This window comes from Candidatus Blastococcus massiliensis AP3 (assembly GCF_000582785.1).
In the GTDB taxonomy this organism is placed as follows: Bacteria; Actinomycetota; Actinomycetes; order Mycobacteriales; family Geodermatophilaceae; genus Blastococcus; species Blastococcus massiliensis.
In genome coordinates, this window is the sequence record NZ_HG931173.1 from 12,369 (window position 1) to 57,663 (window position 45,295).

46 protein-coding genes and 1 pseudogene are annotated in these 45,295 nt (G+C 73.8%); 20 read left to right on the forward strand and 27 right to left on the reverse strand.

Annotated features, from left to right (window positions below; translation table 11 throughout):
- Both pheT and pheS read right to left on the reverse strand, forming a co-directional pair.
- Positions 1-1,894: phenylalanine--tRNA ligase subunit beta (gene pheT, locus BN344_RS00060; RefSeq protein WP_040336540.1), on the reverse strand; the 1,894-nt coding region annotated here is incomplete at its 3' end.
- On the reverse strand, positions 1,891-2,958 hold the full coding sequence (gene pheS / locus BN344_RS00065) for a phenylalanine--tRNA ligase subunit alpha (protein ID WP_040336541.1): 1,068 nt from the start codon (positions 2,956-2,958) through the stop codon (positions 1,891-1,893). The genes pheS and pheT, both read right to left, overlap by 4 nt.
- A 233-nt stretch (positions 2,959-3,191) precedes the next feature.
- On the opposite strand from pheS, the gene BN344_RS00070 reads away from it, so the two are divergent.
- Entirely contained in the window at positions 3,192-4,949 is a 1,758-nt protein-coding gene (locus BN344_RS00070) for an EAL domain-containing protein (protein WP_269319887.1), read from the forward strand.
- 3 nt (positions 4,950-4,952) lie between these two features.
- Here the strand turns inward: BN344_RS00070 and BN344_RS00075 are convergent, their stop codons facing one another.
- Both BN344_RS00075 and BN344_RS00080 read right to left on the reverse strand, forming a co-directional pair.
- Positions 4,953-5,255 carry a DUF4873 domain-containing protein gene (locus tag BN344_RS00075; protein WP_051515368.1) on the reverse strand — a complete coding sequence of 101 codons (303 nt, stop codon included), beginning with the start codon at positions 5,253-5,255 and terminating at the stop codon, positions 4,953-4,955.
- Positions 5,256-5,287: 32 nt separating this feature from the next.
- Positions 5,288-5,944 (reverse strand): TetR/AcrR family transcriptional regulator, encoded by a 657-nt coding sequence (locus tag BN344_RS00080; protein WP_081788276.1) that lies wholly within the window; start codon positions 5,942-5,944, stop codon positions 5,288-5,290.
- Between the two features lie 62 nt (positions 5,945-6,006).
- On the opposite strand from BN344_RS00080, the gene BN344_RS00085 reads away from it, so the two are divergent.
- Positions 6,007-6,942 carry an AurF N-oxygenase family protein gene (locus tag BN344_RS00085; protein ID WP_040336542.1) on the forward strand — a complete coding sequence of 312 codons (936 nt, stop codon included), beginning with the start codon at positions 6,007-6,009 and terminating at the stop codon, positions 6,940-6,942.
- Positions 6,943-7,021: 79 nt separating this feature from the next.
- Here BN344_RS00085 and BN344_RS00090 read toward each other — a convergent pair whose 3' ends face one another.
- From BN344_RS00090 to BN344_RS00110, 5 genes are all read right to left on the reverse strand, one after another.
- The gene (locus BN344_RS00090; RefSeq protein WP_040336543.1) at positions 7,022-7,810 is read right to left on the reverse strand and encodes a TrmH family RNA methyltransferase; all 789 of its coding nucleotides are present in this window, start codon (positions 7,808-7,810) and stop codon (positions 7,022-7,024) included.
- Between the two features lie 188 nt (positions 7,811-7,998).
- On the reverse strand, positions 7,999-8,388 hold the full coding sequence (rplT, locus tag BN344_RS00095) for a 50S ribosomal protein L20 (protein ID WP_040336544.1): 390 nt from the start codon (positions 8,386-8,388) through the stop codon (positions 7,999-8,001).
- Between the two features lie 43 nt (positions 8,389-8,431).
- A complete protein-coding gene (gene rpmI / locus BN344_RS00100; RefSeq protein WP_040336545.1) occupies positions 8,432-8,626 on the reverse strand; it encodes a 50S ribosomal protein L35 in 195 nt (64 codons plus the stop codon).
- Positions 8,627-8,726: 100 nt separating this feature from the next.
- Entirely contained in the window at positions 8,727-9,431 is a 705-nt protein-coding gene (gene infC, locus BN344_RS00105) for a translation initiation factor IF-3 (protein WP_231486374.1), read from the reverse strand.
- A 285-nt stretch (positions 9,432-9,716) separates the two neighbouring features.
- Positions 9,717-10,211 carry a PH domain-containing protein gene (locus BN344_RS00110; protein WP_040336546.1) on the reverse strand — a complete coding sequence of 165 codons (495 nt, stop codon included), beginning with the start codon at positions 10,209-10,211 and terminating at the stop codon, positions 9,717-9,719.
- Positions 10,212-10,263: 52 nt separating this feature from the next.
- Between BN344_RS00110 and BN344_RS00115 the strand changes: the two genes are divergently transcribed.
- The 4 genes from BN344_RS00115 to BN344_RS00130 all read left to right on the forward strand — a co-directional run bounded on the left by BN344_RS00115 (position 10,264) and on the right by BN344_RS00130 (position 14,996).
- Positions 10,264-11,310, forward strand: a complete 1,047-nt coding sequence (locus BN344_RS00115; RefSeq protein ID WP_040336547.1) for an MBL fold metallo-hydrolase — start codon at positions 10,264-10,266, stop codon at positions 11,308-11,310.
- 178 nt (positions 11,311-11,488) lie between these two features.
- Positions 11,489-12,226 (forward strand): GAF and ANTAR domain-containing protein, encoded by a 738-nt coding sequence (locus tag BN344_RS00120; protein ID WP_040336548.1) that lies wholly within the window; start codon positions 11,489-11,491, stop codon positions 12,224-12,226.
- Positions 12,226-13,677 (forward strand): PP2C family protein-serine/threonine phosphatase, encoded by a 1,452-nt coding sequence (locus tag BN344_RS00125; protein WP_231486375.1) that lies wholly within the window; start codon positions 12,226-12,228, stop codon positions 13,675-13,677. Before BN344_RS00120 ends, BN344_RS00125 begins: the two co-directional genes overlap by 1 nt.
- A gap of 194 nt (positions 13,678-13,871) precedes the next feature.
- Positions 13,872-14,996, forward strand: coding sequence for a uroporphyrinogen-III synthase (locus BN344_RS00130; RefSeq protein ID WP_051515370.1), 1,125 nt, complete (start codon positions 13,872-13,874; stop codon positions 14,994-14,996).
- Between the two features lie 4 nt (positions 14,997-15,000).
- Here BN344_RS00130 and BN344_RS00135 read toward each other — a convergent pair whose 3' ends face one another.
- The 3 genes from BN344_RS00135 to BN344_RS00145 form a co-directional block, all read right to left on the reverse strand.
- Positions 15,001-15,576 carry a GNAT family N-acetyltransferase gene (locus tag BN344_RS00135; protein WP_040336549.1) on the reverse strand — a complete coding sequence of 192 codons (576 nt, stop codon included), beginning with the start codon at positions 15,574-15,576 and terminating at the stop codon, positions 15,001-15,003.
- Between the two features lie 67 nt (positions 15,577-15,643).
- Positions 15,644-16,180 carry a DinB family protein gene (locus BN344_RS00140; protein WP_040336550.1) on the reverse strand — a complete coding sequence of 179 codons (537 nt, stop codon included), beginning with the start codon at positions 16,178-16,180 and terminating at the stop codon, positions 15,644-15,646.
- Between the two features lie 32 nt (positions 16,181-16,212).
- The gene (locus BN344_RS00145; protein WP_040336551.1) at positions 16,213-17,598 is read right to left on the reverse strand and encodes an MFS transporter; all 1,386 of its coding nucleotides are present in this window, start codon (positions 17,596-17,598) and stop codon (positions 16,213-16,215) included.
- Between the two features lie 146 nt (positions 17,599-17,744).
- On the opposite strand from BN344_RS00145, the gene BN344_RS00150 reads away from it, so the two are divergent.
- Positions 17,745-18,539 (forward strand): type 1 periplasmic-binding domain-containing protein, encoded by a 795-nt coding sequence (locus tag BN344_RS00150; protein WP_040336552.1) that lies wholly within the window; start codon positions 17,745-17,747, stop codon positions 18,537-18,539.
- 10 nt (positions 18,540-18,549) lie between these two features.
- On the opposite strand, the gene BN344_RS00155 is transcribed toward BN344_RS00150, so the two are convergent.
- The gene (locus BN344_RS00155) at positions 18,550-19,203 is read right to left on the reverse strand and encodes a class I SAM-dependent methyltransferase (RefSeq protein ID WP_051515372.1); all 654 of its coding nucleotides are present in this window, start codon (positions 19,201-19,203) and stop codon (positions 18,550-18,552) included.
- Positions 19,200-20,147 (reverse strand): NAD(P)/FAD-dependent oxidoreductase, encoded by a 948-nt coding sequence (locus BN344_RS00160; protein WP_040337692.1) that lies wholly within the window; start codon positions 20,145-20,147, stop codon positions 19,200-19,202. The genes BN344_RS00155 and BN344_RS00160 overlap by 4 nt, the downstream gene beginning before the upstream one ends.
- A gap of 67 nt (positions 20,148-20,214) precedes the next feature.
- Between BN344_RS00160 and BN344_RS00165 the strand changes: the two genes are divergently transcribed.
- Positions 20,215-20,790 (forward strand): helix-turn-helix domain-containing protein, encoded by a 576-nt coding sequence (locus BN344_RS00165; RefSeq protein WP_040337693.1) that lies wholly within the window; start codon positions 20,215-20,217, stop codon positions 20,788-20,790.
- Positions 20,791-20,828: 38 nt separating this feature from the next.
- On the opposite strand, the gene BN344_RS00170 is transcribed toward BN344_RS00165, so the two are convergent.
- The 3 genes from BN344_RS00170 to BN344_RS00180 are packed head-to-tail and all read right to left on the reverse strand — an operon-like array spanning position 20,829 to position 26,295.
- Entirely contained in the window at positions 20,829-21,176 is a 348-nt protein-coding gene (locus BN344_RS00170) for a Rieske (2Fe-2S) protein (RefSeq protein WP_040336553.1), read from the reverse strand.
- Positions 21,173-23,707: a nitrite reductase large subunit NirB gene (gene nirB / locus BN344_RS00175; RefSeq protein WP_197022202.1), complete on the reverse strand. Its 2,535-nt coding sequence runs from the start codon at positions 23,705-23,707 to the stop codon at positions 21,173-21,175. Before nirB ends, BN344_RS00170 begins: the two co-directional genes overlap by 4 nt.
- Positions 23,707-26,295, reverse strand: a complete 2,589-nt coding sequence (locus BN344_RS00180) for a molybdopterin oxidoreductase family protein (RefSeq protein ID WP_051515373.1) — start codon at positions 26,293-26,295, stop codon at positions 23,707-23,709. Before BN344_RS00180 ends, nirB begins: the two co-directional genes overlap by 1 nt.
- 152 nt (positions 26,296-26,447) lie before the next feature.
- Between BN344_RS00180 and BN344_RS00185 the strand changes: the two genes are divergently transcribed.
- The 7 genes from BN344_RS00185 (at position 26,448) to BN344_RS00215 (ending at position 31,486) form a co-directional block, all read left to right on the forward strand.
- A complete protein-coding gene (locus BN344_RS00185) occupies positions 26,448-27,242 on the forward strand; it encodes a TetR/AcrR family transcriptional regulator C-terminal domain-containing protein (RefSeq protein WP_040336554.1) in 795 nt (264 codons plus the stop codon).
- 117 nt (positions 27,243-27,359) lie between these two features.
- A complete protein-coding gene (locus BN344_RS00190; RefSeq protein WP_414625663.1) occupies positions 27,360-28,142 on the forward strand; it encodes a DUF2382 domain-containing protein in 783 nt (260 codons plus the stop codon).
- A 4-nt stretch (positions 28,143-28,146) separates the two neighbouring features.
- The gene (locus BN344_RS00195; protein WP_040336556.1) at positions 28,147-28,764 is read left to right on the forward strand and encodes a hypothetical protein; all 618 of its coding nucleotides are present in this window, start codon (positions 28,147-28,149) and stop codon (positions 28,762-28,764) included.
- A gap of 95 nt (positions 28,765-28,859) precedes the next feature.
- Positions 28,860-29,519, forward strand: coding sequence for a GNAT family N-acetyltransferase (locus BN344_RS00200; RefSeq protein ID WP_040336557.1), 660 nt, complete (start codon positions 28,860-28,862; stop codon positions 29,517-29,519).
- 92 nt (positions 29,520-29,611) lie between these two features.
- Complete coding sequence (locus BN344_RS00205) at positions 29,612-29,962, forward strand: YciI family protein (protein WP_040336558.1); 351 nt, start codon at positions 29,612-29,614, stop codon at positions 29,960-29,962.
- 4 nt (positions 29,963-29,966) lie between these two features.
- On the forward strand, positions 29,967-31,199 hold the full coding sequence (locus BN344_RS00210) for an RNA polymerase sigma factor (protein WP_040336559.1): 1,233 nt from the start codon (positions 29,967-29,969) through the stop codon (positions 31,197-31,199).
- Positions 31,200-31,204: 5 nt separating this feature from the next.
- Positions 31,205-31,486, forward strand: a complete 282-nt coding sequence (locus BN344_RS00215) for a DUF1905 domain-containing protein (protein WP_040336560.1) — start codon at positions 31,205-31,207, stop codon at positions 31,484-31,486.
- Here the strand turns inward: BN344_RS00215 and BN344_RS00220 are convergent.
- The 4 genes from BN344_RS00220 to BN344_RS20940 all read right to left on the reverse strand — a co-directional run bounded on the left by BN344_RS00220 (position 31,483) and on the right by BN344_RS20940 (position 34,232).
- Positions 31,483-32,472 carry an IS481 family transposase gene (locus tag BN344_RS00220; RefSeq protein WP_040336561.1) on the reverse strand — a complete coding sequence of 330 codons (990 nt, stop codon included), beginning with the start codon at positions 32,470-32,472 and terminating at the stop codon, positions 31,483-31,485. The two genes, BN344_RS00215 and BN344_RS00220, sit on opposite strands and share 4 nt — an antisense overlap.
- Before the next feature lie 133 nt (positions 32,473-32,605).
- Positions 32,606-33,046 (reverse strand): alternative ribosome rescue aminoacyl-tRNA hydrolase ArfB, encoded by a 441-nt coding sequence (gene arfB / locus BN344_RS00225; protein WP_040336562.1) that lies wholly within the window; start codon positions 33,044-33,046, stop codon positions 32,606-32,608.
- Between the two features lie 89 nt (positions 33,047-33,135).
- Positions 33,136-33,993 (reverse strand): glucose 1-dehydrogenase, encoded by an 858-nt coding sequence (locus BN344_RS00230; protein WP_040336563.1) that lies wholly within the window; start codon positions 33,991-33,993, stop codon positions 33,136-33,138.
- 104 nt (positions 33,994-34,097) lie between these two features.
- Positions 34,098-34,232: a hypothetical protein gene (locus tag BN344_RS20940; protein WP_269319867.1), complete on the reverse strand. Its 135-nt coding sequence runs from the start codon at positions 34,230-34,232 to the stop codon at positions 34,098-34,100.
- Between the two features lie 163 nt (positions 34,233-34,395).
- Here BN344_RS20940 and BN344_RS00235 point away from each other — a divergent pair, with 163 nt between their 5' ends.
- Both BN344_RS00235 and BN344_RS00240 read left to right on the forward strand, forming a co-directional pair.
- A complete protein-coding gene (locus tag BN344_RS00235) occupies positions 34,396-36,969 on the forward strand; it encodes a DEAD/DEAH box helicase (protein WP_040337696.1) in 2,574 nt (857 codons plus the stop codon).
- Complete coding sequence (locus BN344_RS00240) at positions 36,960-37,544, forward strand: GNAT family N-acetyltransferase (protein ID WP_051515374.1); 585 nt, start codon at positions 36,960-36,962, stop codon at positions 37,542-37,544. The genes BN344_RS00235 and BN344_RS00240 overlap by 10 nt, the downstream gene beginning before the upstream one ends.
- Before the next feature lie 10 nt (positions 37,545-37,554).
- Here BN344_RS00240 and BN344_RS00245 read toward each other — a convergent pair whose 3' ends face one another.
- Together BN344_RS00245 and mgtE are read right to left on the reverse strand one after the other, a co-directional pair.
- A complete protein-coding gene (locus tag BN344_RS00245) occupies positions 37,555-37,773 on the reverse strand; it encodes a hypothetical protein (RefSeq protein WP_040337698.1) in 219 nt (72 codons plus the stop codon).
- A gap of 155 nt (positions 37,774-37,928) precedes the next feature.
- Positions 37,929-39,251, reverse strand: a complete 1,323-nt coding sequence (gene mgtE, locus BN344_RS00250) for a magnesium transporter (RefSeq protein ID WP_051515375.1) — start codon at positions 39,249-39,251, stop codon at positions 37,929-37,931.
- Between the two features lie 69 nt (positions 39,252-39,320).
- Between mgtE and BN344_RS00255 the strand changes: the two genes are divergently transcribed.
- Positions 39,321-40,103: a sulfite exporter TauE/SafE family protein gene (locus BN344_RS00255; protein WP_040336564.1), complete on the forward strand. Its 783-nt coding sequence runs from the start codon at positions 39,321-39,323 to the stop codon at positions 40,101-40,103.
- Complete coding sequence (locus BN344_RS00260; protein WP_040336565.1) at positions 40,100-40,861, forward strand: sulfite exporter TauE/SafE family protein; 762 nt, start codon at positions 40,100-40,102, stop codon at positions 40,859-40,861. The genes BN344_RS00255 and BN344_RS00260 overlap by 4 nt, the downstream gene beginning before the upstream one ends.
- A gap of 74 nt (positions 40,862-40,935) precedes the next feature.
- On the opposite strand, the gene BN344_RS00265 is transcribed toward BN344_RS00260, so the two are convergent.
- The 4 genes from BN344_RS00265 to BN344_RS00280 form a co-directional block, all read right to left on the reverse strand.
- Positions 40,936-41,499 (reverse strand): hypothetical protein, encoded by a 564-nt coding sequence (locus tag BN344_RS00265; protein WP_040336566.1) that lies wholly within the window; start codon positions 41,497-41,499, stop codon positions 40,936-40,938.
- Positions 41,500-41,607: 108 nt separating this feature from the next.
- Complete coding sequence (locus BN344_RS00270) at positions 41,608-43,278, reverse strand: alpha-amylase family protein (RefSeq protein ID WP_040336567.1); 1,671 nt, start codon at positions 43,276-43,278, stop codon at positions 41,608-41,610.
- Complete coding sequence (locus BN344_RS00275; protein WP_040336568.1) at positions 43,275-44,267, reverse strand: TIGR03885 family FMN-dependent LLM class oxidoreductase; 993 nt, start codon at positions 44,265-44,267, stop codon at positions 43,275-43,277. Before BN344_RS00275 ends, BN344_RS00270 begins: the two co-directional genes overlap by 4 nt.
- Positions 44,268-44,299: 32 nt before the next feature.
- Positions 44,300-44,950: a hypothetical protein gene (locus tag BN344_RS00280; RefSeq protein WP_040336569.1), complete on the reverse strand. Its 651-nt coding sequence runs from the start codon at positions 44,948-44,950 to the stop codon at positions 44,300-44,302.
- Positions 44,951-45,086: 136 nt separating this feature from the next.
- Between BN344_RS00280 and BN344_RS20445 the strand changes: the two are divergent.
- Positions 45,087-45,295 (forward strand): annotated as a pseudogene (locus BN344_RS20445) (HNH endonuclease); the annotation flags it as partial.

Below are 45,295 nucleotides of genomic sequence, written 5' to 3' on the forward strand. Positions count from 1 at the left end.
AGCCGCGCGGCTCGCGCTGGCCGGTGAGCGCGACGGCCACGTGCCACGGCTGCTCCGGCACCGCGCCGAGGACGGCGGCGAGGGTGGCGTCGTCCGGACGGCGGTCGACCCCGGGCAGCGGCGCGGGTGCCCGCTCGCCTCCCGGGAACACGACGCCGTGCTCGAACAGGGCGACGTCGCGCTGACCGCGGGCCAGATTGCGGGCCAGGGAGGCCAGCAGGCCGGGCAGCAGCGTCGTCCGCAGCGCCGGGGCCTCCTCCGACAGCGGGTTGCGCACGGTGGTGACCCGGCGCCGCTCGTCGTCCTCCGGCAGGCCGAGCGCGTCGAGCTGCGGCGTTCCGACGAAGGGGAACGCCGGCGCCTCGACGTACCCGGCGTCGGCCAGGGCCCGGCCGACGCTGCGCCGGCGGCGCTGCCGGTCGCTGAGCCCGCCTCCGGGCGGGGCGGTCGGCAGGATCGAGGGGATCTCGTCGAAGCCGCGGAAGCGCACGACCTCCTCGACGAGGTCGGCGGGCTCGGTCAGGTCGCCGCGCCAGGACGGCGGGGTGACGCGCAGCGCGTCGCCGTCGCCCTCGACCACCGCGCCGATGGCCTCCAGCGCCTCGACGACCTGCCCGCGGGTGTAGTCCACGCCGGCGATGCGGCCGGGTCGTCCGGCGTCCAGGTCGACGACCGGCCGGGGCGCGCGGGTGTCGACGTCGACCGGGGTGCCGACGACGCGGGCACCGCCGTGCTCGACGAGCAGGCCGGCGGCGCGGGCCAGCGCGACGACCGTGACCTCGGGGTCGGTGCCGCGCTCGAAGCGCTTGCCGGCCTCGCTGGGCAGCCGGTGGCGGCGCACGCCGCGGGAGATGCCGGTCTGCTCCCAGTGGGCCGCCTCCAGCAGCACCCGCCTCGTGCCGTCGCCGATCTCGGTGGAGGCGCCGCCCATGACACCGGCCAGGCCGATGGGGCCCGACTCGTCGGTGATGAGCAGGTCGTCCGCGGTCAGCGCGCGATCGGCGCCGTCGAGGGTGGTGAGCCGCTCACCCGCCGTCGCCCGCCGCACGGTGATCGGCCCGCGCAGGGTGTCGCGGTCGAAGGCGTGCATCGGCTGGCCGAGCTCGAGCATCACGTAGTTGGTGACGTCGACGGCCAGCGAGATGCTGCGGACACCGCACTGGGTGAGGCGCTGCCGCAGCGCCCAGGGGCTCGGCGCCGCCGGGTCGAGGTCCTCGAGCGCGAGCATGGAGAACCGGTCGCAGCGGTCGGGGTCGGCGACGGCGACCTCCCACGCGGGAGCGCCGGCCCACTCGGGCAGCGGCAGGTCGGCCGGGTCGCGCCACGGGACGCCGAGGGTGGCGGCCAGGTCGCGGGCGATCCCGCGCATCGACATCGCGTAGCCGCGGTCCGGGGTCACCTCGAGGTCGAAGACGACGTCGTCCAGGCCGAGCAGCCCGGCGGCCGGAGTGCCCGGCTCGTAGCCGTGCTGCCCCAGCACCAGGATGCCGGCGTGGTCCTCGCCGATGCCCAGCTCGCGGACCGAGCAGATCATTCCGTCGGAGACGCGGTCGTAGGTCTTCCGCGCCGCGATGGCGAAGTCGCCGGGCAGGACGGCGCCGGGCAGCGCCGCGACGACCAGGTCACCGACGGCGAAGTTGCGCGCACCGCAGACGATGCCCTGGGGGTCGGCGGCGCCCACGTCGACCTGGCAGTAGCGGATCGGCTTCTTGAAGCCGGTGAGCTCCTCGATCTCCAGCACCCGGCCGACGACGAGCGGACCGGTGGTCGCCGGTGGCCGGACGATCTCCTCGACCTCGAAGCCCAACCGCACGAACGCGTCGTCGAGCTGCTCGACCGTCATGCCGGCCGGGAGGTCGACGAGCTCGGACAGCCAGCTGACCGGGACCTTCACTGCTCAACTCCGAAAGCCTTCGTGAAGCGGATGTCCGCCTCCGCGATGTCGTGCATGTCGGACAGGGCGGAACGGAACTGCAGCGCCCGCTCGATGCCCATGCCGAAGGCGAAGCCCGTGTACTCGTCGGGGTCGATGCCGCAGGCGCGCAGCACCCGCGGGTTGACCATCCCGCAGCCGCCCCACTCGACCCACTGCGGGCCGTCGCGGTGCTCGGGGAACCAGACGTCGAACTCCGCCGAGGGCTCGGTGAACGGGAAGAAGTGCGGCCGCCACCGCGTGCGGGCGTCCGCGCCGAACAGCTGCCGGGCCAGGTGGTCCAGCGTGCCGCGCAGGTGGGCCATGGTCAGCCCCTTGTCGACGGCGAGGCCCTCCACCTGGTGGAACACCGGCAGGTGCGTCGCGTCGAGCTCGTCGGTCCGGTACGTGCGCCCGGGCGCGACGATGTAGATCGGCGGCGTGCGGGACAGCATCGTGCGCGCCTGGACGGGGCTGGTGTGCGTGCGCAGCACCAGACCGGAACCCTCGGGCGCGACGAAGAAGGTGTCCATCATCGAGCGCGACGGGTGGTCGGGGCCGATGTTGAGGGCGTCGAAGTTCAGCCACTCGGCCTCGAGCTCGGGCCCCTCGGCGACCTCGTAACCCATCCCCACGAAGACGTCGCCGATGCGCTCCATCAGCGTGGTGATCGGGTGGCGGGCGCCGCGGGGGGCGCGGTCCCACGGCAGCGTGACGTCGACCCGCTCCTCGGCCAGCACGCGCGCGTCCCGCTCGGCCTCGAGCTGCTCGAGCCGCTCGGCGTAGCGCTGCTTCAGCTCCCCGAGGACGCTGTTGAGCCGCTTGCCGGCGTCGGAACGGGCAGCAGGCGGCAGGGCCCCCAGCTCGCGGCGGGCCAGCAGCAGCGGCGCGCGGTCGCCGAGGTGGTCGGGCCGGACGGCGGCCAGCTGCTCCAGGTCCGCGGCCGCGGTGAACGCCGCGACGCCCCGGGCGAGGGCGTCGTCCAGGGCCTCCTGGGACAGCGCGGCGACCTGCTTCGGGTCGTACGGATCGTTGGCGCCAGACACGGGAGGCCATTCTGCCCGCCGTCGGGCACCGCCCGCGCCTGGGTTCCGGGCGCGCCGCCGCCGGGCTGCCAGAACGCCCGCTCGTCGCCGCCGTCGTGCTCAACACCCTGCCGACGTGGATCTCCCCCTTCGGGGTGGGGTCGGCGGGCTCGGCTTGGCCCCGGACGCCCCCGCGCCGATGGGACGACGTGCTCCGAGACCCCTCCCACTCGCCGGCCGCCGCGCTCGACCGCGTGCTCGCGGGCCAGATCCGAAGCGTGTTCCAGCCCATAGTCGACCTCGACAGCGACGCCGTCGTCGCCTACGAGGCGCTCGCCCGTGGGCCGGAGGGACCGCTCGAGCGCCCCGACGCGATGTTCGCCGCCGCCCGCGCCGCAGGCCGGCTGCCCGAGCTGGACGAGGCCTGCCGGGCCGCGGCATTCCGGGGCGCGGTGAACCACGGCCTGCTGGCCCCCACCACCGTCTTCGTCAACGTGGAGCCGGAGGTGCTCGACACCGCCCCGCTGGCCGACCTGCTGGCCATCGCCGCCGCCACCCCGCGCGAGCTCCGGATCGTGCTGGAGGTGACCGAGCGCGCGCTGGCCGCCCGGCCCGCGGAGCTGCTGCGGACGGTCGAGCGGGTACGCAGCCTCGGCTGGGGCATCGCGCTGGACGACGTGGGCGCCGACCCGATGTCGCTGTCGTTCATGCCGCTGCTGCGGCCCGACGTCGTCAAGCTCGACCTGCGCCTGGTGCAGGGTCGCCCGGGGCCCGCGGTGGCCCAGGTGATGAACGCGGTCAACGCCTATGCGGAGCGCACCGGCGCGCTCATCCTGGCCGAGGGCATCGAGACCGAGACGCACCTGGCCACGGCCCGGTCGCTCGGCGCCAGCCTGGGTCAGGGATGGCTGCTCGGCCGTCCGGCCGACGGCCCGGCCACGCACCGGCGGTCCGGCGAGCTGCGACTGCCCCCGGCGGAGTGCCACTCGAGCCACCACGGCGCCGAGTCGCCGTTCGCCTGTCTGCCGCCGGGCACCCAGCTCCGGAAGGCACCGAAGTCGCTGCTGGTGGAGCTGAGCAAGCAGCTGGAGCGCGAGGCGCTCCGGGTCGGCGAGACCTGCGTGGTCGCCGCCACCTTCCAGGAGTCGCGGCACTTCACCGCCGCCACCGTGCACCGGTACGCCGAGCTGGCCGGTGCCACCGGTTTCGTCTGCGCCGTCGGCGAGGGGCTGGACGTCGAGCCGCTGCCGGGGATCCGTGGCGCGACCCTGGCCCCGACCGACCCGGTGCGCGGCGAGTGGGACGTCACCGTCCTGGGCCCGCACTTCGCAGCGGCCCTGCTGGCTCGCGACCTCGGCTCCACCGGCCCCGACCTGGAGCGCGAGTTCGAGTACGCGCTCACCTACCACCGGACCACGGTCGTCCACGCGACCCGGGCACTCCTGTCCCGCGTCGCCCCCGCCGAGACCCCGCCACCGGTGCCCTCGATCCCGTCACCCCGCAGCGGCGACGTCGACCACCGCAGCCGGCTGGAGGAGCTGACCGGCACCGACCCGCTAACCGGACTGCCCGCCCGGCTGCGCACCCAGGAGCTGCTCGAGGTCGCCACGTGGGACGCGCGCACCGGCGGCAGCGTCCTCGCCGTGGCCACCGTCGACCTGGACGGTCTCGGCTCGGTCGCGGACCGGTTCGGCCGTCCGGCCGCCGACGAGCTCCTGCGCGCGGCGGCCCACCGCCTCCGGGCGCAGCTCCGCCACGGCGACCTGGTGGGCCGGCTCGACGGCACCCGATTCGTCGCTGCGATCCCGGGCCTGTCCCCCGCCACCGCGACGTCCGAGACGGCGCGGATCGCCTCCGGCCTCGCCGAGGCCGTCGGCGCGCCCTTCGTGGTGGCCGGTCGACCGGTCGTACTCGACGTGCGGGTCGGCACCGCCCTGTGCCCCGGGGACGGCGACGACGTCCCGGCGCTGCTGGGCCCGGCCCGGACGCCAGGCGGCGCCGGCCTGTCCTGAGACTCAGGCCTCGGTGGCCCGGTCCAGCAGCTCGACCGGGAACGGCGGCCGGCCGACCCCGGTGACGCGGGTGTTGCCCCAGGGGTCGGACTCCCTGGCCTCGGCGACGCCGGTGCCGTGCGGTGTGGTCAGCTCCAGCCTGGTGCGCGGAGGTACCGCTGCCGCGACGCGCCCCGACCACACCACGGTGCCGGCCAGCGGGTCGAACCGCGCGCCCAGCACGGCCCGCGCCGTCCTCGACGGCTGCCCCTCGACCGCGAGGCCGACCTCGCCGTCGTAGCCCTCGGGTTCCTCGTGCTCGCTCATCGCTTCCTCCGTCGGTGGTCCGGCGTGGACGGTCAGCGCGGCGGGAGCAGCAGGCCGAGCCCGCCGTGGGCCAGCTCGGTGAGCTGGTCGACCAGCTCGGCGGCCGGCACCGTCCGTGCGGCCGACCACCAGTGCGACGCCAGCTGCACCATGCCCACGACCCCGTAGGCCCAGGTCATCGCCGCCTGGGTCTCGCGGCCGGCGGCGGCCAGTCGCTCGGTCATCCTGGCGCCGAGGGCCTCGGCGATCTCGCGCTCCGTGGCGGCCACCAGGTCGGCACGACCGGAGCGGCCGGCCTGGGCGTAGGCGAAGCGGTAGAGCTCCGGCTCGTCCTCGATCAGCGACACGAACGCGGCGATCACGGCCCGCAGGGAGGCCCGGTCGTCGGCCCGCTCGACGAGCAGCTCCCCCATCAGCCGGGGAAGCAGGATGGCGTCGGAGATGCGGCCCAGCACCGCGTCGACGAGTTCGTCCTTGTCGGCGAAGTACCGGTAGATGACGGTCTTGGACACCCCGGCGCTGCGCGCGACGTCGTCCACCGCGAAGTCCGGACCGGCCAGGCGCACCGCCTCGACGGCGGCGGCGACCAGCTCCTCGCGCCGCGCGCGCCGGTGCTCGGTCCACCGGGACCGCCGCCCGTCGGGGGTCGCCGGCACGGCGACGGGCGGGGTCTCCACCACCGGTTGCATGTGTTCCACGGTAACAGCTACCTTTCGTCACGCCGCACTCGACGTCCATGGGGAGCCCGCCGATGACCGCCACACTGCCGTCCGGCACCACCGAGCACGCAACCGCCACGCGCAAGGCGCCGGTCGATCGGGAGGCGCTGTCCACGCGGCTGCTGGGCTCCGCGGCGAAGAAGTCCTACGACCCGCTGGTCGACATCGACTGGGACGCGCCGATCCCGGAGCACCTCTACGGCCTGTCGCCGGAGTGGTCCAGCCTCTACGGCACCTCGCTCTGGGACCGGCTCACCGAGGAGCAGCGGGTCACCCTCACCGTGCACGAGTACTGCTCGATCTCCGGCGTCGGCATCTGGTTCGAGTGCCTGCTCATGCAGCTGATCCTGCGCGACATCTACGGCGACGACCCGGCGCAGCCGCACGTCCAGTGGGCGCTGACCGAGATCGCCGACGAGTGCCGGCACTCCGTCATGTTCGCCCGCACGGCCGAGACCTTCGGCGCCCCCTCCTACCAGCCGCCGAAGCGCATCCTGCGCCTCGGCAAGGCCTTCGCGGCCCGGGGCTACGGGCCGGCCGCGTACGCGGCGATCCTGGTCGCCGAGGAGATCCTCGACATCTTCCAGCGCGACCTGATGAAGGACGAGCGCGTGCAGCCGCTCACCCGGGCCACCAGCCAGATCCACGTCGTCGAGGAAGCCCGGCACATGCGGTTCGCCCGCGAGGAGGTGGCCCGCCGGACCCCCGAACTCGGGCGCCTGCAGCTGCGCCGGCACCGCACGGTCGTCGCGGCCGTAGCGGCGATCGTGGCGGACAACCTGGTGCAGCCCGAGGTGTACGCCTCCGTCGGGCTGGACCCGAAGACGGCCAAGGAGGCGGCACGCAACAACGAGCACTACGCCGCGAAGCTGCGCGAGGCCTCGGCGGGCCTGGTGTCGTTCCTGCGCGAGGTCGGGCTCATCGGCGGGCCCTCCGAGCGCCTCTGGAAGCGCGCCAACCTCATCTGAAAGAGGACCCCGTCCTCCCCGCACCTCGCGAGCTCGGGACGGTGCCCTGGACGGGGCCGTCCGCTGGGCACGTGACGCCTCAGCGTTGCGCGAGTTGCGTCGCGTAGAGGCAGATGGCTGCGGCGGCGGCGAGGTTGAGGCTCTCCGCCCGGCCACGCATCGGGACCCGCACCCGGGCGTCGGCGAGTGCGGCGAGCTCCGCCGGGACGCCGCGGGCCTCATTCCCGAACAGCCAGAGCACCGGCCCGGCCAGCCGATCGCCCAACCCGTCCAGCGCCACCTCTCCCCCGCCGTCGGCGGCCAGCACCGTGCCGCCGGCGCGCTGCCACGCGGGCAGGAACTCGTCGAGAGGCGCGCCGCGCACGACGTCGACGTGGAACAGGCTGCCGGCGCTGGCCCGCACGGCCTTGCCCCCGTAGGGGTCGGCCGAGCCGGCGCCGAAGACCACCGCGCCGGCGCCGCAGGCGTCCGCGGTGCGCAGCACGGTGCCGGCGTTCCCCGGATCGGCGAGCTCGGCCAGCGCCACGGCGAGCCGCGGCGGCGCGGCGAGCACGTCGTCGGCCGGCACGTCGCGCAGCGCGCAGACGGCGATCAGGCCCTGCGGGGTGACCGTCTCGGACAGCCCGGCGGCCGCCTTCTCGGTGACCGGCCGGACCGGCACGGCTGCGGTGGCGAGCAGGTCGCGGTGCGCGTCGATGGCGGCCTCGGTGGCGAACACCTCGCGGACGCCGTCGGGGCCCGCCAGCGCCTCGGCCACGGCCTGGCGCCCCTCAGCGAGGAACAGCCCCGCGGCGTCCCGGCCGGCGCGGCGGGTGAGCTTGCGCGCGGCGACGATCCGCGCCGACCGCTCGGTCAGCACCTCGGTCACGTGGCTCCCCTCGTCGAGATCTGCACATTCGCCTGCTTCCGGTCTGAAGGGGGCGAGTGTGCCGATCTCGCCCCGGACAGACGCCGACGCCGCCGGTGCCGGCCCGTGCGGACCGGTCACCGACGGCGTCGGCCTCGTCCAGAGGCTCACCCCGAGCGTGCGAGGGGTGAGGAGGACGGGGTGTTTCTTTACGCGGCCTGGGCGCCGGTCGCCTGCGGGTTCGCGGCGAGCGCCGCCCGGGCGGACTCGACGAGCGAGGCGAACGCAGCCGGCTCGTTGACCGCCAGCTCGGCCAGGACCCGACGGTCCAGCTCGATGCCGGCCAGCTTGAGCCCCTGCATGAACCGGTTGTAGGTCATGTCGTTCAAGCGGGCCGCGGCGTTGATCCGGGTGATCCACAGCTTGCGGAAGTCGCCCTTGCGGGCCTTCCGGTCGCGGTAGTTGTAGGTGGCCGAGTGGAGGATCTGCTCCTTGGCCTTGCGGTACAGCCGCGAGCGCTGACCGCGGTAACCGCTGGCCTGCTCGAGGACGCTACGGCGCTTCTTCTGGGCGTTGACCGCCCGCTTCACGCGTGCCACGTGAGTGCTCCTGTCTTTCTAAAGGTCAGATGGAAAGGGGCGCTCAGAGGCCCAGCAGCTTCTTCATCCGCGGCGCGTCGGCCGGGGACAGGACGCCGATGCCGCTCACGCGGCGCTTGCGGCTCGAGGACTTGACCTCGAACTTGTGCTGGTTGTTGGTGTGCTCGCGCACCAACTTCCCCGAGCCGGTCACGCGCACGCGCTTGGCCGTGCCCTTGTGGGTCTTCTGCTTCGGCATGTCCCTCGTCCTGTTCGTCTGGATGTCGCTGCCGCGCGGCAGCGCGGAGCTGCAGCACGGCACCGGCCGTGTTCGGTCCTGCGGTCGATCGGGCGCCCGGTCAGGCCTGCGCGGCCTGCTCCTCGTTCGCCGTCCCGGACGCCGAGGCCTTCTCCGCCTTCGCGGTCCGACGCGCGGCGTCGGTGGCGGCCTGGTTCCGGTGGGGAGCGATCACCATGACCATGTTCCGTCCGTCCTGCTTGGGGTTGGACTCGATGACGCCCAGCTCGCTGACGTCGGCGGCCAGCCGCTGGAGCAGCCGGTAGCCCATCTCCGGTCGCGACTGCTCGCGGCCACGGAACATCACGGTGATCTTGACCTTGTCGCCGCCCTTGAGGAAGCGCTCGACGTGGCCCTTCTTGGTCTCGTAGTCGTGCGGGTCGATCTTGAGGCGCAGCCGCATCTCCTTGATGACGGTGAGCGCCTGGTTCCGCCGGGCCTCGCGGGCCTTCTGGGCGGACTCGTACTTGAACTTCCCGTAGTCCATGAGCTTCGCGACCGGCGGCCGGGCCATGGGAGCGACCTCGACGAGATCGAGCTCCGAGTCCTGGGCCAGACGCAGCGCTTCGCCGATCGACACGACGCCGACCTGCTCGCCCTCGGGGCCGACCAGGCGGACCTCGGGAACGCGGATACGGTCGTTGATGCGGGGCTCGGTGATGGCCTCTCCTCTGCTCTTGCCTGTGAGGAGCTCACCCGATCCGGGGCCGGAGAGCGACGAAGGCCCCGCGAGCGTCAGCTCACGGGGCCCACTCTCCGGTCGCACGCGCCTGGGGCACGTGCGGGTCACGACAGCCGACCGGGGCCGGTTCTCGCGATCCGGGACCTGAGCGCCTGGATCGGCGTCAGGTGGGAGCGGGCTCCTCTTGGATCAGCGGCCCGGGGCGGGGCCGCTGGATGGTTCGCGCGCCTCATGTAGCGGGGGGAGGCACGCCCACCTTACAGCGTCGCGCCCCCGCCGGTCATTCCCCCCAGGTGAGGTGAGGGAGCGGCCATCCTCCAGGGACCCGCGCCGAGCGTGCGAGGTGTGGGGGGGAAGGGTGGTCCTTCGTCAGTCGTCGTAGAGGAGCGGCGGGCGCACCGGGTCCTTCGCCCGGGCGGCGGCGTGCAGCGCCCGCAGCCCCTCGATGGCCCGCACCGCGTACTCGCCGTCGGCGGCCTGCAGCCCCAGCAGCGAGACCTCGTCCCCGTTCTCCAGGGCCAGGGCTCCCCACGCCGACCTCCGGTCGAAGCGCACCCCCCGCACCGCCTGCCACGGGAACGCGTGGTTCACCAGCAGGTTGCGCACCCGGACGCCGTCGGCGTCGGCGTCGACGCGGGAGCGGCCGAGGAACAGGACGCCGACCGCGAGCAGCACGCCGATGCCGGCCAGGGCGATCTGGTCGAGGAGGCCGTAGTTCACGACGGTGTTGGTCGTCGACGGCAGGGACAGCGCGACCACGGCCATCACCACGAGGACCACCACGGCGATCCCGGCGAGGATCAGCCGCAGCTTGCGCGGCACGGCCGTCACGGGTCCAGGGGTGTCGAGGGCGGGGCCGGACATGCCCCCATGGTGTCAGCACCCGCGGCGCGGCCGGCTGGCAGAGTGCGGGGACGTGGAGATCACCGGCACCGCCCAGCACGAGGCCTGGCAGGCCCGTTCCCTGCCCCCGGTCGAGCGGATCCGGGAGAACCTGTGGTCGATCCCCGTGCCGATCCCGCACAACCCGCTCCGCTACAACAGCATCTACGCCTTCGCCCTCGACGGCGGCGGCCTGGGGCTGATCGACACCGGGTGGGGCAGCGACGAGTCGTGGGCCGCCCTCACCGGCGGGCTGGCCGCCATCGGTGGGGACGTCGCCGACGTGCGCGGCGCCCTGGTGACCCACCTGCACTTCGACCACCTCGGCCTGGCGGGACGGGTCCGCGAGGCCAGCGGCGCCTGGATCGCGATGCACCCCGCGGACGCCGCCATCGTCGACGGCCTCACGACCGCCGGCGCGCAGCACGCCGTCGACACCGAGGTCGAGTTCCTCGTCGGTCTCGGCGCCGACCGGGACGAGGCGGTCTCCGACGTCGGCAGCCCCGACGCGATGGGCGGCTGGACGTCCATGGCCGTGCCCGATCGGCTGGTCGAGGACGGCGACCACGCCGACTTCCCCGGCTGGCGGCTGCGCGCCGTCCACACCCCGGGGCACACCCCCGGTCACCTCTGCTTCGCCGAGGAGAGCAGCCGGCTGTTCTTCTCCGGCGACCACGTGCTGCCGCGGATCAGCCCCAACATCTCGACCGGCGCGCGCGGCGGTGACCCGCTGCGCGACTTCCTCGACTCGCTGGCCGCCGTCCGCGACCTGGACGCCGAGGAGGTGCTGCCCGCCCACGAGTGGCGGTTCCGCGGCCTGGCCGACCGGGTCGACTCGCTCACCGCCCACCACGAGCACCGGCTCGCCGAACTGCTCACCGCGATCGCCACGCACCCGCACTCCACCCCGTGGCAGCTGGCCGCGCACCTCACGTGGTCGCGGCCGTGGGAGCAGTACGAGCGACGGATGCGGATCTTCGCCGTCACCGAGACCGACGCCCACCTGCGGCTCCTGGCCAGCCGCGGTCTGGTGGTCAGCAGCGGTGGCCCCGTGCCCACCTGGACACCCGCGGTCCGGTGACCCGGCTCGCCGGTCCCGGCGAAGGGCTGCGTGCCGATGCCACCCGCGTGCACCTCGCCGGGCTCGCCCCCGGCCGGTCCGACGTTTGCGCGCGTCCTGGACTGCGCATCCGCTGAACCGGGACGACGTGGATCGAGATGACGGTCGAACGGCGTCCGGGGCATGGAGAAGGCGTGTCGTGAACCGCAACCGACCGGCGGCACCGAGCGTGCCGCTCTCCGACGAGCTGGCCGGCGTCTTCGCACGGATGTCGGGGCTCCTGCTCTCCACCGAGACCGTGGAGACCTCGCTGAGCGTCCTGAGCTGGCTCGCGCACGAGACCGTCCCCGGCTCGGCCGGCGCCGGTGTCTCCCTCATCGACGACCGGCGGCGGATCTCGTCGGGAAGCACCGACGACCGCGTGCGGGACGCCGACGGCCGGCAGTACGAGTTCGACGAAGGTCCGTGCCTGTCCGCCGCGCAGACCCGCGAGCTCGTTCACGTCGAGGACGTGGACGAGGACGGCCGCTGGCCCCGCTGGGCCGACGCCGTCCGGCCGCTGGGCCTGCGCGCCGCACTCAGCGCTCCGCTGGTGGTCGGCGAGCGGGCGCTGGGGGCCATCAAGGTCTACGCCGACCGGCCGCACGCCTTCGACCGGCGCAGCGAGCAACTGCTCACCCTATTCTCCGCGCAGGCCGCCGTCCTGGTGTCGAATCTGCAGACGTCCAACCGGGCCGAGCGGCTCAGCGAGCCGATGCGGCAGGCGTTCCGCGACCGCGACGCCGTGAACATAACCAAGGGCGTGCTGATGGGCCGGCAGTCCCTGGACGAGCAGACCGCCCTGCGTGCGCTCATGGCCCGCGGCGAGCAGGACGGCATCACGCTGGCCGAGGCGGCTCGCGTCGTCGTCGACTCCGCCGCCCGGCGGCGGCGGTAGTGGTCGCCGGAGGAGGACTGCGGCCCGACGGGCGGCGTTCGGCGCTGGCCGCCGGCTTCACGCACGCCGGCCTCACGCTCGACGAGCTCTGGATGCGGTACTTCGCGCTCGGTGGCACCGCCGACCTGATGGAGGTCGACGCCTACCTGTCCCAACTCCTGCCGCTCCCCGACGGGCAGCACGACCTGCTGGCGCATGCGGTCAACGAGCGCCTCGAGGAACTCGTCGCACCGCACCGGGTGCCCTACACCCGGGTGATCCGTCAGGCGCGCCCGTCGTCCGGACCGCTGGCCGCGCTCTCCGGCCTGCTGGGTGCGGCCGGCTCGTCCCCGCCCGAGCGTCTGCCCGGGCTCGCCGCCGAGGCCGGCCGGCTGATGGGCGTGGGCGTGGTGATGCACCTGGTCGACCACGAGCAGCGGGCCCTGGTCCGGATGGCCGGCCAGGCGGACGGGAAGCCGTCGTCGCAGGGGATGGACAGCACGATGGCCGGCCGGGCGTTCCGCTCCCTCCGCGTCGTGGCCTCGGAGCGTGCCGGACGACCCCGGCTGTGGGTCCCCCTGCTCGACGGTGCCGACCGGCTCGGCGTCCTGGAGGTCCGGCTGGACTCCGCGGCCGAGCTGTACGACCCGGCGCTCCGCGAGCAGTGCTGGTGGCTGGCCTCGCTGCTGGGTCACCTGGTGGCGTCCATGGAGCCGTACGGGGACGAGCTGGAGCGTCCGCGTCGGAACCGTCCCCTGTCGCCGTCCGCCGAGCTCATCTGGCAGCAGCTGCCCCCGCTCACGGCGGCCACGGACTCCTTCGTCCTCGCCGGCAGGCTGGAGCCGAGCTACGACGTCGGCGGCGACGCGTTCGACTACGCACTCTCCGAGCCGACGGTGTCGCTCGGCATCTTCGACGCCGTCGGTCACGGCATCCACGCCTCGCTGATGACGGCGACAGCCCTGGCCGGCTACCGCAGCGCCCGGCGCGACGGCCGCGGGGTGTTCGACCAGGCGCAGGCCATCGACGACGTGGTGTCCGTGACGTTTCCCGGGAGCGCGTTCGTCACCGGCGTGGTCGCCGAGGTCGACGTCGGCTCCGGCCGCCTGCGCTACGTCAACGCAGGGCACCCACCGCCGCTGCTCCTCCGCGAGGGGCGGCTGGTCAAGGAGCTCGACGGCGGCCGCCGCGTGCCGTTCGGGGTGGACCCGCAGGGACTGACCGTCGGCCAGGAGATTCTGGAGCCCGGCGACTGGCTGGCGCTCTACACCGACGGGATCACCGAGGCACGCGACGCGGCCGGATCCTGGTTCGGCGAGGAGCGGCTCGCAGAGTTCCTCACCCGCGCGATCGCCGCCGGCCAGCCTCCCGCCGAGACCGTTCGCCGGCTCACCGACGCGGTGCTGCGCCACCAGGGCGAGCTCCTGCAGGACGACGCGAGCATCCTGCTGGCCCGGTGGAGAGGGCCGTGACACCGCTCACTCCTCGACCGGCGCCACCCCGTCCGGACACATGGCCGTAACGCCGTGCCCGCACCATGGGCGCATCGGCCCGAGGGGGCTCTGTGACCGAGGGGGCTCTGTGACCGAGGGGGCTCTGTGACCGAGGGGGCTCTGTGACCGAGGGGGCTCTGTGACCGAGGGGGCTCTGTGACCGAGGGGGCTCTGTGACCGAGCACGACCAGGAACCGGCGGCTCCGCCGGAGCTGCCGCTGGCCGGCTACACCGTGGCGGTGACCGCCGCCCGCCGCAAGGAGGAGCTCGGCGCGCTGCTGGACCGGCGCGGGGCCCGGGTCGTCTACGCGCCGGCCATCCGCATCGTGCCGCTGTCCGACGACACCGAACTGGTCGCGGCCACGCGCCGCGTGCTCGAGCGGCCGGTCGATCTCGTCGTCGCCACCACCGGTGTCGGCTTCCGCGGCTGGCTGGAGGCCGCCGAGGCCTGGGACCTGCCGCTGGTCGAGCACCTGCGCGGCGCCCGGGTGCTGGCCCGCGGACCGAAGGCGCGCGGCGCGATCCGCGGCGGCGGCCTGGTCGACGCCTGGTCGCCGGAGTCCGAGTCGTCGGCCGAGGTCCTCTCTCACCTGCTGTCCGGCGCGGAGGGGCCGCTGGCCGGTCGCCGGATCGCGATCCAGCTGCACGGCGACCCGCTGGCCGACCTCGTCGCCGGCCTGCGGGAGACCGGCGCCGAGGTGCTCACCGTCCCCGTCTACCGGTGGGTGCTGCCCGAGGACGTCGCCCCGGTCCGCCGGCTCGTCACCTCCGTGATCGGCGGAGCCGTCGACGCGGTGACGTTCACCAGCGCCCCGGCCGCGGCCAGCCTGCTCGCCGTCGCCGACGAGCTGGGCCGGCGGGACGACCTGGTCGGCGCACTGCGCGACCGGGTGCTCGCGGTCGCCGTCGGCGCGGTCACCGCCGGGCCCCTGGAGGCCGCGGGCATCCCGACCCGCCAGCCGGAGCGGGCCCGGCTGGGGGCGCTGGCCCGCGAGGTCGTCGCCCGGCTCCCCGAGCGGGATCCGGTGCTCGAGCTCGGCGGCCACACGCTCCAGGTGCGCGGGTACGCCGCGGTCGTCGACGGGCGGGTGGTGGAACTGGCCCCGGGGCCGATGGGCGTGCTGCGCGCGCTGGCCCGCCGTCCCGGCTCGGTGCTCTCGCGGGCCGAACTGGTGGACTGCCTGCCCGGCGGCGGGGACGGGCACGCGGTGGAGATGGCCGTCACCCGGCTGCGGGCGGCGCTCGGGGCCCCGCTGATCGGCACCGTCGTCAAGCGCGGGTACCGGCTGGCGGTCTGAACTCCTACCGCAGGTCGAGCCGCATGAGCACCCGCGGGAAGCCGTTGAGCACCGACGTCGTGTCGGCGACCTTGGTGAACCCGGCGCGCTCGAACAGCCCGCGGGTGCCTACGTAGGCCATCGTCAGGTCGACCTTGGCGCCACCGTTGTCGACCGGGTAGGACTCGACCACCGGCGCCCCGTTGGCCCGGGCATAGTCGACGGCGCCGGCCACGAGGTAGTGGGCCAGGCCCTGGCCGCGGTGGCCCGGCCGCACCCGCACGCACCAGAGCGCCCAGACGTCGAGATCGTCGACGTGCGGGATCTTCCGGTTCTTCGCGAAGCTGGTGTCGGCCCGGGGATGGACCGCCGCCCAGCCGACCACCTCGTCGCCGTCGTAGGCGAGCACCCCGGGCCGCGGCTCCTCCCGCACGAGCTCCCGGACCCGCTCCCCCCGGGCGCGCCCCACCAGCTCCTGGTTCTCCTTCGACGACATCAGCCGATAGCTCAGGCACCAGCACGACTGGGCGTCCGGCCGCTTGGGGCCCACCATCGTCGCCACGTCCTCGAACACGCTCGCCGGCCGTACCTCGATCGCCATGCCGGCATCGTGGCAGCGCCCACCGACAACCTGCCCCCGTCGCGGGCAGGCGGACAGGGTTCCGCCCTCAGCCGGAACGCGTCGTCCGCACCCGGTACAGGTCGCGCAGCAGGGCGATCTCGGCGCCGTGGTGCGCCAGCTCGTCGAAGGCATGCACCACGAGATCGGCCCAGCTGGACCGCGCGAAGGGCCCCCAGGCCGGCCCGAGCTCGTTCCAGATGCCGTCCTCCCCCTTGGCGACGGCTGCCTGCCGGAACGCCGCGGCCGCGATGCGCAGGTCGCGCACCGCGGTGGCCGCGTTCCCGTGCCACTGCGGGCCCGCGACCTCCAGCGGCCGGCCGGGCCACTCCTCGAGATAACTGGCCAGGCAGTCGGAGGCGATGTGCCAGATCCGCCAGGCGATCGTGGTGACCGGCGCCGGATCGGGAGCCGGGCGGTTCGGGTCCGCCGTCCACCCGTCGCCGGTGGGGTGCACCGTCCAGCCGCCGGGCGCCGGCTGCCACAGGTACTCGTCGTCGGTGAGGCCGGCCAGCCGCTGCTCGAGGCGCTCCCAGGCCGCGTCCCATCCGGTCAGCAGGATCGGGAGCACCGCTCGATCCGTCATGCCGCCGCACGTTAGCGGCCACCACCGACGGTTCAGACGCGGTGCGCGGCCTGCGGGCGCAGGTAGACGAACCAGGTGACCACCACGCAGACGACGTAGAAGGCGATGAACACCAGGTAGGCGGAGTCGCCGGTCCCGGTGGTCATGAACGACTGCCGGAACGCCAGGTTGACCAGGACGCCGCCGAAGGCGCCCACCGCACCGGCGATGCCGATCAGCGCGCCGGACATGCGCAGCGCGTGCCGGTCGGCCGCCTCGGCGTCTCCGCCGTCGGCCACCCGCTGCAGGGCCTGCGACCGGAAGATCGCCGGGATCATCTTGTAGGTCGAGCCGTTGCCCAGGCCGCTGAGCACGAAAAGCAGCACGAACCCGACGACGAACAGCGGCAGCGACTCCGACTGGCTGGCCGACCAGACGACCAGCGCCCCCAGCGCCATCGCGACGAAGTTCGCACAGGTGATGCGGCCGCCGCCGTACCGGTCGGCGAGCGCTCCGCCGAGCGGCCGGATCAGCGAGCCGAGCAGCGGCCCCAGCCAGGTGAGCGAGGCCGCGGCCAGGGGGGTGGCGAAGGAGTCGGTGAACTGGTTCTGCAGCACCTGGCCGAAGGCGAAGCCGAACCCGATGAACGAGCCGAAGGTGCCGATGTAGAGGAACGACATGATCCAGGTGTGCGGCTCGCGGGTCGCCTCCCGCATCGCCCGCGGCTGGTTGCGCGCCGTCGTCAGGTTGTCCATCACCAGCGCGGCGCCGACGGCGGCGGCGACGATCAGCGGGATGTAGACGACCAGGATCAGCCGGGGGTGCTCGGCACCCGCCGTGGCCAGCACGAGCAGCCCGATCAGCTGGACGACGGGGACGCCGAGGTTGCCGCCGCCGGCGTTGAGACCGAGCGCCCAGCCCTTGAGCCGGTCGGGGTAGAAGGCGTTGATGTTGGCCATCGAGCTGGCGAAGTTGCCGCCGCCGACACCGGCCAGACAGGAGACCAGCAGCAGCGTGCCGAAGGAGACGCCCGGCTCCAGCACGATCGCGGTCGCGACGGTCGGGACCAGCAGCAGTGCCGCGCTGACGATCGTCCAGTTCCGGCCGCCGAACCGGGCGACGGCGAAGGTGTAGGGCAGCCGGACGAAGGCACCGAGCGCCGTCGGCAGGGTGGTGAGGAGGAACTTGCCCGCGGGATCGATGCCGAAGACCGGCTCGGGCAGGAAGAGCACGAGCACCGACCACAGGCTCCAGATCGAGAAGCCGATGTGCTCGCTGAACACGGAGAAGAAGAGGTTGCGGCGGGCGACCCGCTTGCCGGTCGACTCCCAGAACTGCGGGTCCTCCGGCCGCCAGTCGTCGATCCACCTCCCTGGCCGGTGCGACGGGGCGACGGCGGGCGGCGGGGACGTCGTGCGGGACTGGGTCGGAGCGGCCATGCCGGAACGGTGGCCGGTCCCCGTTTCCCCGGCGTCGCCCCGTCGCTGTTCTCGTGTTCCGTTTCGCTCACGGCCGGTGCCCCGCTGTGGTGAGGCCACCCGCCACCGGCGTGCGGAGCGGGTGCTCCGTTGGCGATGATCACTGCGTGACCGCCCCCGAGGAGACCGCCGCACCGCCCGGCCGCACCCTGATCGAGCAGGGCGCCCCCGTCGCCGGCTCCATGAGCCGGGCCGCGGCCACCGTCGTCTTCGAGCCGTCGGCCGCGGTGGTGCAGATCAGCGCCCCGTTCGGCGCGAGCCTGCGCACGGTGGCGACCGAGGCCGCAGCGGCGCCGGTCCCGCGCGAGCAGGTCCGCGCCGGCGCGGCGCTGGCGTTCGCGGTGGAGTACGCGGCCACCCAGCACCGTGCCGGGCGTCCGGCCCGGTCCGACGGCTGGTTCGACGCCCGGCCCGGCAGTCGCCCGGCGGCCGAGGAGGTCGCCGAGGCGGTCGTCGCCGCGGCCCGTCGGTCGGCCGACGAGCGACGGGTGCGGCACCTCGGCTACCTGCTCGCCGAGGTCACCTGCTCCCCCGAGCTGGACGCCGAGCTCGCCGGCCGGGCGCTGCGGCTGACCGAGGCGCTCAGCTGGCGCCAGCTCGCGCTGCTCGCCGGGGTGGGCCGCCGCGATCGGGTGCCGTTGCCGATGACCCCGCTCCCCGGCGACCCTCGGGCGTGGTCGGAGTGGGCGGCGCGCGAGGACGTCACCGACCTGCAGGCCGCCGGCCTGGTCGACCCACCGGCGGCTGCCGGGCGCCCCGGCGTCACGCTCCCCCGGCTGCGCGCCGCGGACCTGCGGCTGACCCGCAGAGGCGTGCTCCTGCACCGGCTGCTCGCGCTCGACCTGCTGCACGAGGACGCCGTCACCGAGGCCCTCGCCGCCCTGGGACTGCCCCGCTCCTGAGCGCGCGGCGCTACCTCCGCCGGCCGACCAGCACGGTGTCCGGCACCGGGTTGCCCGTGCGGTGTGCCGCGTCCGGGTCACGGTCCCGGGTCTCGGTCACGATCCCGGCCCACTCCGCCGGGTCGAGCACCGCCGCGACGTCCTCGGCGGTGAAGAGCGCGCCGGCCTCGTGTGCGGAGGCGTGCCCGTGCCCCCACTGCTCGCCGTGCTGGTGACCCACGACGAGCAGCGTCCCGCCCGGGGCGACCGCGGCGGCCAGCCCCCGGAACATGGCCGCGCGGTCGGTCCAGGCGGCGTGCAGGTAGTGCGCTGTGACCAGGTCGAAGGCGCGCGCCGGCGGCGTCCAGGTGTCGAGGTCCTCGTGCCGCCAGTCGATCCGGTCGGCCAGACCGAGCTCGGCGGCCTTCGCGGCGCCCCGCTCCAGCGCGACGGGCGAGAAGTCGACCGCGGTGACCCGCCATCCCCGGGAGGCCAGCCACAGGGCGTCGCCGCCCTCGCCCGCTCCCGCGTCCAGGGCGGTGCCGGGCACCAGGTCGCTCGCCTCGGCCACGAGCTGCCCGTTCGGCCGGCCGGTCCACACCGCGGCCGCCGACCGGTAGAGCTCGTCGTAGGAGTCGCGGGTGATCGCGGGCCGGCGCGCGGCCCCGTGCTCGTGCTCGCTCATGCCGCCACGCTCCGCTGTGCCTCCACCGCCCGCGCGGTGTCCTCCTCGATCAGGTCGGCGTTGATCATCGCCCCGGCGCGCAGCCCCTGCGCCGCGGCCACGATCACCTGCGCGCTCAGGTCACCGGCGTTCCCGGCCACCCAGACACCGGGGACCTCGGTGCGCCCCGTGGGGTCCGCCGGGAGGTGGGTGCCCATCACCGCGCCGTGCGCCTCCATCGGCACCGGCGTCGTCCCGAGGTCGGCGACCAGCTCGGCGTTCGCGACCATCCGGGTGGCGACGACGACGGCGTCCCTGGAGACCAGCCCGCCGTCGGTCATCCGGACGTCGGCGCCGCCCTCCAGGCCCGCGACCTCGCCGCGCACGATCCGCACCCCGCGGGCCTCCAGCCGCTCGCGCTCCTCGGCCGTCGGCTCGGTGCCGGTGTGCACGAAGAGGACGACGTCGTCGGTCCACTGCCGCCAGAGCCCGGCGGCGTAGGCGCCCATCGGGCCGGTGCTCACGATGCCGACCGCCCGGCCGCGCACCTCCCACCCGTGGCAGTAGGGGCAGTGCAGCACCGTGCTCCCCCACCGCTCGACGACGCCGGGGAGCTCCGGCAGGTCGTCGGTCAGCCCGGTCGCCAGGAGCAGCCGGCGCGCGCGGACCTCGTCGCCGCCGTCGAGGTCGACGCGGAAACCGTCGTCCTCCCGCTGCACCGCGCGCACCCGGCCGGGCAGGATCTGCCCTCCGTAGCTCGCCACCTCGTCCCGTCCGATCGCGTACAGCTCGGCCGGAGGCGTGCCCTCCCGGCCGAGGTAGTTGTGCACGTGCCCGGCCGGCGCGTTGCGGGGTTCGCCCGCGTCCACCACCAGCACGCTGCGCCGGGCGCGGGCCAGGGTGAGCGCTCCGCTCAGGCCTGCCGCGCCGCCTCCGATGACCACCACGTCGTACCGCTCGTCCATGCCGACCACTGTCGACCCACTCCGACGAGTATGGCAACCTTGGTTGCCGAAGTGGCAAGCTATGCCCATGACCGACGACGACGTCCTGCAGAACGTGGGGCACCGGCTGCGGGCGCTGCGCACCGAGCGCGGGGCCAGGCTGGCAGACGTGGCCGAGACGACCGGCATCTCGGTGAGCACGCTGTCCCGCCTGGAGTCGGGTGGACGCCGGCCGACCCTGGAACTGCTGCTCCCGCTGGCCCGCACCTACGGCGTCGCCATGGACGACCTCGTCGACACCCCGGCACCGGCCGACCCACGGGTGCACGGACGGCCGATCGTGCGAGAGGACGGGATGACGATGGTGCCGCTGTCCCGGCAGGCCGGCGGGATCCAGGCGCACAAGATGCTGCTCCCGGCGCGGTGGCGGGTGCAGGAGACCGACCAGAAGACGCACGAGGGCTACGAGTGGCTCTACGTGCTCTCCGGCCGGATCCGGCTGCTGCTCGGGCCGCGCGACTTCGTGCTCGGCCCCGGCGAGGTCGTGGAGTTCGACACCCGGGTGCCGCACACGTTCGGCAACCCGTTCCCGGAGCCGGCCGAGGCGCTGGTGCTGTTCGGCCCGCAGGGCGAGCGCATGCACGTCCGCGCCCGCCCCGCCTGACCCGGCCCCGCCCTGGGACTTTCGGGCCCGAAAGTCCCTCAGACGGTGACGACGAGGTCGCCGTCCTGCTCGCGGACGGGGTACAGCCGCAGCGGCCCCGCGGGCCCGGACGAGGCGCCGTCGGACCACCGGTAGGCGTAGAGGTGCAGCGGGCAGACGAGCACGTCGACGTCGGTCTGCCCGTCGGCCAGCGGCCCGCCGGCGTGCGGGCAGGCCGCCTGGGTGGCGTGCAGCGAGCCGTCGCGCAGCCGGAAGACCGCGATCTGCACCCCGCCGGCGACGAAGGCGCGCCCCTCCCCCATCGGGATGTCGTCCAGCCGGCCGACCGTGTGCTCGGCGGCGGTGCGCTCGGTGGCGGAGGTGGCGCGCTCCTCGGTGACGCTCATCGGACCGGCACCTTCGGCAGCTCCACCAGGGGCAGGGCGGGCCGGAACTGCCCTGGGGTGGCGGGGTCGGCCGCGTCCTGGCCCCACGGGTCGGTGTAGGCGTCGATCGAGCGCTGGATGCCGACGTCGAGGTCGGCGCACAGCTCGTCGTCGGCCAGCACCGCCCTGATCGCCTCCAGCCCCACCCGCGGCACGAAGTCGTAGGTGCGCTCGAGCCAGTTGGCGTTCTCCCGGTAGTACTGCAGGAACCGGCTGGTCAGCGTCATCACCTCCTGCGCGGAGGACACCGTGGCCAGCAGGTCGCCCTTGCGCACGGTCGCGCCCGCGGCGCCGCCGACGTAGACCTCCCACTTCCCGCTGCCGACGGCGACGACGCCGACGTCCTTCACGTAGGCCTCGGCGCAGTTCCGCGGGCAGCCGACGACGGCCATCTTGATCTTGGCCGGGCTCTCGATGCCCTGGAAACGCGTCTCCAGGTCGATGCCGAGCTGGGTGGAGTCGTCCAGCCCGAACCGGCAGAAGTCCGAGCCGACGCAGGTCTTCACCGTCCGCATGCTCTTGCCGTAGGCGTAGCCGCTCGGCATCCCGAGGTCGGACCACATCGCCGGCAGGTCCTCCTTGCGGACGCCGAGCAGGTCGATCCGCTGCCCGCCGGTCACCTTGACCATCGGCACCTCGTACTTCTCGGCGACGTCGGCGATGCGGCGCAGCTGGGCCGGCGTGGTCACCCCGCCCTTCATCTGCGGGACGACGGAGAACGTGCCGTCGCGCTGGATGTTGGCGTGCACGCGGTCGTTGATGAACTCGCCGTCCTTCTGCGGCACGAAGTCCGCACCCCAGATCAGCTTGAGCAGCGAGGTCAGGCCCATCTTCGACTTCGCGTCCTCCTTGCCTCCTGGGGCGAGGGCGGCGAAGACGGCGGAGACGCTGCGCAGGTCCTGCGTGCGGATGGCGGCGGTGAGCTCGGGCTTGGCCAGCGGGATGCCCGGGACGTACCAGGAGGCGGAGGCGTCCTCCGCGACGTCGCCGTCGGCGGCCCACTCCACGATCTGCTTGACCAGGGACTTGCACGACCCGCAGCCCTTGCCGGCGCGCGTGCGGTCCATGACCGCCCCCACGCTGGCGCACCCGTCGGCGACCGCGCCGCAGATGTCGCCCTTGGAGACGCCGTTGCAGTTGCAGACCTGCGACTCCGCCGGCATCTCGGCCACGCCGACCTCGGCGACGCCGTCGGAGAGGTCGACCAGCAGCCGGATGCGCTCCTCGGGCAGCGCGGTCCCGCGGTCGAAGGCCTGGGTGAGGAAGGCGACCTTGCGAGTGTCGCCGAGCAGGGTGGCGCCGACCAGCGCGTCGTCGCGGATGACCACCGACAGGTGCACCCCGCGCTTGGGCTCGGAGATCACCAGGAACTCGTCGTCGTCCCGCTCGGGGGTGGTCAGGCCCATGGTGGCGACGTCGACGCCGGCCACCTTCAGCTTGGTCGCCGTGCGGCTGCCGGTGTACTCGGCGTCGGGGTCGGTGCCGGTGAGGACGTCGGCGAGCACCTTCGCGTGCTCCCACGCCGGGGCGACCAGGCCGTAGACCGAGCCGCGGTGCTGCGCGCACTCCCCGATCGCGTAGACGTCCGGGTCGTCGGTGCGCAGCTGGTCGTCGACGACGATGCCGCGCTCCACCTCCAGGCCCGACCGGACGGCGACGTCGGTGTGCGGGCGCACCCCCGCGGCGACCACCAGCAGGTCGCAGTCCAGCCGCCGGCCGTCCTTGAGCAGCACGCCCTCGACGGAGTCGGTGCCCAGGACCTCGGTCGCCAGGACGTCGAGGTGCACCGTGATGCCGAAGGACTCGACGCTCTTCTTCAGGATGGCGCCGGCCTCGGCGTCCAGCTGGGCGTTCATCAGCCACGGCATCGCGTGCACGAGATCGACCTGCAGGCCGTGCCCCTGCAGCGCGCGGGCCGCCTCCAGCCCCAGCAGCCCACCGCCCATGACCACCGCGCGGGTGCAGCGGCCGGTGGCCTCGAGCATCGCCCGCGTCTCGTCGATGGTGCGGAAGCCGTACACGCCGGGCAGCAGCGAGCCGTCCTCCCGGCGCACGCCGGTCATCGGGGGCACGAAGGAGTAGCTGCCCGTGGCCAGGACCAGGTGGTCGTAGGGGGTCACCGAGCCGTCGTCGGCGTGCACCTGCTTGGCCGCGGTGTCGATCCGCTCGACCCGGACGCCGGCACGCAGGCTCACCCCGTTGTCGGCGTACCACTCGTGGCTGTTGAGGACGATCTCGTCCTCGTGCGACTCCCCGGCCAGCACCGGCGAGAGCATGATCCGGTTGTAGTTGCCGTGCGGTTCGTCGCCGAGGACGGTGATGCAGAACTGCTCGTCCCCGCCGCGCTCGAGCACCTCCTCGACGAAGCGGGCACCGGCCATGCCGTTGCCCACCACGACCAGGCGGCTGCGCGTCTCGAGCCCGTCGTCCATCCGCAGCGTCGTCACGCCGCCGGGGCGCCCGCCGAGGACCCTGATCTCGGACCCGCGCATCAGACCTCCACCAGACCCAGGTCGACCACGAGCTCGCCGGTGACGCCCTCGGGGGCGGCGGCGTGCAGCTCGATCACCGAGCCGCCCGGCAAGTCCTCGACCACCCGCAGCGGCACGTGGGTGTCGCCCTTCGCGCCCACCGGGAACCAGCGCATCGGCTCGCCGTCGCGCAGCAGCAGCAGGTACACGAGCTCGGCGGTGGAGTTGCCGGCGCGCAGGTACAGCGCCTGGGCCGAGCACCCCGCCGGCACGGTGTAGCGCAGCGCGGGGTCCACCGGCCCGGGCTTGGTCAGCCCCTCCCCGGTGATCGGGTAGACGCCTTGCAGGAATCGGGGCGTGCTTTTCACGGACGTGCTCCTTCTGCTCCGGGCGGGGGGCCGGGGTCGGACGGACGTGGTCGGCTGCGAGGCGCGCGGCTGCGGCTGGTCGGCCGGTTCCGGAGGGCTGATGCGCTCCTCGGGGCCACCGATGCGGACGACGGCGACGGCGCACACCTTGAAGGCGGGCATCTTCGACGTCGGGTCGAGAGCCGGGTCGGTGAGCGCGTTGGCGCTGGATCCACCGCCCCAGTGGAAGGGCGCGAAGACGACGTCGGGGCGGACGGCGTCGGTCACCAGCGCGGTGAAGCGGGCCCGGCCGCGGCGGGTGGCCAGCTCGACGACGTCGTCGTGCGCGATGCCCAGCCGCCGCGCCAGGTCGGGGTGCAGCTCGGCGCGCGGCGTGGCCGCGAGCAGCTGGAGGCTGCGGGACCGCCGCGTCTGCGTGCCGGACTGGTACTGCGCCAGCACCCGCCCGGTGGTGAGCACGTAGGGGTACTCCTCGTCGGGCCGCTCGTGGGCCTCCACGTGCTCGACCCGCAGGAAGCGGGCCCGGCCGTCGGGGGTGGCGAACCGCTCGGTGAACAGCCGCGGCGTGCCGGGGTGCCCGTCCGCGGGACAGGGCCAGAAGACGCCGTCCTCCGCGTCGATGCGCTCGTAGCTGATGCCCGAGTAGTCGGCGGCTCCCCCGGCGCTGGCCCGCCGGAGCTCCTCGAAGACGGTCTCGGGGTCGCCGCTGAACTTCTCCCCCGCGCCGAGGCGCGCGGCCAGCGTCGCGAGCAGCTTCAGGTCGTCGGGCACCCCGGCGGGCGGGTCCAGCGCCCGCCGGCGGCGGATCACCCGCCCCTCGAGGTTGGTCATGGTGCCCTCCTCCTCCGCCCACATGGCGCTGGGGAGGACGACGTCGGCGAGCTCGGCGGTCTCGGAGAGGAAGAAGTCGCTGACCACGAGGAAGTCCAGGTCGCGCAGCCGGCTGATGACGCGGCGGGCGTCGGGGGCGCTGACCGCCACGTTCGACGCCAGCACGAGCAGGGTCCGGACTCCGCCGTGGGCGCCGATGGCGTCCAGCAGCTCGAACGCCGACTTCCCCGGCACCGGCAGGTCGTCGGGATCGATGCCCCAGACGGCGGCGACGTGCGCCCGGGCCGCGGGGTCGGCCAGCGAGCGGTAGCCGGGCAGCTGGTCGGCCTTCTGCCCGTGCTCCCTGCCGCCCTGCCCGTTGCCCTGGCCGGTGACGGTGCCCCAGCCGCTGCCCGGGCGGCCGGGCAGGCCCAGCGCGAGGGCGAGGTTGATCCAGGCCTGAGCGGTGTCGGTGCCGCTGCGGTGCTGCTCGGCCCCGCGCGCGGTGAGGACGATCGCCTTCTCCGCCCGGGCGAGGGCGAACGCGGTGCGCCGCTGGTGGTCGACCGGCACGCCGGTGAGCCGCTCGACCCGGTCGGGCCAGTAGGCGGCGACGCCGTCCCGGACCGCCGCGAACCCGGTCGTGCGTGCGGCGACGTACTCCTCGTCGACCAGCCCCTCGGCGATCGCGATGTGCAGCAGCCCGTTGGCCAGCGCCAGGTCCGTCCCGGGCAGCGGCTGCAGGTGGAGCGCGGCCGCCCGCGCGGTGGCGGTGCGGCGGGGGTCGACCACGATGTGCTGGGCGCCCCGCTCCCGGCCGGCGTCGAACCACTGCATCGCCGGCGGCATCGTGTCGGCGGGGTTGGACCCGACCAGGACGACGACGTCGGCCTCGGCGATGTCGGACAGCGGGAACGGCATGCCGCGGTCCAGGCCGAAGGCGCGGTTGGCCGCCCCCGCCGCCGAGCTCATGCAGAACCGGCCGTTGTAGTCGATGGCACTCGTGCGCAGCGCGACGCGGGCGAACTTGCCGAACTGGTAGGCCTGCTCGTTGGTCAGCGATCCGCCGCCGAAGCAGCCGACGGCGTCGCGGCCGTGGCGGCGCTGGGTGCGCCGGATCGCCTCGACGACCCGGGCCAGGGCGTCGTCCCACGTGCTCTCGACCAGCGGGCTGGTGCGGTCGCCGGGAACGGCGCGCACCAGCGGCCGGGTGAGCCGCTCGGGGTGGTCGAGCAGCTCGACGGACGACCAGCCCTTCGAGCACAGCCCGCCGCGGTTGGTCGGGAAGTCCAGCGGCACGAGCGACGGCGGCCGGTCCCCCGCCGTCACCGCCATGCCGCACTGCAGCGAGCAGTACGGGCAGTGCGTCGCCGTCGTCCGCACCGTGCCGGCACCGGACCCGGCGGACTCGGGGACGACGGCGGCGGGCACGCATCGAGACTCGGCGGAGGTCGTTTCCCCTCGTGCACGGCGACGTCAACGCTGGGTGCACAGGACCTCACACGACGCCGCCCGACGCGGTGAGCGGGCCGGGGTGCACGATCGTCCCGGGGGCCAGTCGGACCGAGAGAAGGAGAGCGCCCGTGAACGAGCCCCGCGAGGACGCCGACCCGGACAGCCCGGACGGCCGCGGCGGCGCGGCCACCGTTCTGCCCGCTGGGCCTCCCGGGTCCGGTCGCGCGGGTCTGGACCGGCGCCGCATCCTGGGCGCGGCGATCGAGTTCATCGACGAGCGCGGCCTGAACGCGCTCACGATGCGCCGGCTGGGCGCGCACCTGGGCGTCGAGGCCATGGCGCTCTACCGCTACGTGCCCGGCCGCGAGCAGTTGCTCGACGGCGTGGTCGAGAGCGTCATCGACGAGCTGTACGGCGACCCCGAGGTGCACCTGGCCGCGTCGCACGGCTGGCAGGACTACCTGCAGCGGCTCGCCCACGGGGTGCGGCGGATCGCGCTGGCCCACCCCGAGGTCTTCCCGCTGGTCGCCACCCGCCCGCCCGCCGCGCCCTGGGTGCGGCCGCCGCTGCGCAGCCTGCGCTGGGTGGAGTCCTTCCTCACCGCGTTGATCGACAGCGGGTTCACCGAGGAGGCCGCGGTCGCCGCGTACCGCTCGTACTCCAGCTTCCTGCTGGGCCACCTGCTGCTGGAGGTGTCGCAGAAGGGCGTGAAGATCAGCCCCGAGGACCGGCCCGAGGGCGTCCCGGAGGCCGTGGTGAGCACCGATCTGACCGAGTACCCGACGGTCGTCCGGCTGGAGGCGCTGCTCTCCCTCGACGAGTCGGCGGCGGAGTTCGAGGAGGCGCTGGAGAACCTGCTGGGCCGCCTCGAGGTGGTCCTGACCGAGGCGCGCACGCCGCGACGGGGCGACCCGCGGAACTGATTCCGGGCGACACGCCGACCCATCGTTTACGACGTAAACGAGCGGGCACGAGTCGAGGCGTCCCCCGGTCGGCGGCAGACACGCGGCGGGGGCGACGGACCTTTCCGCCCTACCCCCGTGGAGCCCGCATTGATCACCGAACAGCAGCTCAGCGTCGTCATCGGCAGCACCGTCGTCGGCCCCGACGGCAAGCTCGGCACCGTCGGCGAGGTCTACCTCGACGACGAGACCGGCCGCCCCGAGTGGGCGACCGTCCGCACCGGCATGTTCGGCACCAAGGAGTCCTTCGTGCCGCTGGCCGACGCCGACGTCTCCGGCGACGACCTGCGCGTCCCCTACGACAAGGACAAGGTCAAGGGGGCGCCGCACATCGACACCGACGGCCACCTCTCCCCCACCGAGGAGGACGAGCTCTACCGCTACTACGGCATCGGGTCGGGCACCGGCGCGGCCTTCACGGACACGACTGACCGGACCGACGACCACGGCACCGTGGGCCACGACACCTCCGGCCCCACGACCGACGACGCGATGACCCGCTCCGAGGAGCACCTGCAGGTCGGCACCCAGCGGGTCGAGGCCGGGCGGGCACGGCTGCGCAAGTACGTCGTCACCGAGAACGTCACCACGACCGTGCCGGTGGCACACGACGAGGTGCGACTGGAGCGCGAGCCGATCACCGACGCCAACGTCGGCGACGCCCTCGACGGCCCGGCCATCTCCGAGGAGGAGCACGAGGTGGTGCTGCACGCGGAGCGTCCCGTCGTGGACAAGGAGGCCGTGCCGGTCGAGCGGGTCCGCCTGGACACCCAGACGGTGACCGAGCAGGAGACCGTCAGCGACTCGGTGCGCAAGGAGCAGATCGAGCTCGACGCCGACGACGCCACCCGCCGGGGCTGAGCCCATGGCCACCCCCGATCCCACCCCCGGCAGCGCGCCGGGCGCCCACACCCCCGGCGCCTCGGCCACTCGCGGCACCGCCCGTGACGCGGTCGACGCGCAGCACTCCCGCTACGGCGGCATCAAGTGGGGCGCGGCCTTCTTCGGCTGGCTGTCCGCGAACGGTCTCGCCGTCCTGCTGATCGCCCTGATCAGTGCCGGTGGCCTCGCCCTCGGCCTCACGGAGGGGATCGACTCCGCAGACGCCGCGGCCGAGGAGGCCGACACGATCGGCGTCGTCGGCGGCATCGTCCTGCTGGTGGTGCTGTTCCTGGCCTACCTGGCCGGCGGCTACGTCGCCGGCCGCATGGCCCGCTTCGACGGTGCCCGCCAGGGCATCGCCGTCTGGGTCATCGGCCTGCTGGTCGTGCTGGCGCTCGCCGTCGCGGGACTGCTCTTCGGCTCGGAGTACAACGTGCTCCAGCGGCTCGACCTGCCGCGGATCCCGATCGACGAGGGCACCGCGACCACCGGCGGCATCATCGCCCTGGTCGCCGTCCTGCTGGTGACGCTGCTGGGCGCGATCCTGGGCGGCAAGCTCGGCGACCGCTTCCACCGCAAGGTCGACCGCGCCGGCTTCTGAGCGGAGTCCCGACCTCCGCGCAGGCCACGCCGACGGGGGCCGTCCCATCCGGGGCGGCCCCCGTCCGCGTGTCCGCCCCGTGGTCGAATGCGCGGGTGACCCAGGGACCGACCATCCGGCGGATCGACGACCCGGACGAGGAAGGCCCGGACGTCCGGCTCGCCGAGGCGCGCGACGTGCCGCGGATCGCGGCCACGCTCACCGTGGCGCTGGCCGACTCGCGCTGGACCCGCTGGGCGCTCCCCGACGACGGCCGGATGCAGCGACTGACCCGGCTCCACGAGCTCGACGCCGGCCATCGCGGGGTGAGCACGCGGAGTGCCTGGGTGACCGACGACGTCGACGCCGTCGCGGTCTGGGAACCACCCGCCGGCGCCGAGGGCACCGCTCCCCTGCCGGCCGACGTGCGGACGGCGATGGCCGGCGAACTGCCGTACCTGTCGGCCCACCGGATCAGCACCGTCCGCGACACCACGACGCTGATCGGCTCGCACCGGCCCGAGCAGCCGCACTGGTGGTTGCTGCACCTCGGGGTCCGGCCGTCGTCGCGCCGGCGCGGCCTGGCCGCCGCGGTCCTCGCGCCGGCGATCGTCCGCTGCGACGAGGAGCAGACCGTCGCCGCCGCAGCGGTGTACTCCTGGGCCAACACGCGCTTCCTGCGCGGCTTCGGCTTCGAGGTCTCCGCCGAGCTCCGGACGACCGACGACGAGCTGCCGGTCTGGGTGCTGGTGCGGCAGCCGCTGCCCGCACGCTGAGATTCCTCCCGGCGCATCGTCGATCCGGGCACGATCCGTTCGTACAGAGGGTGCGAGCCGGCAGCGGGCCGGCTCTTCCCGAGGAGGACGTCATGGCCCAGTACCTGCTCAACATCGTCCAGCCGGTCGGAGAGGTGCCTCCTCCTGAGGAGCTCGAGCCGGTGATGCGCGAACTCGACGCCCTGAACGCGGAGATGCGGGCCGCCGGCGTGTGGGTGTTCGCGGCCGCGCTGCACCAGCCCGAGGCCTCCACCGTCGTCCGGGCCGACGGCGCCGGCGTGCTGACGACCGACGGGCCCTACGCAGAGGGCAAGGAGTTCATCGGCGGCTTCGACCTCATCGAGGTCGACGACCTCGACGCCGCACTCCACTGGGCCGGGAAGCTGGCGCGGGTCCTCGGTGGCCTCCCCGTCGAGGTCCGGCCGGTCGCGGCATCCTTCTGACCGCATGAGTGCAGGGGTCACCGCGGACGTCGAGCGCGCCTTCCGCGAGCACCACGGGCGCGCCGTCGCCGTGCTCACCCGCCTCCTCGGCGACATCGACACCGCCGAGGAGGCGGTGCAGGACGCCTTCCTGACCGCCGTGCAGCGGTGGCCCACCGACGGCGTCCCACCGAGCCCGGCGGGCTGGATCGTCACGACCGCCCGCAACCGGGCGATCGACCGGGTGCGGCGGGAGAGCTCCCGCACCGACCGCTACCGCCAGGCCGCACTGCTGCGCGACGACACCCCCGTGACCGAGGAGGGGCCCGTGCACGACGACCGGCTCCGGATGGTCTTCACCTGCTGCCATCCCGCGCTCTCGACCGCCGCCCAGGTCGCGCTGACCCTGCGGCTGCTGGGTGGACTGACCACCGCGGAGATCGCGGCCGCGTTCCTGGTCCCCGAGCCCACCATGGCCCAGCGACTGGTGCGGGCGAAGGCCAAGATCCGCGACGCCGGCATCCCCTACCGGGTGCCACGGGAGGCCGAGCTGCCCGACCGGCTGCGTCCGGTCCTCGCCGTCGTCTACCTGGTCTTCACCGAGGGGCACACGGCGTCGGCCGGGGAGCGCCTGGTCCGCGAGGACCTGTGCACCGAGGCGATCCGCCTCGGCCGGCTGCTCGCCGAGCTGATGCCCGACGAGCCGGAGGTCGCCGGGCTCCTGGCCCTGATGCTGCTCACCGGGTCACGGCGCCCGGCCCGCACGTCGCCGGACGGCGCTCCGGTGCTGCTCGCCGACCAGGACCGGGGGCTCTGGGACCGGGCGCTGATCGCGGAGGGGCAGGAGCTGGTGCGCCGGTGCCTCCGCAGGAACCGGCCCGGGCCCTACCAGGTGCAGGCGGCGATCGCCGCGGTGCACAGCGACGCCCCGACCGCCGCGGCCACCGACTGGCACCAGATCCTCGCGCTCTACGACCAGCTGATGGACCTCGCCCCGAGCCCCGTCGTCGCGCTGCACCGCGCGGTCGCCGTCGCCGAGGTCACCGGACCGGCGGCCGCCCTCGAGCTCGTCGACGCCCTGGACCTGCGGCACTACGACGTCGTCCATGCCGTCCGGGCCGACCTGCTCCGCCGCCTCGGCCGGCGGGACGAGGCGGTGCGGGCCTACGACACCGCGATCGCCGCGACCGGCAACGCCGCCGAGCGGGCGTTCCTGCAGGGGCGGCGCGATGAGTTCTCGTCGCCGCCACGGTCGTAGGAGGCATGAGCAGCCCGGGTGCCCTCGACCTGACGTTCACCGCGCCGATCGAGAAGGACGGCGCGTTCCCCACCTACCTCGTCGTCCCGGACTCGGCCGAGACGCTGGGCACCCGCCGGGCCGTGAAGGTGACCGGCACCGCCGACGGCCACGCCTTTGCCGCCACCCTCATGCCCTCGGGCACCGGCCCGCACTGGCTGCCGCTGCGCGCGGCGATCTGCACGGCGATCGGGAAGAGCCGGGCCGGTGAGCAGGTGACCGTCCACCTGCAGCAGCGGCTGAGCTAGTTGTATTGACCGGGCAGGTTGGTCAAGCGGCTGATGGGTGGATGGCCGCCGATGCCGGTGTGGGGCCGGTGGTGGTTGTAGGTGTGTAGCCAAACAGGAAAGGCTGCGCGGCGGTCGGCCTCGCTGGTGAACATCTCGACGAAAGCCCATTCGGCGGTCATGGTGCGGTTGAACCGTTCGACTTTCCCGTTGGTCTGCGGGCGGTAAGGCCGGGTCCGTTTCGGGGTGATGCCCAGTTCGGCGCAGGCCGCGGCCCAGTCGCGGCTGCGATAGCAGCCGCCGTTGTCGGTCAGCACCCGTCGGGCGGTCACGCCGCGGTCGGCGAACCAGGCCACCGCACGCCGCAGGACGGCGGTGGCGGTGACCCCGAGTTCGTCGTCGTGGATCTCGGCGTAGGCCAGGCGGGAGTGATCGTCGAGGACGACGTGGATGAAGCCATGACCTATCAGCGGGTTGTGGTGACGGCTGCGCGCCCGGCCGCCATCTCGGTGTCGGTTGGCCTTGCCGGCCTGGCGGCCGAGGAACCGCCAGCCGCCGCCGGCGGGGATGTTGCCCAGCTTTTTGACGTCGGCGTGCAGCAGGTCGCCGGGGACGGGGTGCTCGTAGCGCACGACCTGGCGCTCGCGGCGCTCGATCCGAGACAGCCGACTGAGGCCGCAGCGGCGCAGCACCGCGCCGGCGGTCGAGGGCGCGGTGCCGGTCTCCGCCGCGAGTCGGACCGCGCCCCACCGCTTGCGTAGCCGCAGCGAGACGATCCGCTTCATCGTCGCCGCATCGGTCTTGCTTGGGCTGGTGTGTGGTCGGCTGGAGCGATCGACCATGCCGGCTTTGCCCAGCAGTCGGTATCGCTCGGCCCACCGATCGGCGGTCTTCCACGCGACCCCAAAGAACTCCGCGGCTCGAACCTTGGGCCAGTTCTCTTCGACAACCAGCTGCGCCAGACGCAGACGCTGGCGTGGGGTCAGGGCGGCATTAGCGTGGAGCACGAGGACCTCCGGTGCTTCGTGGAATGGGTGCCTTCAGCAGCTCCACTCCACGCCCGGAGGTCCTCCCCTCACAAGATCCTTCAGTCAGATCCCGGAGTCACAGCTTCTCGACCAACGTCTCCGGTCAGTACAGCTAGTCCCAGGACCGGCGCTGCTTCTTGAGCTGCCCCCGCTGCTTCTTCGCCTCGATCCGGCGCTCCTTCGACCCGCGGGTCGGCTTCGTGCGCCGGCGGGCCGGGGCGGGCGGGGCGAGCGCCGCGCGGAGGACGGCGGCCAGCCGCTCCCGGGCCGCCTGCCGGTTGCGCAGCTGCTGGCGGTGCTCGCTCGCCGCGATGGTCAGGACGCCGTCGACGAGCCGGCCGTCCAGCCGCTGCGCGATCCGGCTCCGCTGGGTGTCGGAGAGCCCGGGCAGCTCCAGCGGGGCGACGGAGAGCTCGACGCGCGAGTCGGCGGTGTTCACGCCCTGCCCGCCGGGGCCCGACGACCGGGAGAACCGCCACGACAGCGCGGCCGCGGGCACGACGACGGAGCCGGTGACGGGCAGGTCACCGGAGGCGTCGTCGGCAGCGGGCACGGGACCAGTCTGCCGGTCCGCGGGCCCCGGGCCGGAGAGCCCGCAGGGCAGGACCGTTGCGCCGGCGCTCCGGACGGCCGCGGCGACGACTACAGGATCGGCTTGCCGCCCGTGACGGCTACCCGCGCACCGGAGACGTAGGAGGCCTCGTCACCGGCCAGCATCACGTAGACCGGCGCGAGTTCCGCCGGCTGCCCCGCGCGCCCCAGCGGCGTCTGCTCCCCGAAGCTCTCGACCTTCTCCTCGGGCATGGTCGCCGGGATCAGCGGCGTCCAGATCGGCCCCGGGGCGACGCTGTTCGCGCGGATGCCCTTCTCGGCGAGCATCTGGGCGAGTGACGCGGTGAAGTTCGCGATGCCGGCCTTGGTCATGGCGTAGGCGATGAGGTTCGGGCTCGGGTTGTCGGAGTTCACCGACGACGAGTTGATGATCGAGGCGCCCGGCCCCATGTGCGGGATGGCGTCCTTGGTCAGGGTGAACATCGCCGACAGGTTGACCGCGACGGTGTGGTCCCACTCCTCGTCGGAGATCTCCTCGAGCGAGTCGTGGCTCATCTGGTACGCCGCGTTGTTGACCAGGATGTCGACGCGGCCGAACTCCTCCACGGCCTTCGGGATGATCGTCTTGCAGTGCGCGCGGTCGGCGAGGTCGCCGGCCACCAGGACGCACGTCCGCCCCGCCCGCTCGACGTACTTCGCGGTGTCCCGGGCGTCCTCGTGCTCGTCGAGGTAGGAGATGAGGACGTCGGCGCCCTCGCGGGCGAAGGCGATCGAGACGGCCCGCCCGATGCCGCTGTCACCACCGGTGATGACGGCGACCTTCCCCGTCAGCCGACCCGACCCCTGGTAGCTCTCCTCGCCGTGGTCCGGCTCGGGGTCCATCTCCCCCAGGGTGCCGGGCGGGGTCTGCTGCTGGGCGGGCTGGGACTCGGGGCGAGGCGACGACACGGGAACCTCCGGTGCGGATGGGCAGGCGGGCGGCCTCCGGACCACTGCTGATCCGGGCAGCCGCCCGCCTGCCTACCCGCGCCCTCCCGCGCGGAACCGGTGCGTCAGGCCGCCTTCGCGAGGCTCGACGCGGCCGGGGCCGCGATCGGCTGGTCCCAGCGCATCTCCAGCCGACGACGGCCGGAGTCGTCCACGACCGGAACCCAACGGCACTCGGGGCAGTGCTTGTCGCGCAACATCGCGCCACCTCCCGTTCACCTGGCGTTCATCTACTGGGAGCCAACGGTACATGTCCTCCCGCGCTGAAGCAGCCGTTACCGGATCGTGTCCGAGCACGATCTTGCGCCGCGCGCCGTCCCGTCGCCGGGAAGCACGACGGCGTCGGGCACGCTGGTGCCCACGATGACCGCGCCTCCCCTGATCGCCGACCCCACCGACCTCTCCGCGCTGCGCGCGCAGGGCACCGACGCCGACGAGCTCTTCGCGTCGTTCGCCGCCTGGGCCGAGGCCGGTGGCACGACGCTCTACCCGGCGCAGGAGGAGGCGCTGATCGAGCTGGTCAGCGGCGCCAACGTCGTGCTGGCGACGCCCACCGGATCGGGCAAGTCGCTGGTGGCCACCGGTGCCCAGTACGCGGCGCTGGCCGCCGGACGGCGCAGCTACTACACCGCCCCGATCAAGGCGCTGGTCAGCGAGAAGTTCTTCGCCCTGTGCGGGGTGTTCGGGGCGGCCAACGTCGGCATGCTCACCGGCGACGCGGCGGTGAACCGGGACGCGCCGATCATCGCGTGCACCGCCGAGGTGCTGGCGAACATCGCGCTGCGCGAGGGCCCGGAATCGGACGCACTCGGCGATGTCCTGGTGGTCATGGACGAGTTCCACTTCTACGGCGACCCGGACCGCGGCTGGGCGTGGCAGGTGCCGCTGCTGGAGCTGCCGAAGGCGCAGTTCCTGCTCATGAGCGCCACGCTCGGTGACGTCACCGACCTGCGCGAGGACCTGACCCGGCGCACCGGCCGGCCGACGGCGCTGGTGGCCAACGCCGAGCGCCCGGTGCCGCTGCACCACTACTACGCGACGACGCCGATGCACGAGACGATCCAGGAGCTGCTGGACACGAAGCAGGCGCCGGTCTACGTCGTCCACTTCACCCAGGCCTCGGCGCTGGAGCGGGCGCAGGCGCTGATGAGCGTCAACGTCTCCACCAAGGAGGAGAAGGCCGCGATCGCCGAGATGATCGGCGGCTTCCGGTTCTCCTCGGCATTCGGCAGCACGCTCAGCAGGCTGGTCCGGCACGGCATCGGCGTCCACCACGCGGGGATGCTGCCCAAGTACCGGCGGCTGGTGGAGCAGCTCGCCCAGGCCGGGCTGCTCAAGGTCATCTGCGGCACCGACACCCTCGGCGTCGGCATCAACGTGCCCATCCGCACCGTCGTGTTCTCCGCGCTGTCCAAGTACGACGGCACCCGCACCCGTCTGCTGCAGGTGCGCGAGTTCCACCAGATCGCCGGGCGGGCCGGGCGCGCGGGCTACGACACCGCGGGCACCGTCGTCGTCCAGGCGCCGGAGCACGAGGTCGAGAACCTCAAGCAGTTCGCCAAGGTCGAGGGCGACCCGAAGAAGCTCCGCAAGCTCGTGCGCAAGAAGGCGCCCGAGGGCATGGTGCCGTGGAGCGAGGCCACGATGAACCGGCTGATCGAGGCGGAGCCGGAGAAGCTGACCAGCAACATGCGGGTGTCGACGTCCATGGTCCTCGACGTCGTCGACCGGCCCGGTGACCCGTTCGCCGCGATGCGCCGGCTGCTCACCGACAACCACGAGCCACGCAAGAAGCAGCTGAGGCTGATCCGCGAGGCGATCGGCATCGCCCGGTCGCTGCTGCAGGCCGGCGTCCTGGAACGGCTGCCCGAGCCCGAGCCCGACGGCCGCCGCTACGACCTGAAGATCGACCTGCCCGAGGACTTCGCGCTCAACCAGCCGCTGTCGACCTTCGCGCTGGCTGCGATCGAGTTGCTGGACGCCGACAGCGACACCTACGCCCTCGACGTCGTCAGCGTCATCGAGGCGACGCTGGACGACCCGCGCCAGATCCTCTCCGCGCAGCTGAACAAGGCCAAGGGCGAGGCCGTCGCGCAGATGAAGGCCGAGGGCATCGAGTACGACGAGCGGATGGAGCTGCTCGAAGAGGTCAGCTACCCGAAGCCGCTGGAGGAGCTGCTCTCGCACGCCTACGACGTCTACCGGCAGACCAACCCGTGGGCGGCCGACGCCCACCTGTCCCCGAAGTCCGTCGTCCGGGAGATGTGGGAGCGGGCGTTCACCTTCCGCGAGTTCGTGAACACCTACGGGCTGACCCGGTCGGAGGGGGCGGTGCTGCGCTACCTCTCCGACGCCTTCAAGGCACTGCGCTCCGGGGTCCCCGCCGCGGCGCGCACGGAGGAGGTCACCGACCTCGTGGAGTGGCTCGGCGAGCTGGTGCGCCAGGTCGACTCGTCACTGCTGGACGAGTGGGAGGCGCTCACCGGGGAGGGTGGGGATGCCATGGACGGCGCCGTGGCGGAGGTCGCCGTGCCGGCGCGGCCCCGCCCGCTCACCGGCAACGAGCGCGCCTTCACCGCGATGGTGCGCAACGCGCTGTTCCGGCGGGTGGAGCTCGTCGCCCGGCGCCGCTGGTACGACCTCGGCGAGCTGGACTCCGCCTCCGGCTGGGACGCGGACCGGTGGGAGGAGGTCGTCCGGGCCTACTTCGCCGAGCACGACGAGGTGCGCACCGGCGCGGACGCCCGCGGGCCGGCGCTGCTCGTCGTCGACAAGTCCGAGCCGGGCCTGTGGAAGGTGCGGCAGATCCTCGACGACCCGGCAGGCGACCACGACTGGGGCATCGACGTCGAGGTGGACCTCGAGGCGTCCGACGAGGAGGGCGCGGCGGTGCTGCGCGTGGTCGACGCAGGCCGCAAGGACGATGCGTGGAGCTGACCTCTCTCACCACAACGCGGCTCCGCCTGGACGCCGTCGTCCTCGCCGACCTCGACGAGCACTTCGCGCTGATGTCCGACCCGGACACGTGGGTGCACCTGCCGTCGGGGCGGCACACCAGCCCGGAGCGGACGGCCGAGGGGATCGAGTGCTCGGTCGGCCACTGGCAGCGCGACGGGCTGGGCTACTGGACGGCGCGGCTGCGTGACTCCCTGCCCGATGCCGGGCTCACGGCCGGGGCGGTCGTGGGCACCGGCGGCTGCGCGATTCGCGTCGGGACGGCGTGGTGGAACCTCTACTACCGCTTCACGCCGGCGGTGTGGGGCCGCGGACTGGCCGCCGAGCTGGTGACGGCCGCGCTGGACTCCGCGCACACGGTCCGGCCGGAGCTGCCCGTGGTCGCCTACCTGCACGAGCACAACGTGCAGTCCCGCGGCCGCGCGGAGCGGGCCGGGCTGGAGCTGGTCTGGCGCGGGCCCGATGCCGGGAATCAGGACCCGCGAGCGGTGCGGCTCGTCTACGCCGACCGGGAGCTACCGGCCGACCTGCTGGAGCGGATAGCGGCGCACGTCTGAGCCGGCGGGCTCAGCGCAGGACGTCGCTCGCGACGTCGGCGACGATCGCGGCGAAGGTGCGGGTGTCGACCTCGTCGTCGACGGTGACGCGGACGATGTCGGCGACCTGCTGCTCCGACGCCGGCCGTGCCTCCTTCGCCCGGGCCGCGGCCACGAGGTGCAGGTACCGGACGCGCGAGGCGTCGCCGGAGCGGCGGTTGGGCAGTGCGGCGACGCGCTGGGGAAGCATGCGCCGACGGTAGGCAGCCGCCGCGCCCGTGACCGGAACCACCGCCGCGGCTCGCGGACCGTTTCGTCACGCCGGGCGCACAGAAACCCCCCGACCCCACCCGTCCCGGCCGTCCCAGCCTCGGTGCCGGCGGTCCTCCTCCCCCGCTCGTTGCCCTAGACGCCGAGCACCGCGCGGGCGATGAGGAAGTAGACGATCAACCCCGTCGCGTCGACGAAGGTGGTGATGAACGGGGCGCTCACCACTGCCGGGTCCACGCCCACCCGCCTGGCCAGCATCGGGGTGAGCGCACCGGCGGTCGTCGCGAGCGTGCACACCACCACGAGCGCCAGGCAGAGCACGAAGGCGATGTCCGCCCCCACCAGCCAGGTGGCCGGGCCGAAGCCGACGACGGCCAGCAGAGTGCCCAGCAGCAGCCCGACGGCCATCTCCCGGCCCACCACCCGTGGCAGGTCCCGGAACCGCACGTCCCCGACGGCCATCGCCCGGATGACCGTGGTGGCCGCCTGCGCTCCCGTGTTGCCGCCGGTTCCGATGAGCAGCGGGACGAACAGCGCCAGTGCCACCACCTCGGCCAGCACGTCCTCGAAGTAGTCGAGGACATTGACCGTCAGGGTCGCGGCCCCGATGAGGACGAGCAGCCAGATCACCCGGCTGCGCACGAGGCTCGGCACGCTGGACGCCAGGTAGGGCCGATCGAGAAGCTCGGTACCACCGGCCCGGGCGATGTCCTCGCTCTCCTCGTGCTCGAGAACCCGCATGGCGTCGTCCACCGTGAACAGACCTACCAGGCGGTTCTCGGCATCGACCACCGGAACCGCGACGAGTCCGTGGTCGCGGACCACCCGCGCGGCCACCTCCTGGTCGTCGTCGGTCCGCACGACGACCGGCTGGGACATCACGTCGACGACCGCGACTTCGGGGTCGCTGACGAACAGCCGCCGCAGCGAGACCACGCCGACGACGCACCGACCCTCGCCCACCACCGGCAGGGTGTAGATCGTCTCCGCCTGCGGTTCGGCCTGCCGCACGACCTCCAGCGCCTCGGCCACCGTGGCCCCGGCCGGCACGGGCACGACCTCCGGCGTCATCCGGCGGCCGGCCGACTCCGGCGGGTAGCCGAGCAGCGTCGTGGTCATCTGCCGCTCGCGCGGGTCCAGCCCCGAGAGCAGGCGCGCCGCCACCGTCGCCGGGAGCTCGTCCAGCAGGCCGGCGCGGTCGTCGGGGTCCAACTCGGCGATCAGCTCGCCGGTGGCCTCCTCGCGCAGCGACTCGAGCAGTTCCCGCTGCAGGGACCGGTCCAGGTCCTCGAAGACCGCGAGCGCGCGATCCTTCGGCAGCGCGCGGAAGGCGATGGCCCGGGACCTCGCGTCGGTGCGCCCCAGCTCGTCCACCGCCGCGGGCACGTCGAGGTCGGTCAGCGCGTGCTGCAGCGCCCGCAGGTCCCCGGCTCGGGCCAGTTCGGCGAGATCGGTCATGCGTCCTGTCTACCGCTCTCCCTCCGCGCCCGTGAGGCGCCGCGTGCGACGCTCCACCGCGATGCGCGCATGAGCGGGTGGGAGATGGTGGCGGTCCTCGCCGCGGGGTTCGCCGCCGGTGGCATCAACGCCGTCGTCGGCTCGGGGACGCTGGTCAGCTTCCCCGTCCTGCTGGCCGTGGGCATCCCGCCGGTCCCCGCCACCATCAGCAACTCCCTCGGGCTGATCGCCGGCAACGCCTCGGGCGCGTTCGGTTACCGCCGCGAGCTGAGCGGGCAGGGCCGCCGGCTGCTCGGCCTGCTGCCCGCGTCGGTCCTCGGCGGCCTCACCGGCGCCTTCCTCCTGCTCCACCTGCCGGCGTCGACCTTCGAGGCCGTCGTGCCCGTGCTCATCGGCCTGGCCGTGGTGCTCGTCGCCGTCCAGCCGCTGGTGCAGCGCGGGCTCGCCCGGAATCGGACCGCGGCCCTGCCGGAGGTCCAGCGCGTGGGCCCGGGCCGCCTGGCCGCCCTCTTCGGCGGCGCCTACCTGACCGGCACGTACGGCGGGTACTTCGCGGCCAGCCAGGGCGTGCTGCAGATCGGCATCTTCGGGCTGCTGCTGCGCGAGTCGCTGCAGCGGCTCAACGCACTGAAGAACGTCCTCACCCTCGCGGTGAACACCGTGGCCGCCGGCGCGTACGTCGTCGTCGCGACCGACCGCATCGACTGGACCGCGGCCGCGCTGCTGGCCGGCGGATCACTCGTGGGCGGGTACGTCAGCTCCCGCTACGGACGGCGGCTGCCCGAGATCGTGCTCCGGACGGCGATCGTCGTCCTCGGGCTCATCGCGATCGCGGTCCTGGTGAACCGGTGAGCCCGCTCGAGTTCGGCTTCCTGGTGCTCGCCGGCATCGGCGCGGGCCTGACCGGCAGCATCGCCGGCCTGGCGTCCCTGGTCAGCTACCCCGCCCTCCTCGCCATCGGCATCCCGCCGGTCACCGCCAACGTCACCAACACCGTCGCACTCGTGCTCAACGCGGTGGGCTCGGTGAGCGCCTCCCGGCCGGAGCTGCGCGGACAGGGCAGGCGGCTGCGGCCGCTGCTGGTCGCCGCCGTCCTCGGCGGTGCCACCGGCATGGCCCTGCTGCTGCTGACCCCGACCGAGACGTTCGAGCGGATCGTCCCGTGGCTGATCGCCGGGGCGTCGGCGGCGATCCTCGTCCAGCGGCCGCCGCGCGAACTGGCCGCGGAGGGAGCGCAGCACCCCGTTCGCGATCCGCGGTGGCTGGCGCTGGGCACCTTCGCGGTGGCCATCTACGGCGGCTACTTCGGCGCCGCGGCCGGCGTGCTGCTCCTGGCGATGTACCTGCTGAGCACCGGCGAGGGCCTGCCGCGGGGCAATGCGATGAAGAACGTCGTCCTCGGCGCGGCCAACGGCGTGGCGGCGGTCGGCTTCGTGGTGCTCACCGACGTCGCCTGGTCGGCCGCGCTGCCGCTCGCCCTGGGGTTCTTCGTCGGTGGCCGGATCGGACCCACGGTCGTCCGGCGGGCACCGCAGACGGCGCTGCGCAGGGTCATCGCCGTCGCCGGGCTCGGCCTGGCCGTCCACCTGGGCATCCAGGCGTACTCCTAGACGCCGATGCGCGCTCTCCGACGTCTCGAGCCAGGCCGGGACGTCGGAAAGCGCGCAGTCGTCGCGTCGAGCGGTCAGCCTCGGCCGACGTAGGCGGCCAGCACCAGGACGACGATGCTGCCGAGCATCAGCAGCCGCGCGGGGGTCACGCCGTTCACCAGCCCTGCGGTCGCCTCCACCCATTGCGGGCGGACGACGGCGTCGCGGGCCTGCTGCCGCACGATCCGCACCTCGTCGGCCAGCAGGACGCCGGCGGTTCCCAGCATGCCGAGGCCGAGCACCACGAACACGACCGAGAGCCGCTCGTCGTAGGCCTCCGCCGTGCCACCGAGCACCGCGGCGACGATCCCGCCCAGCACCAGGCCCAGCAGGCCTCCGGCGACCGGGGCCCAGGGACCCATGACCGTGAGGGGGCCGCGGCGCGGCATCCGCGGAGTCGGGCGCACGCTCACCGGAGCCGTCGGCTGGACCCCCGGGGCGAGGTCCTGCTCCGCCGTCGGCGGCTCGGCGGCCGGCGCGGTGGGCGCGGCGGCGGGTGCGGGCTCCTTCGGCGCGGCAGCCGCCGGCTTCCCGGGCCGGACCACGGGGATCTCGGCGGTACCCGGGCCGACGGACGTGCTTCCGTTGCGTTCACTCATGACTGATCACCTCGCGCGCCACGCTAGGCGCACCCGCCCCAGCCGTCCGGGACGCCGCTCCGGCGGGCCGGTGACGCAGTGTGATGCCGCGCCGGGGGGCGGCCTGGTTCACAGGAGCCGGCGGCTGTCCGGACCCACCACCCGCAGCCACCGGTAGCCGTAACCGTCGAGCTGGAGCTCCACGCGGCCGTCGTCGGACACCGGGGTGCTGCCGGGCTGCAACAGGTCGGCCAGGCGGTGGCCGGAGTCGCACCCCTCGAGGGTCAGCGGCACCGTCCGCGGCTCGGGACACAGGTTGTGCAGGGCCACCAGCGCGCCGTCGTCCCAGGTGCAGAGGTGGGCCAGCACCTCGGGGCAGGGGTGCTCCAGCACCTGGAATCCGCCCCAGCCGAGCTCCGGCGACTCCCGGTAGCGGCGGATCAGCAGCCGCATGAACGACAGCAGCGAGTCCGGGTCGTTGCGCTGGTCGGCGACGTTGACGTACTCCGGTGCGAAGCCGCCGCTCACCACCGGGCCGGGCAGCTTCCGCGGCTCGGCGGACGAGAAGCCACCGTTGCGGCCGGAGGTCCACTGCATCGGTGTCCGGACGGCGTGCCGGCCCTCCGCGTCGAGGTCCTCCCCCATGCCGATCTCCTCGCCGTAGAACAGCACCGGGGTGCCCGGCAGGGAGAACAGCAGGCTGTAGACCATGCGGACCCGCCGCGGGTCGCCGTCCAGCATCGGCGGCAGCCGCCGGCGCAGCCCGCGCCCGTAGACCTGCATGCGCTCCTCCGGACCGAACGCGGCGAAGACCTCCTCGCGCTCCTCGTCGGAGAGCTTGTCGAGGGTGAGCTCGTCGTGGTTGCGCACGAAGGTGGCCCACTGCGAGTCCGGGTGCAGGGCCGGCCGGGCCTCGAGGGCGGCGGCGATCGGTCCGGCGTCGGACCGGGCCAGCGCCAGGTAGAGCGCCTGCATGCCGTTGAAGTCGAACTGCATCGTGAGCTCGTCGCCGTCGGCACCCCCGAAGAACTCCAGCTGCTGGTCGAAGGGCAGATTGACCTCGCCCAGCAGGACGCCGTCGCCGGTGCGCCGGCCCAGCACCTTCCGCAGCGCACGCAGGTAGTCGTGCGGCTCGGGGAAGGCACCGCCGTCCGCCCCGACGGTCTCCAGGAAGAAGGGGACGGCGTCGACGCGGAAACCGGAGAGCCCCACCTGCAGCCAGAAGCCCATGATCTTCGCGATCTCGTCCCGGACCCTCGGATTCGTGACGTCGAGGTCCGGCTGCTCCTTGTAGAACTTGTGCAGGTACCACTCCCCCGTCTTCTCCGACAGCGTCCAGATGCTGTCCTCCTGGTCGGGGAAGACCACCTGGTCGGAGGTGTCCGGCGGCGGGTCGGAGCGCCAGACGTAGAAGTCCCGGAAGGGCGAGTCCTTCGACTGCTCCGCCGACCGGAACCAGGGGTGCTTGCGCGAGGTGTGGTTGACCACGAGGTCGGCGATCACCCGCATGCCACGATCGTTGGCCGTCCGGATCACCTCGACGAGGTCGCCGTGGGTGCCGAGACGGGGGTCGACGCCGTAGAAGTCGGTGATGTCGTAGCCGTCGTCGCGCTCGGCGGTCGGATAGAAGGGCATCAGCCACAGGCAGGTGATGCCGAGGTCGGCGAGGTGGTCGATCCGCTGGGCGAGGCCCGCGAAGTCGCCGGTGCCGTCGCCGTTCCAGTCCATGTACGTCTCGACGTCGAGGCAGTAGACGACGGCGTTCTTCCACCAGAGGTCGCTGGTGGCGGTGATGTTCATGCCCGCACCGCCTCGACCGGACCGGGCGCGCTCACCCCGAGCTGCGGCAGCACGTGCTCGCCGAAGGCGTCGAGGAACGCCCGTTGCTCCTTGCCCACGTGGTGCAGGTAGATCTCCTCGAACCCCAGGTCGACGTACTCCTGGAGCCAGGCGGTGTGCTGCCCCAGGTCGGCCGACACCCGGACCGCGTCCGTCACGTCCTCGGGGGTCACGTGGGCGCTGGCCTGCTCGAACGCCTCCGGACTGTCGAGGTCCCAGCACAGCGGGGGCGGGAAGACGTTGCTGCGCCACTGGTCGTGCGCGAGGGCCAGTGCCCGGTCCGGATCGGGGTCCCACGACACGTGCACCTGCAGGGCCACGGTCCCCCGGCCACCGGCGTCCCGGTAGGCGGCGATCATCTCGCGCAGCTTGTCGTGCGGCTGGTTGATGGTGACCAGCCCGTCGGCCCACGCGGCGCCGTTGCGGGCGGTGGCCACGCTCACCGCCGGGGCGATCAGCGCGGGCTGGACCTCGGGCAGCGTGTAGACCTTCGCCCGGTCGACGGTGACCAGCCCCTCGTGGCTGACCTCCTCCCCCGCCAGCAGGGCGCGGATGATCTGCACGCACTCGCGCAGCCGGGCGTCCCGCAGCTCCTTGCGCGGCCACACGTCGCCGGTCACGTGCTCGTTCATCGCCTCGCCGCTGCCCAGCGCCACCCAGAACCGGCCGGGGAACATCGCGCCCAGCGTCGCGATCGCCTGCGCGACGATCACCGGGTGGTACCGCTGCCCGGGGGCGTTCACCGCCCCGAACGGCAGCGACGTCGTCGCCATCGCCGCGCCGAGCCACGACCAGGCGAACCCGGACTCCCCCTGGCGCGGATTCCAGGGCGTGAGGTGGTCCGAGCACATCGCCGCGGTGAAGCCCACCGCCTCGGCCTGCTGGACCGCCGTCAGCAGCTCGGCGGGATGCACCTGCTCGTGCGAGTTGTGGAACCCGATCACCGGCATCGTCCATGCCTACCCAGGTCCGCCGCCCGCGGCTACTCCAGCAGTGCGACGACCCGCTCCGGCGACGTCGCGACGTCGAGGTGGCTGCCGCCGCCGTCGCCGGCCACCGGCCAGCCGCGGTCGCGGGCCTCGGCCGCCGCGCCGTCGTAGGCGGACGAGAGCTGGACGTACCGGGCGCCCTGCTCGGGCCAGCCCTCGGGCACCGGGACGGCGACGTCGTAGAAGTCCGCCGGCAGTTCGTGTCCCTCCGCCCGGACGGCGTTCCGCACCTCCACGTCGGGCAGCAGCTCGTCGAGCACGTCGGAGCCCCACCACGTCGTCCAGTCGGGGATGCGGCCGCCCCGCACCAGCCCAGCGACCCGGCCGCGGATCTCGTCGTCGGCCTCCGTCGCGCCCGAGCGGGCCGGCACCAGCGCGTCGACCCACACGACCCGGCGCGCACCCACGGCCAGGGCGACGGCAGGCAGCGTCACGCCGGCCCCGGAGAAGCCCAGGACGGCGTCGACGGGCCCGCCCGCGGCGGCGGCGTCCCGCCAGCGCTCCGGCCACCCTGCCGCAGGATCCACGGTCGGGCGCAGGTCCGGCACGACGACGTCGTCGCCGCGACGGCGCAGCTCGCCGGCCAGCGGACCGAGCACGGCGGGCCCCAGCAGGGGCGGGTGGACCAGCAGCCAGCGGGTCACCGGCCCAGTCTGGCGGTGGACGCCGACGAGCGGGCAGCCCCTTGACGCCGACGTGTTCGCGCCCCGCTTGACCAGCGGAAATGTCGTACCCCCGCCCTAGCGTGGGGGTGTGCCTCGGATTTCCGGCTCCTCTCGCGTGGAGGGTGTGCTGATCGACTGGTCGCTGGACCAGCCGGTGAGCGGTCGGGGGCTGCCGGTGGGACTGCTGTCCCGGAAGCAGGTCGCCGCGGAGCTCCAGCGGCGGGAGCGCCGACGGGCGATGGACGCCGCGTACGAGGCGGCGTTGATCCTGCGGATGGCCGAGCTGAGCTGCGACGAGCACGACCCGCCACCGGGCAGCCCGGG

Coding starts and splice junctions, on each gene's coding strand:
- BN344_RS00075 (WP_051515368.1), bottom strand. CDS start 5,255: ATGAGCGAGCACGAGGAACCCGAGGGCTACGACGGCGAGGTCGGCCTC.
- BN344_RS00080 (WP_081788276.1), bottom strand. CDS start 5,944: ATGCAACCGGTGGTGGAGACCCCGCCCGTCGCCGTGCCGGCGACCCCC.
- BN344_RS00085 (WP_040336542.1), top strand. CDS start 6,007: ATGACCGCCACACTGCCGTCCGGCACCACCGAGCACGCAACCGCCACG.
- rpmI (WP_040336545.1), bottom strand. CDS start 8,626: ATGCCGAAGCAGAAGACCCACAAGGGCACGGCCAAGCGCGTGCGCGTG.
- BN344_RS00110 (WP_040336546.1), bottom strand. CDS start 10,211: ATGTCCGGCCCCGCCCTCGACACCCCTGGACCCGTGACGGCCGTGCCG.
- BN344_RS00135 (WP_040336549.1), bottom strand. CDS start 15,576: ATGGCGATCGAGGTACGGCCGGCGAGCGTGTTCGAGGACGTGGCGACG.
- BN344_RS00140 (WP_040336550.1), bottom strand. CDS start 16,180: ATGACGGATCGAGCGGTGCTCCCGATCCTGCTGACCGGATGGGACGCG.
- BN344_RS00145 (WP_040336551.1), bottom strand. CDS start 17,598: ATGGCCGCTCCGACCCAGTCCCGCACGACGTCCCCGCCGCCCGCCGTC.
- BN344_RS00155 (WP_051515372.1), bottom strand. CDS start 19,203: ATGAGCGAGCACGAGCACGGGGCCGCGCGCCGGCCCGCGATCACCCGC.
- BN344_RS00160 (WP_040337692.1), bottom strand. CDS start 20,147: ATGGACGAGCGGTACGACGTGGTGGTCATCGGAGGCGGCGCGGCAGGC.
- BN344_RS00165 (WP_040337693.1), top strand. CDS start 20,215: ATGACCGACGACGACGTCCTGCAGAACGTGGGGCACCGGCTGCGGGCG.
- BN344_RS00170 (WP_040336553.1), bottom strand. CDS start 21,176: ATGAGCGTCACCGAGGAGCGCGCCACCTCCGCCACCGAGCGCACCGCC.
- nirB (WP_197022202.1), bottom strand. CDS start 23,707: ATGCGCGGGTCCGAGATCAGGGTCCTCGGCGGGCGCCCCGGCGGCGTG.
- BN344_RS00195 (WP_040336556.1), top strand. CDS start 28,147: ATGGCCACCCCCGATCCCACCCCCGGCAGCGCGCCGGGCGCCCACACC.
- BN344_RS00205 (WP_040336558.1), top strand. CDS start 29,612: ATGGCCCAGTACCTGCTCAACATCGTCCAGCCGGTCGGAGAGGTGCCT.
- BN344_RS00210 (WP_040336559.1), top strand. CDS start 29,967: ATGAGTGCAGGGGTCACCGCGGACGTCGAGCGCGCCTTCCGCGAGCAC.
- BN344_RS00215 (WP_040336560.1), top strand. CDS start 31,205: ATGAGCAGCCCGGGTGCCCTCGACCTGACGTTCACCGCGCCGATCGAG.
- BN344_RS20940 (WP_269319867.1), bottom strand. CDS start 34,232: ATGTTGCGCGACAAGCACTGCCCCGAGTGCCGTTGGGTTCCGGTCGTG.
- BN344_RS00235 (WP_040337696.1), top strand. CDS start 34,396: ATGACCGCGCCTCCCCTGATCGCCGACCCCACCGACCTCTCCGCGCTG.
- BN344_RS00245 (WP_040337698.1), bottom strand. CDS start 37,773: ATGCTTCCCCAGCGCGTCGCCGCACTGCCCAACCGCCGCTCCGGCGAC.
- mgtE (WP_051515375.1), bottom strand. CDS start 39,251: ATGACCGATCTCGCCGAACTGGCCCGAGCCGGGGACCTGCGGGCGCTG.
- BN344_RS00255 (WP_040336564.1), top strand. CDS start 39,321: ATGAGCGGGTGGGAGATGGTGGCGGTCCTCGCCGCGGGGTTCGCCGCC.
- BN344_RS00265 (WP_040336566.1), bottom strand. CDS start 41,499: ATGAGTGAACGCAACGGAAGCACGTCCGTCGGCCCGGGTACCGCCGAG.
- BN344_RS00270 (WP_040336567.1), bottom strand. CDS start 43,278: ATGAACATCACCGCCACCAGCGACCTCTGGTGGAAGAACGCCGTCGTC.
- BN344_RS00275 (WP_040336568.1), bottom strand. CDS start 44,267: ATGCCGGTGATCGGGTTCCACAACTCGCACGAGCAGGTGCATCCCGCC.